Raw genomic sequence first — 42,409 nt, forward strand, 5'->3', positions numbered from 1 at the left:
TAGTGAAGTTCAGCGTCGTTCCCATACCCGTTGCTCCGCTTGCGCTTGTTGCACTCAATGTCGGTTCGGTTTCGTCGGCCGTGGTGAACGAAAGGGTCGATACTGCAGAAACGTTCCCTGCTGCATCCTTTACAATAACGTAGGCTTTGTAGGCTGTTACCTCAGCCAGACCTGTTACGTTAACCGTATTCGCTGCCGCCGTTGCTGCTGCCGTTCCTTTTGCAACTGCTATGCCCTGAGCTTCAATTATAGATGCATTCGGCGCGGAATCCGCTGCCGCATAGACCAGATAGTAATAGGTTCCCGCTTCGTTAGAAGTGAAGTTCAGCGTCGTTCCCGTACCCGTTGATCCGCTTGCGCTTGTTGCACTCAATGTCGGTGCTGTTGTATCCACTGTGTACTCTACAGGATCCGAAGCCAAGCTAGTAACGCCATCACTCTCTACGACTTGATTCGGCTGCTTTTCAAACTGAACTTGATCTTTAATTTCCTTATCGATCGTCGCTTTCTCAATCGTACCTTGACCAGTCACTTTCATGGCTGACTTAAGAATCAGCTCAATGATCTTGGCAGTTTTCCCCAGATTAAGCTTCGTGCCGCGTGCGGTCTTCGAAGCGAGCAGCTTCTTGATGATGCCCGACGGAAATTCGATTTCCGTCTCTTTCGAGTTTACTTCGACTTCATTAAAGTTACCAATAAGGGAGACCTTCGAACCTTCCGGAAGACGATCCGACAGTATAACTTTCCCGATGGATGAGTCACTGCCGTTCGATTCGATCTTTGCACCCGATTGAACTTGAACTTCTTGAACCTTCGTCGAGCCTTCCGCTACGATACGAACCTCGCCCGTCTTCTTGTTCACGATGATGATCACAAGAACCGAATCCTTGAAGTGAATGGAGTTCGCGCCGCCGCCCGCTACGATCGTCTCGCCTTGCACTACAACGCCGTCCAAAGTTGCATCGCCATCGCCGACGGATTCGGCGATCGTCAGGTTGCCCTTGACCACCGTATTATGAAGCGTAACGCCCTGAGCCGAGATCACGACATTGCCTTCGATCGTTTCTTGTCCGTCTTTCGGTCCGTATGTACCGGCTTTGTCAAATTTCGTTGTCGGCGTAACGCCCGCTTCGATCGCACGGTTCAGCGTCACAACCGCTTCAGCGCGCGTAATGGCGCGAGCCGGTTGGAAGCTGCCATCTTCATAGCCCTTCATGATGCCCTTCTCAAGCGCTGCACCTACGGCACCTGCGCTCCAGTACGCCAAGCTTGCGCTGTCGGCAAAATCGGCTGCGGCGTCTTCATTCTCATCTAGCCCTAGCAAACGCGAAATGATAACCGCAACTTCCTGACGGTTGATGCTGCGCGATGCGCCGATCTTCCCGTCTTCGTAGCCATTGAAGTAACCGGCCGCAACGGCCTTCTGTACTTCCACATATGCCCAGTTGGACTCGTTCACGTCAGAGAAGCTGATCTCAGCTTTCTCGCTGAAGCCGAAAGAACGGTTGACCAATGCGATGAATTCCGCGCGGGAAATTTGGTTGTCCGGCTTCAAACTACCGTCCTCGTACCCTTTCAGGAACCCTTTGTCCACCCATTCGTTCAGTTGTGCTGCTGCCCAATGCCCGGTAGTATCGATTGCCGCAGCGCCGGCTGTCACCGCATACGACGAGACGACCAGGCAGAAGACCAATACGGTTGCTGCAATCTTCCTTGCTCGTTTCAGTAAACTCATTGATTCGTTTCCTCCACACTTCAGTTTGGACTGTTTTGCCTAGGAATCTACAAGGTAGTTCTTTAGTCGCGAAGGGCGATCCAAACTTTGCTTCATTTTACATACCTCATCTTTCTTTGGAATTTCCTTTCCCTATTCAGACCTCTCCCGACAAACTCGACATGCCAGCCGTAATATACCGCTCCGACTAAATTAACAAAACGGTGCACTTCGTTGTCATATCGTCGGCTCTTAGTCAGGTATGATGTTTGAGATCATGCTGCAGATCATCACCATAATGGTCAAATTTGTCGTCACGCGTCTCGAAGTTCGACTGTACAATCACACTTTCTCCCCAAAACCAATTAAATATATATCTATAGGTATTTAATTACAAAATCTCCCGATCGTCAAGCAAATTATTCCACAGCTTGAAATGACCGACCTATGACAGCAACCTGACCAATCCTTGAATATAGGATTGCGGATCGGGTCCTTCGAACAAGACCCAATTCACGGAAAATCCATCATTATAAGCAAGAACTAGCTTGGCGATCTGATGGCTGTCTTTATCTTGAGATACCCACCCTTGTTCTTTTAACGCATCGATAAAGTTTGCAATCCCGGCAACCCATTCCTGGTACTTATTTTTCAGAACGCTGTGCAGTTCCGGTTTATGTTTCGTTTGCATATAAAAATCGACTAATACAAGGATCCAGTTTTTGAAGTTTTCATTTCCTTTCAGCATTTCTTGCAGCCTCATGACACTTATCGTGACAACTTCTTCAAGCGTCGTGTTTTCGGGTCGGTATTGTTTCGGCGTTTCCGTCCAGCCGCTGCTTAATTCCTGACGATAGTCCAGGATATGGAGGAATAACTGTTCCTTGCTCTCGAAGTGACCGTAAAAAGCCCCATTGGTATGCCCGGTAATCGCCACGATATCTCCAATCGTCGTAGCCGCGAATCCTTTCTCCAAAAAACACTTATCCGCCGCTTCAATGAGCTTTCGATAAGTAGCTTCTCTTTTTAGCTGGAACTTATTTTTTTTCAAAACGATCGCCTCCTTATTAACAGTTCAATTATACAAAAAACCACGTCCAATGGACGTGGTTGAATTATTTATTATGGTGGAGCCAAGTGGGATAACGATATTCTGATAAAACTTGCTGACGAAGTCCTTTCGACGAAGCAGATCGCAGCGGTGAATTGGTGGACCCTAGCGGGATCGAACCCCTGACCTCATCGCTGCCAGCGAAGCGCTCTCCCGTCAAAGTTGGTTTCACATTAATTAAAAGTCCCGCCGAATGGATTTCTCCACTCAGTCGGGACTTTAATGGCTACTCAATTCTATTTAATCTATCATTCCAAGCTTTTGCAGTGTCCGTATGAATACGACCGCAGCTTGTGCGCGTGTTGTTTCATCCTTTGGACTGAACGTATTCGCCGATGTGCCTGTCATGATGCCAAGCTTAACTATCGTTCGAACGTCCTCCAAATATGCCGCGTTCGCGCTTCCGATATCTTTGTAACCTTCCAAGCTGACAAATTCCTTTGTCATCGGCAGCTTCTCCATATAAATAACTGCCGCCAGCATGCTTGCCATTTCCTCTCGGGTCAGCGACTGATCCGGCTTGAAGCTCTTGCCGCTTGCAAAGCCCAATAGTCCAAGCTCCTTCGCATTGGCTACAGCATCGAAGTACCATGCACCGTTCTTCACGTCGTCATATGGTGCGGTGCTCCCGAATGATGTGCTGCGACCCAGCGCCCTGACTAGCATAGCCGTGAATTCCGCTCTCGTCACGGATTGGTTCGGCGCATACTTCCCGGCGCCGACGCCTTCGACCAGCCCTTTCGCGGCCGCCATCTCGACAAACGATTTGCTCCAATGGTTAAGAGTATCGGCGAAGCTCACCGCATTTTCAGCTACGACATACGCACTGTTGGAATACGAGCTAATCATCACATACCATATGCTGTCAATCAGCACCTTCTTCGCCGCGACAAACTCGAATTTCTTCGTTGTTTCGTTATAACGGAACGCGCCCCATTGCGCAGGGATGTCTTTCATGTCCTTCGGCATCGGAATGACTCTCGTCAGAGCCTTGCTGAACTTGTCCGCCGTTCCGATCGATTGTCCTGTCTTGGTGTTCACGATGTCGATGTGGAAATCGACAATCGCCCCCATCGCTTTGCCATTCGGCAATCCGTTTGCAAACGCGGCTTGAAGATCCTTGTCACCGGACTTGTCGGAAAGCATGATCTTGAAGCTGATATCCTCAGCTTTAAGGTTATGCTTGGCAAGCAAGTCTTGCAGTCCCGGAATCAGCGATGCCAGATTGACCGGAACTTGATAGCTGCCGTAAGGGGCTTTAATCTCAATGAAGAAGTTTGCGTTTTTGCCTTCAAAGCTAGTTAAAATGCTTGCGGGTATGCTGACGTAGGCTGCACCATCCTTTGTTGTTACTTCAAGCGTGACCGATGGCTTTGTCGTGTCGATTTTGTCAGGATCAAGCTTGATGCCGTTCTGATCGATGACCGGCAAGGTAACTGCAGGCGATGAACCGCTCGGCGACAAAATCGTGTAGCTCTCGCTCATCACCGGGCTGTCGATCATGCCCGCTTTGACCGCAATCGCCTTGACCGTCATAGCGCTCGTAACAGGGATCGGCGATGTGTATGGCGTTGAAGCGCTAGTTGGCGTACTTCCGTCTGTCGTGTAATAGATCGCCGCTCCTCCAGTAGCCGTCGATAATGCTACCGTTGTGCCGGAGGCTACCGCCCCGCCGACTGGCGTCGCTGTTGGTGTACTTGCTGATACCGCGCTTACAATGACTGTCCTTGTCACTTCAACCGCCGCATTCCCTGCCAGATCCAACGCGTTGTACCGCACTATGTATGTCCCTGCTGCGTTCGTGTCAACCGTTCCGGTGATAACGACAGGCCCCGCAGTTCCGATGTTGTCCGTCGCGGCAGCGCCTTGTTCCGTATAGGTATCGCCTACCGTTAAGTTGACGGTTGAAGAGCCGTTCAACGTAATGACCGGAAGCGTCTGATCTACCGAAAATGAAAGCGGAGCCGCTAGATAGGCCGGATTCGCAGGGGAGGTATCTTTGGCCGATACGTTTAACGTGTACGTTCCATCCGGCAACGCGGTTAGCGGGATCGAGCGTGCAATCGACTGATCCGTTCCGTCGGCATATGCATGATAAGTGACGCTGCTTACGGTTGTTCCCAGGCTATTGTTGATCTCGTACTTAATCTCAACCTTTTCACCGACACTGCCATCCATTACCGTCCCGGTCACCGCCAACTGATTTGAAGCGAGGTTGTATGTCGTCCGCGCCAACGGATCTATTTTCATGCTTGGCTTAAACGCAAGCAAATAAGGGTACGATTCGTCTTCCCGTATCCCCCATGCGTTCGCAAAATCCCAGCCGATGCCTGAGCTGTAGAACGTCGCCATCTTCTTCATATCTTCCGTCGATTTACCCGTCCCGCCTGAGCTGGTAGACATTTGTGAAGTTTCCGTGTCCCAATACGACATATCTATAGCTCCACCCCAAACAACCCCGACTAAGCCGCCTACATATAACGCACCCGGGGGTATCAAAATATTTCCGGCCGCAAAGGAATGGGTAATAGACGATCCTGGGGCCTGTTGTTGACCAACCAACCCTCCCACATTAGTACTATTGACGTTGGTGGTTCGAACGGCCGTTACATTGCCGGTAGCAAAGGCATTCTCGATTACACCATAGTTGTCGCCTGCTAGACCGCCAATAAGGCCAACTCCTGAAACGGATACGTTTGCCCATGCGTTCGAAATGGTTCCATACGAGTTCCCGCCTGTCAGGCCGCCAACATGTAATCCACCGGACAGCACGTACCCACTAAGTAAAACATCATACCTTTCAGCGGGTTCACCTTTTACTTGGCCGGTTGCAAAGGAGTTCGCGATATGGGAGCCTATTTCCATCTTCCCGACTAACCCGCCGACATTACTTGTACCTATAACATCGACGTCAAGCAATTGGATGTTCTTAAGAACGCCGGTTCCGCGAATAATTCCAAAGAGCCCTACATACGGCGTGTTTGGGCGATCAATCCTCAAGTTACGGATTATGTATCCTCCCCCGTCCAACGTTCCAGTAAAGGTATCGCCCGAGGTACCGATCGGCATCCAGCCCGCAGTGTCTCCAACGGGATAGCCCGATAAATCTATGTCCGCCCCCAGCTTATAATGAGCCGACTTATTGTTGCGAATGTCCGATAACTCCTGCGCCGTCGTAATCATAATAGGATCGGCATCCGAGTCTCCCGGCGCGGCGTGCGCCACCTGAATGCCTGTTGTAAACGGCAATGTCTGTAGGATAAGTGTAAGCATAAGGATGAGGACGGCAATCTTTTTCATCATTTCCTCCTATTGTTTCTCAAAAATTAAATACATTTAATATAGTATATAATACAATTTGACATAACCTTCGGTCAATCATTAGGATTTCAAGACTACCAACTCAAACAACTTGACCATGCCCTGAATAACAACTTCTATAAAACAAAAAAAACGGAATTTCTGCCGTTGTGTGGTAGATGTTGGTAGAGAATTGCGGAATCGAACATTTTCTTTTCGTTGCGGGGACTGGCTTTCACTTCGTTCCGTCCGTGCGGAACGCCCCAATTTGATTCGATCAGCTTATGTCCTGCCAAACAAAAAACACGCCTTAGGGGCGTGCTTAAATTATTGTTTGGTGGACCTTAGCGGGATCGAACCGCTGACCTCTTCGCTGCCAGCGAAGCGCTCTCCCAGCTGAGCTAAAGGCCCGGGATATAAAACTTGAATTCTTGGGGGTAGTGTAATACCCAATGGTGGGCTCCCAGCTGAGCTAAGGGCCCATAATCGTGACGACAAGAATGATTTTACCACAGAAAAAACGGGCATGTCAACACATTTTCCGCCGATTGCCACCGGTTTTTCTCATGCTAAAATAACGCCGCGCCATCGTCTTATTTGTTTGTTTTCCGCATACCGATCGACAATAACGTTACGCCATCGTCTTATTTCCTGTGCCGACTCCCAAAAGCAAGTTCAAACCGCAAAATAGCGCTACCTCATCGCTCTAATGAGAGGAACGAGCCGGAGAGGCGAGCGAATAAGGTTTTCCCGTCACCTTAACCGCGTCGATCTCTCCCCGGCCTACATCCCATGCTTGTTCATGAGCGAATTCAGCTCCTTCAAGAACATGTTGATGTCCTTGAACTGGCGATAGACGGATGCGAACCGCACGTACGCGACTTCGTCGACGCCGTATAGATGTTGCATCATCGCTTCGCCGATCATCCGACTCTCGACCTCGGTGCTCGCCGTATTGCGAAGCTCCCGTTCAACGTCGTTGACGATGATTTCGAGCTGATCAACGGACACCGGACGTTTCTCGCAGGCACGGAGAAGACCGCGGAGCACTTTGTCCCGGCTGAACTCTTCGCGGCTTCCGTCTTTCTTGATGACGACGAGCGGCGTCTCTTCGACCGTCTCGAATGTCGTAAACCTTCGGCTGCACTTCTCGCACTCGCGGCGGCGGCGGATCGACTTATTGTCGTTGGCCGGACGGGAATCGAGCACTTTCGTTCCGCTGAAGTCGCAATGAGGGCATTTCATGACGTATTTTTGCCTCCTTCGGTTTTTTTCAGCATTTCCAAGGCTTCCCTTACATGATTGGAGAGATAAAGCACATAATACTGTTACCAACCGCAAGGAGGTGAACAAACATGGCTTCCAACACGAAACTGGTCCCTCAAGCGGCCGCCGGCCTGTCCCAACTCAAATTCGAAGCAGCTCAAGAGCTGGGCATCGCCATTCCGCAGGATGGCTACCAAGGCAACATGACGACGAAAGACAACGGTTCGATCGGTGGTAACATCACCCGCCGCTTGGTGCAAATCGCCGAGCAACAATTGGCCGGCAGATAACGATTGCAACTGAAGGCACTCAATACCGGGGAGCTTTGAGGCGATTACGCTTCAAGGCTTCTCTTCCGTTGGCGGAACCTGCGCCGCGAGATCAGAGCGTTTCGTATATTTTCGCATATTTCTTATAATAATACATCACACGTTGCACGTAATGTCTAGTTTCGCCGTAAGGAATGTCGCGCACCGTCTGTTCTTGTCCATCCCAGACTCCTTTGTCCAGCCACTGCCGGACTTTGCCCGGACCCGCGTTGTAAGCGGCCAAGGAGACGGCCAAGCTGCCGTCGAATTGCCTCGTCAGTTCTTTCACGTACCAAGCGCCGAGCCTGATGCCCGCGTTCGCGTCGCTTCCCGCGTCTTTCACCGTCATATCCCCGAAATCGTCTTTCTCCAAAATCCATTCCGCCGTGTCCGGCATCAACTGCATGATCCCGACCGCTCCCTTGGGGGAAACCGCGTTCGCCTTGTAATTCGACTCGACCCGGATGATCGCCGCGATCAAGAGCGGGTCTAGATCGTAATACGATGCGTTCTGCTTGATTTCGTCCGTATATTTGATCGGGTATATCCACTTCCCTAACCAATCCGACTGCACGAACAACACGCATAAGACGATCAAGATCAACGGAAGAACGATTCTTTTCCGTTTCGTCTTTTTCATTTTCTTGCTCATCTCAACCCCATTTCCCGCCAGAAGCGATCCACTTGCTCTTCCGTCCGCTCCCGTCCGCCGCCGTTATCGATGACGATGTCGGCGCGCCTCTTTTTCTCTTCGATATTCATCTGCGCTTCGAGCCGACGCCTCGATTCCTCCGCGTCGAATCCGTCTCGTCCGATTAATCGCGTCAATTGCAGCATCCGCGGAGCATATACGACCATCACCTGTTCAAAATAAGACTCCAGCCCCGACTCGTAAAGCAGCGGTACATCGACGACGACGAGCTTGTCCGGCGCGGATCGCTCATATTTTTCCATTCGTTCCTTCATGACCTTGCGTATCGCCGGATGAAGGATTCCTTCGAGCGTCTTGCGCTTGCTCGCGTCAGCGAATACGATCGACCCGAGCTTCTTTCTGTCGAGAGTTCCGTCCTCCCGAAGCACGGACGGACCGAATCTTTCCGCGATCGCGGAAAGAGACGGCTGCCCGGGCTCGACGACTTCCCGGGCAATGACGTCCAGATCGATCAATAATGCTCCGCGTTCCTCCAGCATTCTCGCGACCGTGCTCTTGCCGGTGGCGATGCCGCCGGTTAATCCGATGTTCATCTCGAGTTTTCTTCCTTTTAGCGAAATATGGCGTGCGTACGCTTATACGAACAATTTGAATATGCCCATAGCGATAAGAATAATACCCGGCATCGCGGACAAGTGCTTCACCCAGCGCCAATCCGACGCCCAGTAGCCGACCCTTGTGCCCGACCATAGAAACAAGCCGCTCGACAGCGCGATGAGTAACGCCGTGATTTCCGCAGGAAATCCGAGCAACGCCGCGCCGATGCCGGCGCCGAACGCGTCAAGCGACAGCGCCAGACCCAGGAAAAACGCCTCTCCCGAGCTGATCGTTCCCGAACGGTCCACGTCCGCGGCGGACGGCGTTCGAAGAATTTGCACGATGAAGCCGAACAGCTTCAGCTCCAATTTCAGTACCGGAGCCGGTTCCGCGGCCAAGTCTTGCGCGTCTTCCCGCCTGCAATCGTCCTCGGTCTTTTCTTTGCCTCTCGCGCGAATCAACTGCATCAACGCCATGACTCCGATCCCCATCAGAATGATCGCGCCGAGGACGGATGCCCCGTGCGGCGGCAACCATTTCGTCAGTACGACGCCGACCATCATCGACAGAAAAATGACGAGGCCGGAACAGACGGAAATAATCGCGACGGAAGGGACCGGAATTTTGATTTTGCGAACGCCGTACGTCATGCCGACGCCGAAGCCGTCCAGACTGACGGCGACGGACAAGAGAACGAGCGAAGCGACAGGTGCCATCATTTCTGTTCCCCCTGCATTGGATGCTGACCCGACGAGTCCGCAAGGGCCGCCAGGTTCTGTTCATCCTATGCACCGGAACAGGGGAATGCCCCGACATCGGCGTGTATTTCTGTGCGAATGCCTATTCCGACGGGCCGTCCAGCCTGCGTTTGACGGCATTGTTCCGGACGTACCGCTTCGCCGCTTCCCCGCGGGAAGCGTCTTGCGCGGGCGATTTGTTGCGCGGTCCTTTCTGACAATCCGGGCACGTATGGGTGCCCCGGCCGCCGACGACGGTACGCTCGATCGGCGTGCCGCACGTCAAGCAAGGCTCTCCCGTTCTGCCGTAAGCTTTCAGCGAATGCTGGAACATGCCCATCTCGCCCTGCCCGTTCACGTAGGACTTGATGGAGGAGCCTCCGGCTTCCACCGCGGCCGACAACGTCTGCACGATGGCCGAATGAAGCCGATCGCGCTCGCTCTTCGTCAATTTGTTGGCCGGTCTCTCCGGATGGACGCCCGCCATATGCAGCGCTTCGTCCACGTAGATGTTGCCGAGACCGACGACGACTTCCTGGTTGAGCAGCAACGGCTTGATCTTCGTCGACCGGCGGCCGAGCGCGAGACGGAACGCATCGGGCGTAAATCCGCCTTCCAAAGGCTCCAATCCCAGTTTATTCAGCGGAGGCGACCGTAATTCTTCTCCGGCCGGGAATAGATGCATCGTGCCGAACTGCCGTACGTCCTTGTATCGAAGTTCCGTCCCGTCCGTAAAGTGGAACACGACGTGGGTGTGGATCTCTTTCGGCTCGTCCGCCCGGTAGACCCCGAACCGTCCTTCCATCCTCAGATGGGAGACGAGCACGAGACCGTCCAAGACGAGTCTCAGGAATTTCCCGCGCCGTTCGACGGACGTAAACGTTCTTCCTTCGAGCATGGCGGCGAACACTTGCGGATCGTCCGGCTTCTGCAGAATGCGCGGCAACGTCGCCGTGACGCTAGAGATCGTCTTGCCGACGATCAAGTCGTTCAACGTCCGGCGAACCGTCTCCACCTCCGGCAATTCCGGCATGGCCTGTCGCCTCCTTTCTCTACGTTATTCGTTCAGATGTCGGTTATTTCGCTTCGTACCAGTTCGCGCCGACGCTGACGTCCGCGAGCAGCGGAACGTCTAATGGCAGCGCCTTGCTCATGACTTCGGGTACGAGCTTCTTCATGACGTCGAGTTCTTCCGCCGGCACTTCGAACACCAATTCGTCATGCACCTGCAGCAGCATGCGGCTCGTTAGCCCGCGCTCCCGCAGCGCTTCGCTCATCCGCATCATCGCGAGCTTGATAATATCGGCCGCGGTGCCTTGAATCGGCGTGTTCATCGCGGTCCGCTCGGCGAAGGAACGCAGGTTGAAGTTCGAATGGCGGATCTCCGGCAAGTAACGGCGGCGTTCGAGCAACGTCGTCACGTAGCCGTCCTGGCGGGCTTTCTCCACGATATCGACCATGTAGCGCTTGACGCCCGGGAACGCTTGAAAATATTGCTCGATGAACTCCGCCGCTTCCCGTCTCGTAATGTTCAAGTTCTGGGAGAGGCCATAGTCGCTGATGCCGTATACGATGCCGAAGTTGACCGCCTTCGCTTGGCGCCTCATGTTACCGTCCACTTGGCTCGCCTGCACGCCGAACACGTCCATCGCCGTTTTCGTATGAATGTCCATTTCCTTCAGGAACGCTTCCTTCAACCCTTCGTCCCCGGAGATGTGCGCGAGCACGCGAAGCTCGATCTGCGAATAGTCGGCGGCCACGATGCTCCAGCCAGGCTCCGACGGCACGAACGCCTTGCGAATCTGGCGGCCTTCCTCCAAGCGGATCGGAATGTTCTGCAAGTTCGGAAACTGGCTCGACAGCCTTCCGGTCGCCGCGATCGTCTGCTTGTAGAACGTATGGATTTTGCCGTCCTCCGGACGGATTTCCTTCGTGAGCCCTTCGATATACGTCGACTGGAGTTTCGTCAATTGGCGATAGTGAAGGATAAGTCTGACGGCCTCGTGATACGGCTCCAGCTTCTCCAGCACCTCTGCGTCGGTCGAATAGCCCGTCTTCGTCTTCTTGACGACCGGCAAGCCGAGCCTGTCGAACAGCACTTCGCCGAGCTGCTTCGTCGAACCGATATTGAACTCGAAGCCCGCGGCGGCGTAGATCGCGTCCGTCGTCTCCTCGATGCGGCGCTGGAATTCGGTGCCCAGCTCGGCGAGCGCGTTCGCGTTCACCGAGATGCCTTGCTTCTCCATGCCCGCGAGCACGACGGCCAGCGGTTGCTCGAGCTCGTAATAGAGCTTGTGCATGCCGAGCGACTCCAGTTGCTCCGCGAGAAGCGGCTTCAGACGGCGAACCGCGTCCGCTTTCGCCGCGAGATGCTTCGCTAGCTCCGCTTCCGCCGGAACGCGGAACTTCGCGCCTTTGCCGTAGGCCGACTCGTCCGACAGGATCGGCGGCAAGCCCAGCCGTTGCAGCAAGCCGTGCAACGACGGATCCGCTTCCGTCGGATCGAGCAAATACGCGGCCAGCTGCACGTCGAACGAATGCCCGGACAGCTCGATGCCGGCGCGCGCCAGCACGAGCTCCGCCCGGTGCGCGTCGTAGCCGGTCTTCGGCGCGTCCGCGTCCTCCAACCAACGGACGAGCTGACCGGCCTCGGGCGACTTGAGCGAGGCGTAAGGCGCCACGAAACAAGTCGTTCCCGCTACGATCGCGATGCCGATGCCTTCCGCCTGATGCGGATTGTCCCCGTAAGCTTCGACGATCAGCGCTTCTGCTTCGGGCAGCGCATCGTTCAATCCGGCCCATCCGTCCGCCAGGACGCTGACGACGTCGTACTTCGACGCCGTCTCCGCCGATTGCGCGATTTCCGCTTCGTCCGCCTCGCCAAGATTCAGGCGGTCGGACAGATTGCGGAACTCGAGCTTGCGGAACGCGGCCGCCAGCGAAGCGTTCTCGTAGCCGTTCCACGCGATGTCGTCCATCGTGCGCTCGAGCGGAACCTCGCGGAAGATGGTCGCGAGCTGCTTGCTCATGCGAGCGCTATCCATGTTCGCTTCGATGTTCTCGCGCAGCTTGCCTTTCACTTCGTGGGCGCGCTCCAGCACGTTCTCGACCGTACCGAATTCCTGCAGCAGCTTCAGCGCCGTCTTCTCCCCGACGCCGGGCACGCCCGGAATGTTATCGCTCGCGTCTCCCATGAGTCCTTTCAGGTCGATGATCTGCGCCGGCGAGATGCCGTACTTCTCCGCGATCGCTTCCGGCGTGTAGCGCTCGACGTCGCTGACGCCCTTGCGCGTGATCAGCACGCTGACTTGGTCGGACGCCAATTGCAGCATATCCTTGTCCCCGGACACGACGACCGCCGACTTGCCGCCGTCTTCCGCGAGCTTCGCGAGCGTGCCGATAATGTCGTCCGCTTCGTAACCCGCCAGCTCGAACTGCGGAATCGAGAACGCCTGCAGCAATTCCTTCAATAGAGGAAATTGTTCCGACAGCTCGGGCGGCGTCTTCTGCCGTCCGCCCTTGTATTCCGCGTAGCCTTCGTGACGGAACGTCACTTTGCCCGCGTCGAAAGCGACGAGCACGTGACTCGGCTTCTCTTCTTCCAACACCTTGAGCAGCATCGTCGTAAATCCGAGCACCGCGTTCGTGTGCAAACCGCTGCTATTCGTCAGCGGAGGAAGCGCGTAGAAAGCGCGATTGATAATGCTATTGCCGTCGATCAATACCAGCTTGTCCGTTCCGTTAGACATGAAAAAGAACACCTCACCGACAGTAAATTCACATACAGCCATTTTACCATATGGGGAGTAGGGTCGCATCCCGACGTAAAAAGAGCTCCCCGCGCAAGGCGGAAAGCTCTTTCGGATCGTTAGGTTATTTCCGCTATCGATACTTGCCAGGTCGTTTGCGTCGTACCGTCGCCCGCGGTGACGACATACGTTACCGGCGAAGAGAAATCATTTTCCGTGACTTCGGATTCCTGATCCGCCGTTCCGATCTTCGCGGTTGCTCCCGCCGAAAGTATGAAACTTCTAACCACATGGGCAAGATCATAACCAACGGGAACAACAACCTCGATCTCATGGGTAGCAAGATCGATATTCACATGAAGTTGGTCAGGGTCGACGTCGGTCACTCCGAAATAAAGAATGTCGGTTTGGCCGCTATTCGCTTCTACCGGAATTCCGATCTGTCCGGACAGCTGGCTAACCGCGAACGCGACGTCATCGATGCCCGTCATGATTTGAACGGAGAAATCCGTTACGGAAGCATTTATTCCGCCTTTGAAAATAAAGGATACGCGATTCCCGTTAGTCACGAAAAAGTAGATGCCTTCGAACGGTTCTCCGTCTTGATCGTAAAGGGTTACGATCGAATTGTCCGGAACGTTCTCGATCGTAATTTCATCGTCCATCGTCCCCGGATTGTTGAAAATCGATACATCGTCAGCCGCTGGAGCAACCGGATTCGACCAATTGATCGACTGGGCGACTTTCTCGCTCTCCGCTTTGCCGACTTCCGTGATCGTTGCGTAAATCGAGTTCCAGCTCGAATCGAATCCGTCTTCGACAGTTACGATCGAATCTCCATCCGCGTCGGGAGTGGCGGTGCCCAGCACCAGACCGCCTTCATCATACACGGTGACCAAGGAACCAATTGGACCGTCGATAACGTTCACCATATCCTTGCGAACGTCGCTGGCCGCAAAATTTACCGTAATCACATTAGCCGAGATAAGCGCAGTCGATTGTGCTTTTACTACGATATCGAAGCTGTCCGAGACCGTATGGCTATGACCGTCGTTCACCGTTACCGTAATCGTCGCCGTGCCTGCCGCTACCGGCGTTACCGTGATGTCCGATCCGGCAACCGCAACCGTTGCAATTGACTCATCGCTGGATGCTGCCGAAAATGTCAGCGTATCGCCATCAACGTCTTCGAATGTCGTGTTCGCTTCCAGCGTTACCTCTGCGCCGCCAGCGACTCCCTCCTGATCTGCAATCGGGCTCGCGACCGTCGGCGCCGCGTTCGGCGCCGTGCCGACGACGATATCGAAGCTATCCGAGATCATGTTACCGTGACCGTCGTTCACCGTTACCGTAATCGTCGCCGTGCCCGCCGCTACCGGCGTTACCGTGATGTCCGATCCGGCAACCGCAACCGTTGCAATTGACTCATCGCTGGATGCAGCCGAAAATGTCAGCGTATCGCCATCAACGTCTTCGAATGTCGTGTTCGCTTCCAGCGTTACCTCTGCGCCGCCAGCGACTCCCTCCTGATCTGCAATCGGGCTCGCGACCGTCGGCGCCGCGTTCGGCGCCGTGCCGACGACGATATCGAAGCTATCCGAGATCATGTGACCGTGACCGTCGTTCGCCGTTACCGTAATCGTCGCCGTGCCTGCCGCTACCGGCGTTACCGTGATCGTCGTTCCGGTTACCGTTACCGTCGCTTTGGATTCATCGCTGGATGCTGCCGTCAGCGTCAGCGCATCGTGATCCGCATCGGCAAACGTCGCGCTCGCATCTACCGAAACCGCCGTGCCGCCTGCGACTCCCGTTTGGTCGGAGATCATGCTCGCGACCGTCGGCGCCGCGTTCGGCGTTCCGCCGCTTCCTCCGCCTCCGCCGCTGCTACCGGAGTTCGTCGTCGGCGCGCCGCTGCCTTCCGTTTTCGTCGGCGGTTTTTCGAACGTCGAACCTTTGGCCGAATCTTTTACGTCGGCGTTGTCGATCGTTCCTTGTCCGAGCACTTTCACAACCGCTTCCAGGACAAGATCGACGACTTTGGCGTCTTTGCCGAGGTTTAGCGTTACGCCGGCGGCGCTATCGCTTGCCGTGAATTGGTCGACCGAGCCTTGCGGAATGTCGATCGCGATCGACGCGGCGGAAATATCGACGTTATCGAATCGGCCCATAAGAGTAACTTTGGAATCCTTCGGCATTTCGCTTGATAGCTCAACCGAGTCGATGCCCCCGACTGCCGTCGCGTTCGATTCCAGCTTTGCGCCGGATTGCAAAGTGATTTGCTTGACCGTCGTCGCTCCTTCCACCACGACGCGGATTTCGCCCGACTTTTTGTTGACGACTACCGTCACTAATACCGAGTTGTTGAAGTGAACCGAATTTTTTCCGCCGCCGTTTACGAACGTTTTGCCTTTGACGGTGACGTTGTCGAGGAACACGTCGCCTTCGCCGATGCTTTCCGCGAGAAGAAGGTTTCCTTCGATAACCAGATTTTGAAGCTTAACTCCGCCAACCGTAACGGATACGTTGCCCTTGATCGTTTGCGTACCCGACGCCGGACCGTAAATTCCGGCGGCTTTGTAGGCCGTTTCCGCCAACCGGGTTGCCCGGTCCAGGACGACGACGGCTTCGGCGCGGGTTAAATCTTTCGACGGCTCGAAAGAAACATCCGCGATGTTCTTCCATACTTGTTCGGTCGTCAGCGCGCCGACAGCGCCTTTGCCCCACGAAGCGATTTTCCCGGCATCGGAGAAAACGTTCGCCGCTCCCGGATTAGCGGGCAACCTCAACAGATTCGCGACGACGACAGCCGATTCTTGACGGTTGATCGTTCTCGAATACCGGATCGTACCATCGGAATACCCGTTGACGTAACCGGCCTTCACCGCTTTCCTGATATCTTGGTACACCCAGGCCTTCGTCTTCAAATCTTTGAAAGCGACGTCCGCAAGCTCCGTAAACCCGAATGCCCGGTTGACGAGAACCATGAACTCGCCTCTCGTGATGGATTGGTCGGGCTTGAACGAACCGTCCGAGAATCCTTGGATAAGGCCTTGCGAAACCCAGTCGTTGATTTCCTTCTCCGCCCAGTGCCCCTTCGTATCCGGAGCCGGCGCTTGCGCGGATGCATATCCGAAAGAAGAGAGCGCCAGCATAAGGGAGAGCATGAGTACGAACACTTTGTTGATTGTGTTACTTGCCAACAATAAAACCTCCAATATCGGGCGAAAAGCGCCCTTGTTTGTTCAGGCATCGCTGCCGATTGGAAGAATCATACATGGCTTTAGCGCAAAAAACTATTGACTATCGTCGTAGTTTTGTCATATTTCGGTCATGAACCTTGTCATTTTTTCTCATTTTTCTCGCATTGCGAGATTATGATTTTCTAAAAAAGACGAAAGCAACGATTGAAAGAGAGAATTTTAATGGTAAAATTTACATAGAATTACGCGTTTATATTCAAAACGAAAAGGAGAGATCGTTCATGAGCAATTCGCAAAAAATCACCCCTTTCCTCTGGTACGACGGACAGGCGGAAGAGGCGATGAATCACTACGTGTCGATTTTTAAAAACGGCAAAATCCTCGGTGTCAACCGCGCGGGGGACCAAGTCCTCTCGGGGACGTTCGAGATCGAGGGCCAACGGTTCATGGCGCTGAACGGAGGACCGAAGTATGCATTCACGCCGGCCGTTTCCTTCTTCGTCGATTGCGAGACGCAAGAGGAAGTCGACGAGCTGTGGGAGAAGCTGTCCGCAGGTGGTGGAGAGCCGGGCCGCTGCGGCTGGCTGAAGGACAAATTCGGCGTATCGTGGCAGATTATCCCCGCTGCGCTCGGACAATGCTTGTCCGACCCCGATCCCGAACGGGCGGGAAGAGCGTTAAACGCCATGCTTCAGATGAACAAGATCGACATCTCGGCGCTGAAAAAAGCCGCGGACGGGAGTTAGTGCGCCAGAGCAAGTAAATCCCTCCGCAGAAGCCCATCGGCAAACAAGTTACTCCGCCAAAGCGACTAATTCCCTCCGCAGAAGCCCATCGGCAAACAAGTTACTTCGCCAAAGCGACTAATTCCCTCCGCAGAAGCCCATCGGCAAGGGAGTTACTTCGCCAAAGCAACTAATTCCCTGCCCGGAGGCCCCGCGACGAGTGAGTTACCGCGCCAGAGCAACTATCTCCCGGCAAGCGCAACGGCCAACAAAAAACATCCCCAAAGCCATTAGACTTTGGGGATCGCTCCGGGATACATCGCGGTCGGATATTCGCTTGGCCTGCCGATCAAGTAGCCTTGGGCGTAGTCGAAGCCCATCGCACGCAACAATCGAAGCTCCTCCGGCCGTTCGATGCCTTCCGCCACCGTGCGGATGTTCATCTTCTTAGCGAACCTCACGAACGTGCGCAGCATATGTTTCTTCATCTCGTCCTGATCCGCCATCCGGACGAGCGACCGGTCGATCTTGATATAGTCCGGGCTCAGCTCGACGATCGACTGCAGCGAGGAATAGCCCGCTCCCGCGTCGTCGATGGCGATCTCGTACCCTTGGCTGCGGTAATGCGCCAATATTTTTTTGGCCGCTTCGAAGTCGTCGATCGAGCTTCTTTCCGTCAGTTCGAAGACGACCTGGCCGGGAAACAGTCCCCGCTCGTTCAGCAGGCGGATCGTCTGTCCCGACACGAAATGCGGATCGTTCATGATGCCCATCGTCACGTTGATGAAGATTTTCTGAACCGAACCGAGCGTCGGACAATGCTTGATCGCCTTTTCCCTGGCGAGACGGTCCAACGAGAACGCCCTATTGCTCTTCTCCGCGTAGCGGAACAAGGCGAGCGGTCCGTCGAACAGGCTCCCCTCCGGACAACGGGTTAACGCTTCGTAGCCGAACGTCTTACCGTCGACGAGCCGCATGATCGGCTGATAGACGCTCCGTATGCTGCTCTCCGCGAGCAACCGGTCCAGTTCGAGACGTAAGTCCCATTCCTGTTGGTCGACGCGCGAATCCCGGATTTGCACCATCGCCTTCTGCACGCCTTCGTAGACGATGTCTTTCGCCTCGGACGTCTTCCAATCCCGCAACAGAGCGCAACCGATGCCCCTCTCGCGATGGCGCGACTGGAACGGGGTCTCGTTCACGGAAGCGGTCGTCGCGCCGCCAAGGCCCGCGCCGAACCCTCCGCCTCTTCCCGCTTCCGCGATCATCGCTTCCCGAACGCGCCTCGCCAATCCTCGCAAGTAGGGCTCGCCTTCTTCCTCGTCGGCGATACCGTCAGGCATGGCCGCGTATAACCACAGATGGCCGCCCACTTCGTCCCCGAACCAAATATCGCCGCGGCCCATGGACGCGTCCAACCATTCGGGCCATCCGTAGCCGCCGTCTTCGCGGCTCGCGGAAGCAAGCCCGCTCGGCCGTTCGTGAAGATCGATGCCGATGATGCCGATCGATCGATGATGGGCCGCCCGCTCCAGCGAGCGTTCCAAGCCAAACCAAGACGTATTCATTCGAGAAGCCACCATCTTCCGCCGCAAGTGTATTTTCTTATCGATCCGGTCAACGCCTAAACCCTCGTTCCCAATTTTACCAAAGGGATGTAAACGCAACGTGCGCCTATTGTTAATGCCAGGTTAAATCCTAGATCGTCAGTTCATGCAAACGAAGCCATTCCTGGACGACCGAATTGCCCGCGATTCTCTTCGCCTTCTTCTTGAGCAGCGCCGCCTTCTCCGATAACGACTCGGGCGTCCACCCTTCCGTCGTCTCGCAGCGTAGCAAGGATAACGACATCGACAAGCCCGTCGCTTCCACCGCCCTTCCCGACCGGTCTTCGATGAGCACGGGACCGCCTTTGTCGACGTACGCGGCGATGCCTCTCTCGAACCGCGCGATCATGTCCCCCGCCAGCTCCTCCGCGTCCGTCCCCGAGCAGATCGCGATAAAGTCGTCGCCGCCGATGTGTCCGACGAAGCTTTCGGCCGCCTCCCTCGCCTTAACCGCCTCCAGCAACGCTTCTCCGGTATAGCGGATGACGTCGTCTCCCCGCTGAAAGCCGTAATGGTCGTTATACCATTTGAAATGGTCCAAGTCGGCGTACAGCACGTCGAACGGACGGCCGTCCGCCAACCTCCGGACGAGCTCTCGCCGAATCGGCTCGTTGCCGGGCAAACCCGTCAAGGGATTCGCCCACTGCGCGTCCGCCATTCGCGTCTTCGTCACCCATTCGAGCAACGCTTGGATCGAAGTGATCCCCGTCACGATGCCTTCCCGCGTAATGACGACCGCATCGTACAGCTTGTCCGGCTCCCGCGCCATCGCCATCTGCGACGCTTGATCGACGGAGATCGATTCGTCGACGATCATCGGATGCGTATCCATGATCTTGCCGACGGAACGGTTCCAATAGAGCGGCAAGCCGAATTGCCCGGACAGTAGCTGGTGAAGCTTCTCCTTCATGAGCAAACCGATCGGCTTGCCGCCTTCCGCGATGACGATCCCTTGCTCTTCCCGGTGCAACTCGAAATGCCTCGAGATTTCCGACACTTGCGCGTCCCGTCCGAACTGCATCACCGGGGAAGCCAACTCCGACAAAGTGCCGGAGGCCCCTTTGTACTTCCTCTTCACCCGTTGCCGGATCGCTTGCGCGACTTGCTGTCCGGATATCGCGTATTGCTCGTGGTCCGCCCCGATCCACTCGCCTTGCGCGTAATTCATGCCGCCGTCCACGAGCGCGGGCAGCCTGTCGTCCCGGTTTAATCCGCCGGCGATCAAGACGATCTGTTCTTTCCTCGCGATGGCGATCAACGCTTGAAGCAAGTTTTCTTCGATGGCATCGATCGATTCCCCTTCGCTCCCGCCGACGTCGATCGTCGCGTAATCGGGATGGAGGTCTTTCATCCGGCGAAGCGATTGCACGCTCGGCTGGACGCCCGGCAACGCGATGCGGAATCCTTGATTGCGGTAATGGCCGAGTGCCGCCTTCGCCGTGGCGACCGCCTCGTCTCCCCCGCCGACGAGGACGAGCACGACGTGTTCGCTTCGCAAATTCGCCGCTTCGATTCTGCGCAACGTGCTGCCGGGATACAGTCTCGGATCGTAGATGATTTTGGCCGGTACGGGGAGGAACAGCTTGACGTCTCCGTTGCGGGAAGGAAAGCCCCGAATGGCCGCTTCCCGGAATTTGCGATCGCTCTCGAACAGTCGGCCTCCGTGATCCGCCAGCTCGTAGAACGTTCTCGGGTCGATGGCCGAACCATTCCTGCGGCTGACCGGAACGGCTTCGTAGCCGTAAAGCGAACCGTCCAGGAGAGACACGATGGGCTTATAACGGACGCCGATATCGGCCTCCGCCGGATGAATGCCCATCTCGGAAAGAGGAAACCGGACGATCGGACCTCCCGCGAACGTCAACCGTTGCCATGCGTTCTCGTAAGCGCCCATAATCGCGCTCTCCCAGGCTTTCTCGGACATTCGCCCGCGTGCGCCGCGATCGGACTTCGCCTCGAGAATCCAACCGAATCCGCAACGGAGCGAGCTTCCGAGCTCGAGCGCGGCAGGCAGCCGATGATCCGTCAAGACGCGGATGGCCACGTCCCGGAGCAAAAACGCCATTCGGCCCGCCGCCGCGTCTGCCGTTCCTTCTTCGCCGTCGGCAATATCCGGGAACGTTACGATCATTGCCAGCGTCGTACCGCTCGCGTTCCATTGCTTCACCGTATCCGTCACCTTCGAGAGCCGCAGCGCGATCGCTTCGAGCGAACGGCGAACTCTCGCGCGATGGCCTCCGGTCAACTCGACCTGCTGCCCTCTCTCCCACCTGAGCAAAAATAGACCGCTCGCCGGCCGCTCGCCTTGCTCGTTCGCCCAACGTTCCGAGAGCGACGCCATTCGACTATCTATTCCGCTGTTCATGCCATTCCGCCTCCGCATTCGATTGATTGCGTTCGACACCATTATCCATAAAATAACACCATTCTGTTCACGGGAATGCGTTACTATGTCAACGCAACGTAAAAGTGCGGCAAAAAAGCCGCCAAGAAAGCAAATACGCTTCTTTGACGGCCTCTTTCGGCGCTTCCCGCGCCTTATTTATGCTATTGGTTCAGATCCGGACGTTTGCCGGTCATCAAGTAGACGACGCTCTCGGCGATGTTCGTGGCGTGATCCGCGATCCGCTCGATGTAGCGGCCGACGAAGCTCAGCAGCATCGCTTGGCTGACCGTCTTCGGATTCTCGACCATGAAGGTCAGCATCTCGCGAATGATTTGCGCATAGAGCGCGTCGACCTGGTCGTCGTCCTTCGCGCTCTTATAAGCGAGGTCGACGTTCTCGTCGATATACGATTGCAGCGACTCATGGATCATGACCGCGACGAGCTCCGCCATACGAGGCAGGTCGATCAGCGGCTTCATGAGAGGCTGTCCGTCCAACCGAATGACGACTTTGGCGATGTCGACGGACAAGTCGCCCATGCGCTCGAGGTCGGACGAGATTTTGAAGGCGATCAGTATACGGCGCAAGTCTTTGGCGACCGGCTGCTGCGTCGCGATCAGCTTGGCGCCGATTTCGCCGATCTTCTCCTCCAACTGGTTTAGCTCGATGTCGGATTTGACGATATACTTGCCTTTTTCCACGTCGCCGTTCTTGAGAGCCTCCATCGAATCGACGAGCGCCTTCTCCACGCGATCGCCCATTTTCACGAGCAATTGCGTCATTTCCTCCAAACCGTGATCGAACTCCAACCGCTTTACCATCATCATCCGAATTCATCCTCTCCCGGTTTCAGCCGAACCGTCCGCTAATGTAATCTTCCGTGCGCTGGTCCGTCGGATTGGAGAACAGTTGCTCCGTTTCCGAATACTCGACGACTTCCCCATTCAGGAAAAACACGGTTTGTTGCGATACGCGCGCCGCCTGGTGCATGTTGTGCGTCACCATGACGATCGTGTAACGGTCCTTCAGCTCTTGCGCGAGCTCCTCGATCTTCAGCGTGGAGATCGGATCGAGCGCGGACGTCGCTTCGTCCATGAGCAAGATGTCGGGCTCGACCGCGAGGGCGCGGGCGATGCACAGCCGTTGCTGCTGGCCGCCGGAGATGCTGTTCGCGGAACGCTTCAGGTGATCCTTCACTTCGTTCCAGAGCGCCGCCGATCTTAGACTCGTCTCGACGATCTCGTCCAGCTTCTTGCGGTCGGTGATACCGTGCAGTCTCGGGCCGTAAGCGACGTTGTCGTAGATCGATTTCGGAAAAGGATTCGGTTGTTGGAACACCATGCCGACGCGCTTGCGAAGCGTCTCGACGTCGACTTCCTTCGAATAGATGTCGGTGCCGGCGATCTCCACCTTGCCTTCGATGCGGGTGCCGGCGATCATGTCGTTCATCCGGTTGAACGTCCGCAGCAACGTCGACTTGCCGCAGCCGGACGGACCGATGAACGCGGTGATCGCTTTCTCGGGAATCTCCATGTTGACGTGCTTCAGCGCGTGGAAGTCCCCGTAAAACAAGTCCAGGTCATTGATTTCGATAATGGAGTTCATGGCCGACTCTCCCTTTGCGTGGATGGAAAACCAATTTATCCGAACCGCCCCGTGATGTAGTCGTTCGTTTCCGGTTTTCGCGGATTCGTGAATATCGTCGGCGTCGCGTCGTATTCGACGACTTCCCCGTTCAGGAAAAACGCCGTCTTATCGGATACGCGCGCCGCTTGATGCATGTTGTGGGTCACGATGACGATGCAATATTCCCGCTTCAGCTCGGCGATCAGCTCTTCGATCTTGGACGTCGACACCGGGTCGAGCGCGGAAGCCGGTTCGTCCATCAGGATAATGTCGGGCTTGACCGCGATCGAACGGGCGATGCACAGCCGTTGCTGCTGACCGCCGGAGAGCGCGAGCGCCGAGTTGTGCAAGCGATCCTTCGTCTCTTCCCATAACGCCGCTTTGAGAAGCGATTGTTCGACGATATCGTCGAGATCCTTCTTTTTCTTCGTGCCGTGATACCGCGGTCCGAAAGCGATGTTCTCGTAGATCGATTTGTGAAAAGGATTCGGGCGCTGCCACACCATGCCGATGCGCTGGCGGAGCGATACAACGTCCGTCTGCGGGCTGTTGATGTTCTTGTCCCTGATCCATATGTCTCCCGTCACTTTGCAGCCCGGAATGAGATCGTTCATCCGGTTCAAGCTGCGCAGGAACGTCGACTTGCCGCAGCCGGACGGACCGATCAGCGCCGTAACCTGCTTGTTCTCGAACGACAAGGATATGTTCTTGACCGCTACCCGTTCCCCGTAGGCGACGCTTAGGTTCTCGGCGGACAATCCGGTGTTCTGGTGCATGCGTGCTGCCTCCTAATCGTGCGATCCGGCTTACTTGATCGCCGTGAATTTGCGGTACAGGTAACGGCCGAGCCACCTCGCGAAGAAGTTGAACAGCAGGACGGTAATGACGAGCACCGCGGACGCGCCGGCGGCGATCTGTTCGGCGTCGGGCGCGATTCCTTCGGAGTTGATTTTCCAAATATGGACCGCGAGCGTCTCCGCGGGCCGGAACGGATTAAGCGGCGAGAAGGGGCTGAAAGGATTCCAATCCGCGAAGTCGAGTCTCGGCGAGCTCATGCCCGCCGTGAACAGGAGCGCCGCAGCTTCGCCGAACACGCGGCCTGCCGACAGGATCGTTCCCGTCAGAATGACCGGCAAGGCGATCGGGAGCATGACGGACGTGATCGTCTTCCATTTCGACAGCCCGAGCGCGAGGCTTGCTTCCTTTTGCTCGCGAGGGACGCCTTTCAAGCCTTGTTCCGTGATGCGAACCATAAGCGGCAAGTTAAATACGGTCAGCGCGAGCGCGCCCGAGAAGAGCGAGAACCCGAAGCCGAATAGGTTAACGATGACAAGCAAGCCGAACAAGCCGACGATGATCGAAGGCACCGAGCTTAACACTTCGACGATCAGGCGAATCGCGTTCGTCATCCGGTTCGCCGGCGCGTATTCGCTCATGTAGATGCCCGCTCCGAGTCCGATCGGAATGGTGATGATCATCGTCAGCACGAGCAGGAAGAGCGAGTTGAACAGCTGCGGACCGATGCCTCCGCCTTTACGGATCGTCTCCGGCGCGGAAGTCAGGAAGTCGAAGCTGATATGGCCGACGCCGCGGAACAGAATATAGCCGAGAAGTCCCGCCAATAATAGAACGATGAATGCCGCGACCGCCACGAATACGCCCGTCGCGATTTTATCCTTCGTTTTCGCGTTCAAGATGCCTTCCTCCCTTCCAGCCAGCGCACGATGAAGACGAAGACGAACGTCATCAGCATGAGAATGAGCGCAAGCGACCACAGCGCGTTATTCGCGAGCGAGCCCATCGCCGTGTTGCCCATGCTAAGCGTAATGGCGCTCGTGAGCGTGGAGGCCGATTCGAACAGCGACCGCGGAATGTGCGGCGCGTTGCCGATGACCATCTGGACGGCGAGAGCTTCGCCGAACGCCCGCGCGATGCCAAGAACGATGCCGGTCATGAGAGCGGGAAGCGTCGTCGGAAGCACGATGCGGGATATCGTTTGCCAACGCGTCGCGCCGAGCGCGTAAGAGCCTTCTTTGAGCCCTTTCGGCAGCGCGGACAGCGCGTCGGTTGCTATCGTCGTTATGGTAGGAAGAATCATGATCGACAGGACGAGGGCGCCTGCCGCGATCCCGATGCCTTGACCCGGGAAGACGTTGCGAAAAAAAGGAACGATAACGCTAAGGCCGACGAAGCCGTACACGACGGACGGGATGCCCGCGAGCAGCTCGATGACCGGCTGCAAATATTTGCGCCCGTGGCCGGGAGCGATCTCGATCATGAACACCGCCGCGCAGAAGCTGAGCGGAGCCGCGATAAGAGCGGCGAGAATGGACGTGCTGAACGAACCGAAAATAAACGGAAGCGCGCCGAGCAAAGGCGGTTCCCCTTCGGGAGACCACTTCAATCCCGTCACCAGATCGATGACGTTCGCGCCGTTGACGAAAAACGTGCTCAGCCCTTTGGAAGCGACGAAATAGACGATGGAACAAATGGTGGTAACGAGGAACAGGATGCACAAGAGCGTATAAATCTTGCCGACCCATTCCTCCGCAAGATGCGGTTTCGCGACTTGTCGTTCTGGCGACCGAGCCATAGATCTCTCCCTTTACGCAACCAATCAAGAGGATAGCCAGGCTACCTCTTGATTGGCGCAGGATATATGGAATTGCGATTACTTCGAAACGTTGCCGTTAACGTCGCGCTTCACTTTCATTTGGCTAGCTGGAATGTAGCCAAGTTCTTTAACGTCGCCGTTCTGAATTTCGTCGCTTACCATGTAATCCAGGAAAGCTTTCAAGGCCGCATCCGGTTCGCCTTTCGTGTACATGTGCTCGTAAGCCCATACCGGATACGTTCCGTTCGCCACGTTGTCTTCGATCGCTTCCACGCCTTCGTATTTCACCGATTTCACCGAGTCGTCCAGGTAAGAGAGCGCCAAGTAGCCGATCGCTCCCGGCGTTTCGCCGACCAATTTCTTGACCGTGCCCGACGAATCTTCTTGAATGGAGCCTTGCAGATCTTCCGTCTTCTGGCCGAGCGCGAACTTCTCGAACGTCGCGCGGGTACCGGAGCTGGACGGACGGTTGATGATTTGGATTTTCGCGTCGGCGCCGCCTACGTCTTTCCAGTTCGTGACTTTGCCGGTGAAAATGTCGATTAATTGCTGTTTCGTCAAGCTGTCGACCGTGACTTCTTTGTTTACGACCGCCGCGATGCCTACGACCGCGACTTGGTGATCGACGAGTTCCTTCGCTTTGTCCGCGTCGAGTTTCTCTTCCGCGAAGACGTCGGAGTTGCCGATTTGCGATTGTCCTTCGGACACTTGCGTCAAGCCCGTGCCGCTACCGCCGGCTTGTACTTGGATCGAGACGCCGGAGTTGGCGTCCATGAATTTCTTCGATACTTGGTCTACGAGAGGTTGCAGCGCGGAAGATCCGCTTGCGAGGTAGGAGCCGGAAAGATCTCCGCTCGCGTTGCCGCCTCCATTATTGTTTTTGCCGCATGCGGCAAGCGTTAGCGTCAACGTCAGGGCCATCGTAAGGATCAATGTCTTCTTCATTCTAGTAGGTTCCCCTTCCAACTCTCTCGATTTGGCTTACAGAACCTATTGTAGGCAGAAAACATTAACCGAATGCACGACTTTTGTTAACGCAATGTAAAAACGTATCGCCATTACTTTCCGTTTAATGACAAAATAATCGTTAACGGTTGTTTCGCTCCTTGATCCACAGAGGAATCCGGAAGAGTACGTTAAACATCAGAATGATGAACACGAGCACGGCGGCCGCTTTGTCGGAGATCGATACCGCATCGGGCACGATCGCTTCCGATTGGACGTACCAGAGATGAACCGCCAACGTTTCTCCGGGAGAGAGTAGATTGAAATCCCACATCTCCCCCGACGTCGTCACGCCCGCGGTCAGAATGATGACCGCGCTCTCGCCGAACGCCCGCCCCGCGACCAAGCATATGCCCGTCACGAGTCCGCTGATCGCGGTCGGAACGAGCGCCTTGCGAATCGTCTGCAGATGGGTGGCGCCCAGCGCGAACGACGCTTGCTTCAATTCCTTCGGAACGGCGCGGATCGATTCCTCCGTTACCCGGGTCATGACCGGCAAGTTCAGAAAAGCCAAGCTGACCGCCCCGCCGATGATCGTCAGGCCGATACCCATCATCTCTACGAATAGAGCGATGCCGAACAAGCCGAAGATAATGGATGGAACGGAAGCCAGACCTTCCACGCAGATGCGCACGAACGCGATCAGCTTGTTCGCCGGAGCGAACTCGGCGAGGTAGATGCCGGCCGCCATGCCGAGCGGAATGGATATGAGCAAGGAAATGAACAGCATGTAGAAGGAATTGAACAATGCCGGTCCGATGCCGCCGCCTTCCTCCATCTCGCTCGGAAGCCCGAAGATGAAATCCCACGTCAAGCTTGGCAATCCTTTTTTCAAGATCAGGAACAGAAGCCCGAAGATGAACAGGACGACCAAAGCCGAGACGATCCATACGAAGCCGGTGAACGCCTTGTTCTTGGCCCGGTTAAAGCTTTTCCCCGTCTGGAAGGCGTCCTTGCGGGCGTTCGTCGCGACGTTCATAGTTGAGCCCCCTTACGTTGCAGCAATCGGACGAGCACGATCATGAGGAGCGAAATGACGAGCAACAGGAAACCCATCATGTAGAGCGCGTAGTTCCATGTCGAGTCGAACGGCACGTTGGCGATCTGCATGACGATGTTGCTCGTCAGCACCGACGTCGGCTTGAACAGCGCGTTTGCGAGCTGAGGCGTGTTGCCGATGACCATGACGACGGCCATCGTCTCGCCGATCGCGCGCGCCATGCCAAGGATGACCGCGTACATGATGCCGCTTCGCGCCGCCGGGATGACGACCTTGAATACCGTCTGGAATCTCGTCGCGCCGAGCGCGTAGGACGCGTCCTTGTATTTGCGCGGCACGGCGCTGATCGCGTCGTCGCTGATGCGGCTGATCGTCGGCAGCACCATGATCGTCAGCACGATCGCCGCCGCGAGGATGCCGTCGCCCATGTTCGTGCCGGTCACGTCCCTCAGCAGAGGAATGAGAATCGTCATGCCGAGGAAGCCGTACACGACCGACGGAATGCCGACGAGCAAGTCGAGCACCGGGCGGAGGAAATTGCGCAGCCACTTCGGCGCCATCTCCGCCAGGAACACCGCGACCACGATCGAGAGGGGAACCGAGATGACTAAAGTCAGCGCGGTAAGGGCGAACGTGCCGAATATAAACACGAACGCGCCGTAACTTTCGTTCTCCGGCGTCCAGTCCGTAGATAGGAAGAACGTCGCGGGTGAAACGTCTTGGAACGTTAACACGCCGGTTCGGAACATGAAGAACAAGATGCCGAACAGAATGACGCATACGAAAGCGGCGCTCGCGATGCATGCGATTTTGAACAGACGGTTGTAGAACAGAAGCCTGTTTTTCCGGTCGAACGATTTGCCGGAACCGGATTTGATGCTGCCGCCGAGCTCTGAGGCTCCGGACGACGGGAGACGCGCGGGAACGGTCGACTCCATTTGCATCGGTATCGTCTTCCTTTCATGCAGAAACCAGCTTGGCTTCACGATGCCATGCTGGTTTCCGCCGTATTTGGGATTGATCTATGCTGCCGGTCGTTGCTATTACTTCTTCATCGCGGAAATCGGGATGAATTTCAATTTTTTCAGCGAGCCGTTCTGGAACTTCGCGCTTTGGACGTACTCGATGAACGCTTTCGTCGCGCCCGTCGGTTTGCCCTTCGTCATGTAGTAGCCGTAGCCCCATACTTTGTAAGTACCATTGATGACGTTCGCTTCCGTAGGAGAAACGCCGTTGATTTGCATGGCTTTCATGTTGCTCGTGACGTACACGAGGTCGATGTAACCGATCGCGTTAGGCGTCGTTTCGATGGCCGTTTTCATGTCGCCGCTCGATTTGACTTCTTTGTAGTTGCTGCCCTTGGTGATGAAGTCCGTGCCTTGCAGCGCCTTCATTTGGAAGTTGACGCGGGTACCGGAACCGAACGCGCGGTTGACGACGATGATGTCGGCGTCGGAGCCGCCTACGTCTTTCCAGTTCGTCACTTTGCCGGAGAAAATGTCTTGCAGTTGCTTCGTCGTCAAGTTGCTCACGCCGACGTTTTTGTTGGCGACGGCCGCGAACGGGATGACGGCGACTTTATTCGGCACTTGGCCGTCGAACTTCTTGAATCCCGGTACGTCCGTGGAAGCGTCCCAGTCGACCGCGCCGATGTCGGCGATGCCTTTGCGAACCGATTGCGGGCCCGTTACGGAGCCGGCGGCGGAAGCGGAGATTTTCACTTTCGGGTTCAGCTTCTTGAATTCGTTGGCCGCTTGAAGAGTGAGCGGAAGCAATGCGGACGAGCCGTTGATGACGATTTTGCCGCTCAGTGTGCTTGCGGCTCCGGCGACGGATACGGAAGAAGTAACGAGCGCGATCGCCATGGCGGCAACCGTTAACGATTTGAATAATTTCATTGATCAAAGTTCTCCTCTCGATTGGGAAATTCGATTAACGGGATGTCGGCTTCCAGAGGCCGTTGACGTTGACGTACAGAATGCCGTCGTTAATGACGGCGATCGGCGCGCCGGATTTCGCGATCACGTCGGTCACTCCTGCGGCAACGGTGCTCAGCACGCTTGCCGAACCGGTAGCCGCGTTGACTTCGTACACGGATTGGTTCGCGCTGTCGCCTTCGGTGAGCAGGAACCATTTGCCGTTCGACAATGTCGCTTGGTAGACGTCTTTGCTTTCGAACAACGTTTTGACCGTTTTGTCTTTGCCGACTTGCAGCAATTTAGACTTCGCGTTCGCTTCGTCGCTTACGCTTACGTATTCGACGGAAGAACCGTCAGCCGCGGCGTTAATGAACACTTTATCGTCCGTCGTCGTCGTCAGTTGGACCGCTTTGGCGTCCTTGACGGCAGGATCGACGACGAATTGGAACAATTGCGGCTCGGTGCCTTTCATGTCGATCGTCACGTCGTCGTTCTCGACCGGTTTGCTTGCGTCGGCTACGACGGCGCCCGGCTTCGTGACCGTGTAAGTGAACGTCATGCCGTCCGTCGAGACGTTCAGGTTCGCTTTATAATCGACTTTGTCTTCAAGGATTTTGCTGATCTTGCCGGCGGCTAGATCCAGCTTGGCGATGACGCTGCCTTTGTCGCCTTGGAGGAAGTAGATCGCCGAACCGTCCGCGGACCATACGAGCTCGGGCTTGATGGACGTATCCGCGCTTACTTTCGTCGCGTTCTTGGAAGCGAGGTCGATGACGAATACTTCGCCCGCCGCGTTCGTGTATGCCGCTTTGTCGCCGTTTGGAGCAATGATCAGGTCGGAAGCGTCCGCAGCGTCGAGCAGCTTCGAATATTGGCCGGTAACGGCGTCGACGATGTAGTCGATGCGACCCGTCTCGGTTTCTTGGGAAGCGATCAGCTTGGAAGCGTTCGCCCATTGCACGTGGTCGACGTCCGACACCAAGTCCGCGTCGATCCAAGTGGCGCCCGTCGCGTCTTTGGCGAAAGAGCCGCCGAGCGCGTGCACGAATGCTCTCAGGTCTATGTAGGTCGATCCGTTCACGGATTTAACGGCGACGTCCAGCTTCTGAGCGACTCCGTCCGCTTTCAGTTCGTCGCTGCCCGCTTTGAGCTCTACCGCATGGCCGTTCAACTTGACCGTTACGACGCCTTTTGCCGATTCGATCGTCGCGCCGAGCTTGTCGCCCAGCTCTCTAACGGAAACGAGCGTTTTGCCTTTTTCGAAAAACGCGCTCAAGCTGACCGGCATTCCGTTCACGATATAACCGAACTTCGAAATCTTAACCGCGCTTGCTTTCGTTGCCGTCGTTACCGTCGCGGCGGATACCGCGGACACGGCGGATACTCCAACGGCTAACGCGATTACAGATACAATAGACGCTTTTTTTAGCAACATCGACTCTGATCACCCTTCTGAATATGGTAGAAATCATTTACTAGGGTCAGTATAGGATCGAATTGTAAAGCGCCTATTCGAGTTTCGTATGCGAATTGTTAAATTTATGCACGAGTTCAAAAGGTTCGGTTTTCAGCACCGAGAAGGTTGAATTCAAAATCGGACTTTTTGAACATCCTCTTATGCATGCAGCTGGCGGACGAGCTTCTTGAACGCTTCGAGCACGTCGCTCGAAGTATTCTTCGCTTCGCGGGACGCCGCGATCAGGCTCGAAGCCGCTTCCCGGTTCAGCTCGGAGGAGCTCCATAGCTGCGCGAACGCGTCCTCCGTCTTCTTTACTTGGCCGATACCGCGGTCGGCCCCTTGTTTGCCTTCGCTTACGAGTCTGGCCGCGGACCGGGCCGCCTCGGACATCGAACGGATCTGCGCCGTGATCTGGCCGGCGGACCGTTTCGTCTGATCGGCCAGTATTCGGATTTCTTGGGCGACGACGCCGAAGCCTCTGCCATGTTCGCCCGCGCGCGCCGCTTCGATCGTCGCGTTGACGGCCAGCAAGTTGCACTGGTCGGCCAGCTCCGAGATGAGCCGGATGATGCCGTCCGCCGCTTCCGTTCGGTGCGTCAGCTCCTCGACCGCCTTCTCCTGCTTGCCCGCGTTCGCCGACCACAGTCTGAACAGCTGGAGCATGCCGTCCAGCTCCTCGCGGCCTTGATCGGTAATTTCGGCGATTCTTTCGCCGCATTCGATCGTTTCGGTCGCCGCGCCGGTCACTTTGCCTACGGATTCGCTGATGCTTCCGATCATCGCCTCGGTGTCCCGGATCGTCCGAAGCTGTCTGCTGACCGCTTCCCGTTGAAGAAGCCGCGAGACGTTGAGCAAGTCGTTCACCGTAAGGATGCCTGCGAATTTACCGTTATCGGTCAACAACACCGCATCGTAGAACGTTTCCTCCGCTCGGGACAGCGCCCGGTCGATCAGCTCCTGCGGATCGACGCCCACGTCGACGACGAGAGGATTCACGTCCATCATCGCCGCGACCGGCCGGTGACCGAACAGGGACATGCCGTACAGCGAGCCTAGCAAGCGGAAAAACCGGGCCTTCATGATCAAACCGATCGGACGATGAGACTCGTCGCAAGCGACGACGCAATCGAATTGCGTTTTCCGGCGAAACAGCGACACGAGATCGTCGCTTTGCTGGTCCGGCGAGATGATCGGGCAGCTCTTCATCCATTCGCGCACGGCGATCGGGCGGAACAGCTCGTGGATGGCCGGCTCGGCCGATTTGGCGGATTGCTGCGCATGCTTGGTTGCTTGCGGCGCGGACATAGGCGCTTGCTGCGCGGCTACGGTCGGCTCCGGTTCGGCGGATAACCGAGCGGCACCGTCAGCGGGCATTGTTGGAGCGGTCGGACTCATCAAGAGAACACCTCGGTTCTGCGTTTAAGTAGGAAATCGTTACCTCTCCCCCTAAAACTATCAAATCCGTGTTTTCCATTTGTTCGAATATCGTTATCGCAATGTAAAGTTTGAACGGGCAGGATTGTGGCGCCGCAACAGTTCGTGGGGACTAGTCCGACCAACTCTAAATATTCGTCTCGACAGTCACTGTTCGCAGGCATTTAATTTGATTTTCTACTTCAATCCGGTTTTACCGGACTAGGGAGGCACTACGAGGGAATTCACGGGCTGCAATTGGGTTTGACCGGACTAGGGAGGCACTACGAGGGAAATCGCGTGCTGCAATTGGGTTTGACCTGACTACGGAGCTACTTTGAGGGAATTCGCGGGCTGCAATTGGGTTTGACCTGACTACGGAGCTACTTCGAGGGGATTCGCAGGCTGCAATCCGGTTTGACCGGCAATTCGCTCCGACAAAAGTTGCGACAAAAAAACCGTTCGAACTTCCCCGGTAGGAAAGTCCGAACGGCTCTGCCGCGCTGCATCTACGTTACACTTCTTCGATGCCGACCCAAGCGCCGCGTTCGATCGACAAGTCGACCGCTTCGAGCACCTCTTGGCATTTCACGCCGTCGTAGAACGTCGGCGCGAACGGAGACCCGGTCGCGATGTGTTGCACGAACTCGTATACGATATGAACGAAAGCGTGCTCGTAACCGATAATGTGGCCGGTCGGCCACCAGTTGCCGGCATACTTGTGCGAAGGCTCCGTCGCCAGAATGCGGCGGAAGCCGGCCAAGTTAGGCTCGTCCTCGCGGAAGTACACTTCCAGCTCGTTGAGCTTCTCGAGGTCCCAACGGATCGAGCCTTTGCTGCCGTGGATTTCGAACGTATTGTGGTTCTTGCGTCCCGCGGCGAAGCGGGAAGCGACGAACATGCCCATCGCGCCGTTCTTGAAGTCGGCGATGAAGCCGGTCGCGTCGTCGACGGTCACTTCGCCTTTCTCCGTCGAGGAGCCCGTGCCGGACAAGCCGGCGGAGCCCGTCAGAATCGGACGCTCTTTCACGAACGTGCGGCTGTGGCCGACGACGCGGTCGAACTCGCCGATCAGGAAACGAGCGAGGTCGATGCTGTGCGCGTTGATGTCGCCGTGCGCGCCGGAGCCCGCGACTTCCTTCTTCAGGCGCCAGGCGAGCGGCGTGTTCGGGTCGACGAGCCAGTCCTGCAAGTAAGTCGCGCGGTAATGGTGAATTTCGCCGAGGCGGCCTTCGTCGATGATTTGCTTCGCCAGCTGCACGGCCGGCAGGAAGCGGTAGTTAAAGCATACCGCGTGCTTGACGCCGGCTTTCTCCGCGGCGGCGAGCATTTCGCGGCCGTCCGCCAAGTTCAGCGCGAGAGGTTTCTCGCAGAAGACGTGCTTGCCCGCGGCGATCGCCGCAAGCGTGATTTCCTTGTGCGCGTCGCTCGGCGCGTTGATGTCGACGAAATCGATGTCGTCGCGCGCGACCATTTTGCGCCAGTCGGTCTCGTAGGATTCCCAGCCGAACTTGTTCGCCGCGTCTTTAACGCCTTGCTCGTCGCGCCCGCAGATCGCTTTCATGACGACGTCGGCCGCCGGTTCGAAGAACATGCCGACGTCTTTGTACGCATGGCTGTGGGCTTTGCCCATGAATTTGTAGCCGACCATGCCTACGTTAAGTTTTTTCGAGTTTACGCCCACCACATTTCACCCGCGCTTTCATGAAGGATAACCGAGTTGAGGAATTTCGCCGCTTTCGTGAACCCTTCGTTCACGCTCATGATGCCGTCCTCGTGCTCGATGCTGATCGTGCCTTCGTAGCCGACGAGACGCAACACGCTGACGAGGTCTTTCCAGAATTCTTCGTCGTGGCCGTAACCGACCGTGCGGAACACGAAGGAACGGTTCAGGATGTCGCCGTAATGCTTCGTATCGAGAACGCCGTTAAGCGCGATGTTTCGGCCGTCCAATTTCGTATCCTTGGCATGTACGTGATAGATGGAGTCGCCGAGCGCTTTGACGCACTCGATCGGATCCATGCCTTGCCAGAACAAGTGGGACGGGTCGAAGTTGACGCCGATATTGTCGCCCGCTTCGCGGCGAAGACGAAGCGCCGTCTCCGTGTTATAGACGAGGAAGCCCGGATGCGACTCGATCGCGACGCGCACGCCGTGCTTGCGGCAGAACGCGGATTGCTCTTTCCAGTACGGAATGGCGACTTCGTTCCATTGCCACTCGAGGATGGTCAAGAAATCCTCCGGCCAAGGGCAAGTGACCCAGTTCGGATATTTGGAGTTCTCGGAGTCGCCCGGGCAGCCCGAGAACGTGATGACCGTGTCGACGCCGAGCTTCTCCGCCAATTGAACGGTCGCGACGAAGTCGTCGTGATGCGCTTTGGCGATGGCTTTGTCCGGGTGCAGCGGGTTGCCGTGGCAGCTCAGCGCGCTGATCGCAAGGCCGCGGGAATCGACCGCGTCGCGAATGCGAGCGATGGCCGCAGGATCGTTCACGACCGCTTGCGCGTTGACGTGCGACGTTCCGGGATAGGCTCCCGTACCGATTTCGACCGATTGAAGGCCTGCCGCTTTCGCGGTGTCAAGTGCCTGCTCGAACGATTGCTGTCCGAATAAGACGATAAATACTCCTGATTTCACTGGATTCCACCAAACCCTTCATCGAAAATGTTCGTTCGGAATGAAAAATGTACGCGTGTTCATCTTGCCTGCAAATCCATTTTACATGAAAACGCATGCCTCTTTCCACTCCATTTTCCCGACGTCTTTTTTGCCTCGTTCGACAAGCGGATCGCCCTTGGAGTCGCCGTAAGCCGCGCCGAATCCTTAGACGAAGCTGATCGCTTGCCCTTTGCCCGCGGATTCGTATACCGCTTCGAGAATTTCCTGCACGACGAGCGCCTGCTTGGCCGTGACGACCGGGCTGCGGTCGTGCCGGATGGCATCGATCCAAGAACGCGCTTCTTGCTCCGCGGCGTCGTCCGGCAACGGATTGCCGCCGAAGTCTCCCGACATCTGGATCTCCTGCGTGTACAAGCGGCCGTGTTGCTCGCCGTTAACGCGCAAGCCCTTCTTCATGTCCGCTCCCGCTTTCGTGCCGCTCAAGGACACTTTCGCTTCGTCCACGTCGAGCGTGTTCAGCGCCCAGCTCGACTCCAGCCAGACGGTCGCGCCGCTCTTCATCGTGATCATCGCGAAGGCGGAATCCTCGACCGTGAACTTGGCCGGGTCCCACGGGCCCCATAGATTCGCTTGGCTGCCTTGCTCGGCCAGCTTGCGGTACGTCGTTCCCAGCACCGTTCTCGGTTCGTAGTTGTCCATCATCCAGAGGGCGAGATCGAGCGCGTGGGTGCCGATATCGATGAGCGGGCCTCCGCCTTGCTTCTCTTGGTCGAGGAACACGCCCCAAGTCGGCACGGCGCGGCGGCGAACCGCATGGGCTTTCGCCAAATACACTTCTCCCAGCTCGCCGGCGCGGCAAGCCTCGTACAGCCAGCGGCTATCCGAGCGGAAGCGGTTCTGGTACGCGATGCTCAGCTTCTTGCCGGTGCGCTCGGACGTCTCGAGCATGCGGCGGGCGTCGTGCGACGTGCGGGCCATCGGCTTCTCGCACAGAACGTGCTTACCGTGTTCGAGCGCGGCGATCGAAATCTCGGCATGCGTATCGTTCGGCGTGCAGACGTGCACGACGTGAACGTCCGGATCGCGCAGCAGCTCGTACACGTCGTGGTACACTCTCGCGTCGTGCGTGCCGAAGCGATTTTTCGCGTCGTGCGCCCGATCGGGGGCGACGTCGAAGAACGCGACCACTTGCGCTTCCGGGATTTTGGCGAGAGAAGGCAAATGTTTCCCGAGGGCGATGCCTCCGCAACCGATCATCCCAACGTTAACTTTTGACAAAATGCTTGTCCTCCTTGCGGGCGAGCCCTATACAATTTACAATTAGTGTAACATACTTCGGCAATTTTCCCATTCGCCCAGCTACGAGAATATTATGTGATTTTGTCATTTAAGGGGATGAACCCGTGCAAGCGCTCAGAGAAAAGATCCAATACGAGAACCCGCTACTCTCCCTTCGTATCTGGCAATCCACCCGCTATGACTCCGGTTCCGTATCCTGGCACTACCATCCGGAATGCGAGCTGTTTCTCGTTCACGAAGGGGAATTGCACGTCGACCTCAGCGACGAGACGCTCGAGATGCGCGCGGGGGACGTCGTCATACTCGGCAACTCCCAATTGCACCGGGACCGCAGCCCCGACGGCAAGCTGACTTATACCGTGCTTCAATTCGACCTGAACACGTACTTCGACCAAAGCACGATCCCTTATTTGCAATATTTCAACGAGACGAAAGTGCCCCTCAGCGCGATGAACTACATATTCCGCGAGAATCCCGAAGCCCGCGTGTCCGCCGCCGAATGCATCCGCCAAATCCAACAGGAAGCGTTGCAAAAGGAAAGCGGGTACGAGCTTGCCGTTAACATGCTCATCAAGAAGTTAATGCTCATCCTCATTCGCAACGACCATCGCGGCCTGCTCGCGGATCAAGACCGGGTAGAACGCATTCGCCTCAAGCCCGTGCTCGATTTCGTCGAATCGCGCATCGACGAGAGGATTACGGTCGACGACGCTTGCCGCCTGGCGAACATGAGCTATTATTATTTCGTGAAATTTTTCAAGAGGATCATGGGGCTCAGCTTCACCGAATACGTCAATTTTCGTAAAATCAAAAGAGCCGAGCAGCTTCTCCTCACCCGCGACATGAGCGTCAGCGAGGTCGGAGACGAGATCGGCATGGCCAACATGGCCCACTTCTACAAAATGTTCAAGCGCTTCAACGGCTGCTCCCCGAAGGAGTTCCAACGCAACATGCTCGCTTGGGGGCGGAAATAATAATTCGGCTAATCTTCAACGCCGATCTCCCTCTAGTTGTCGAATAATGCCTGCAGTCGATCGACCTCTACGCACGCCATGACGAACGCGCCGACTCCGTGCAGGTCGTTCGCGCTTGTCGGGCGAGTGACGTAATTGTCGTAATCGCCGGCGGACGTGCCGATGCAAATATCGGGCAACGCCGGCATGCCCCGTTCGTCCGCCCGCAACCGCCCGATCAACCCGGCGTACCCTTTCTTAACGGCATCGAGGCACTCGCCGCCGACGACGCCTTGCCGTATCGCCTTGGCGATCGCGTATACGAATAAGCAAGAGCAGGAGGTTTCAAGCCAGTTGTCGGGCAGATGCCCTTTATCCACGACCTGATACCATAATCCGCTCGCCCGATCTTGGTATCGGATCAGCGAATGGATCAATTCCCGTTGGGTCGCCGCCACAATCCCGTAGCTTTCCGACTCTGCGGGCAGCAGCTCGAGAAACTCCGCAAGCGCGAGGGCGTACCAGCCGATCGAGCGGCCCCAGAATTCCGGAGAACACCCGCTTCGCGCATCAGCCCATGGCATTTGCCGGCTCTCGTCCCATGCGTGATAAAGCAGCCCCGTCCGATGATCATGCATTTGCTTGCGCATCAAGCTCTCTTGGCGAAGCGCTTCCTCGCGCAAAGCCGGTTCGCCGAAGTCGTTCGCGTATTTCATGGCGAAGACGCCGCTCATGTATAAGCCGTCGAGCCACATCTGGTACGGGTATTTGTCCTTGTGCCAGTAGCCGCCCTCCGCCGTCCGGTTGAGCGTATGGAATAAGCTTCTCAGCTTATCGGCCGCGAGACGGTACTTCGGCAACCCGGTTCGTTCGCGTAACCGGAACAGCAGCAGCCCCGCCTGAATGGCGTCCAGTTCGTCCCGCGCGAAATAGAAATTGCCGTGCTCGTCTACGAGATCGTCCACGTAACCGCGAATATAAGCATCGTACCGATGATCGCCGGTATGCTCCGCGAGCATCTCCATTCCGCATAGAAACACGCCCTGATGATAATGCCATCGGCGAGCCGGCGGCAGCTCTTCAGGAGCGAAAGCTTCCATCATCGAATCGCACATCGCTTGCGCCCATTGCTTAGGCGTCTTTATGTCTTGCTTCGCTTCCATAACGAATCCACCCTCTCCCGTTTATTTTTGAAGGATCGCCCGATCGACCGCCGCGGTTATCCTTTGATCGAACCGATCAGCGCGCCTTTGGCGAAATGCTTTTGCAAGAACGGATACACGGCCAGTATCGGTACCGTCGCCACGACGATGACCGCCATCTTGACCGCTTGATCCGGCGGAGGCACGACGCCGTCGAGGCTGGGGCTGTAGTCGAAGCCGCTCGCGAGCACGACGATTTGCCGGAGCAACACTTGGATCGGCCACATCTTGCTATCGTTCAAGTACAAGATTGCGCTTAAGTAAGTATTCCAGTACGTGACCGCATAGAAGAGCGAAATCGTCGCGATCGCCGGCATCGATAGCGGAAGCACGATGCGGAAAAAGATGCCGAAATCGTTGCAGCCGTCGATCTTGGCCGACTCTTCCAGTCCGTCGGGGATGTTCTGGAAGAAGTTGCGCAGAATGATCATGTTGAACGCGCTAATCGCCAGCGGCAGCACGAGCGCGGCGTATTTGTCGATCAGACCGAGCTCCTTGACGACGAGGAACGTCGGGATGAGCCCGCCTTGGAACAGCATCGTGAATACGACCAGGAACATGACGATCTTGCGGCCGTCGAGATCTTTGCGAGCCAATCCGTAGGCCATCATGGCGGTGACGAGCATGCTGAACAGCGTGCCGAGCACCGTAATGCCGATGGATACCGCCATTGCCCGAAAGATCGTATTCGTCGAGAAAACGAAGCGGTAAGCCTCGAAGCTCCATTCCTTTGGGAAAAGTACGAATTTATTGACGGCCATTTCCGCGCTTGTCGTGAACGATCCCGCCAAGACGTGAAGAAACGGCAGGACGGTAACGAGCGCGATGACCGTCAGCAACGTGAAGTTAACGGCGCCGAACAGTCGGCTCCCGAGCGTTCGATCCTGTACCATGAGGCATCCCCCTAAAGCGTTTTAATAGACGCCTTCTTCGCCGAATTTTTTGGCCAGCCTGTTCGCCGCTATGACGAGGATCAACCCGATTAGCGATTTGAAGAGTCCGATCGCGGCGCTATAGCTGAATTTCCCTTGCTGTAAGCCAACGGAGTAGACGTACGTATCGATAATTTCCGCCACGTCGCGATTCATCGAGTTCAGGAGCAAGTACACATGCTCGAAGCCAAGTTCCAGTACGTCGCCGATCTTCAGAATGAGCAACAAGATGATCACGCTTCGAATCGCGGGCAACGTAATATGCCAAATTTGGCGCAAGCGTCCGGCGCCGTCCATGCGAGCCGCTTCGTAGAGCTGCGGATCGATCGCCGCCATGGCCGCCAAATAGATGATCGTACCCCATCCTGCTTCCCTCCAGATGACTTGAATAACGTAAGTGGGACGAAACCATTCGGGACTGAGCAGGAAATTGATTTTGCTAAAGCCGAGCTGCTCGATGAGCGAGTTGATAATGCCGCCGTCCATCGTAAGCATGACGTACCCGATCGAGACGATGATGACCCACGACATGAAGTGCGGCAAGTAGACCAGCGATTGAAACAACCGTTTGAAGCCGTTATTGCGCACCTCATTGAGCATTAGCGCCAGAATGATCGGCACGGGGAAATAGAATAGCAAGCTGAAGCCGAACAGAACGAGCGTATTGGTCAATATGTTCAGGAAATCCGGTTCGCTGAACAGCCGGTGAAAGTGGTCGAAGCCGACCCACTCGCTTCCCGAAATGCCTTTAAACGGTTTGAAGTCCTGGAAAGCGATAATGAGACCGAACATCGGACCGTATTTGAAAATCAAGAAATAGAGAAGGCCCGGCAGCACCATCAAGTAGAGCAGCTTGTTGCGGTTAAGGCGCATCATGAACGGGTTGCCGGAGCTTCGCGCAAGCGGCTGCCCGGCGTTCGTATTCTCCATCACGCTTCTTCCTTTCCTGCACGCGATAATCGAGAAGGGCTGTTAACCGGTTCAACAGCCCACTCGCATCTTCTTATACGCCTTATTTTTTGTATACCGCGTTATACTCTTCGATGATTTTGTCGCCGCCGCGCTTCTTCCACTCCGCGATCGCTTTTTCGAAGCCCGCTTGATCGATTTTGCCGTAAATATACTGATACGTGGCGTCCGTAATGATCTTCTGCAGCTCCACGCCTTCCTCCGTATAGGTAGGGGAATCGAGCGCCGCCGTCGGATCGTGGATCGCCAAGCTTTCTTGCTGCTTCGTGAACTCTTCGGCACGAACGCGTCCCGGAAGAGAGAAGAAGCCCTCATACGTGCCGTTCGTCTCCGCTTCGCCGATCAGGCTGTCCTTGAAGCCTTTCACTTCGCGCTCGATCAAGTCGGCGTTATCCGTCGCCTTGGCTTTGCCGTCCTGAACCGTATAGTGCGTGCCTTCGATACCCCAGAACATCACGTTGGCCACTTCCGGGGTCATCATTTTGTCGTAGAAGGCAAGCACTTTCTTCAGCTCGTCTTCGTCCTTAATGCCGGATTTCGGGAACATGACGACGTTGTTGTAGCCTGGAATCGCCCAGGTCGTCTGCTGACCGTTCGGCCCCTTAATAAGAGCCGCCGTGTCGACGACCGCGGTGGAAACATTCTTGATCAGGTCCTTGTTCAGCGCGTCGATATCCGACATGGCGCCGATATATATGCCGGCTTTGCCGCTGTTGAATAGGGCGACCTGGTCCGTCTTGCTCGTTGCCGCGAAATCCTGGTTCATCGCGCCGGCGTCGCGGAGCGTTTTCATGAAATCCATCGCCGCCACATATTCGGGGAACGTGAAGTCAGGCTGCAGCTTACCGTCCTTCTCGCCCCAGTTGTTCGGCGCGGAATACCAGGAAGCGACGGTTTTGAACGCGCCGTAGACGAGATCGTTGCGGTCGGAGAGACCGATCGTGTTCGCTTTGCTGTCTCCGTCCGGATCTTGCTCCGTGAACGCCTTCGCCATCGCGATCACTTCGTCGACCGTCTCCGGCGTCTTAAGCTGCAGCTTATCCGCCCAGTCTTTACGGTAGATGATGCCTTGGCGGGCGAGCGGTCGTCCGATATAGAGCGAGTACAGCTTGCCGTCGACCTTCGTATTGTTCAGGATCAGCGGCTTCAGCTTGCTCAGGTTCGGAAATTCGCCGAGATAAGGTCCGATTTCCCAGAACTGTCCGTCGCGGATCGCGCCTTTCATCTTGACGAGCGTTGCTTGGTTTTTCAGATAGGCGACTTCGGGCAGCGAGCCGGTGGCGAGCGTCGCGTTTAATTTATCTTCGTAAGTGTCCGCCGGGAAGAATTGGTACGTCAGTTTCGTGTTCGTCAGCTTCTCGACTTCGTTTTTGATCGTATCCGGAGGCGTCTCCGCGATATTGAGCGGAAGCATGATCGTAATTTCCGTCGGTTCCTCCTCCTTCGGCGTCTCGGACGGAGCTTCGGAAGACGCGCTTTCCGTTGCCGCCGGCGAGTCGCTTGGAGATGCCCCCGCGCCGTCGTTTTCGTTGTTACCGCATGCGGATAGCGCCATGCCGAGAATCAGTACCGAGCTTAACAGAACCCCTGACTTTGTTCTCATACCGCTTGACCCCCACCTTGTTCGGATTGGTTGTTGCAAGCTTCACGATAACGGAGCCCGCGCTATTGCCGATACAATCATTTGTTCATTTCCCCGCCACCGGGCTTACGATCTGAGAGAATGATTATCCCAAGTTCCGGTGACACGGTAAGAAAGACCGGAGGCTTTGCCTCCGGTCCTTTTACTTTTGGCGGATTTCCATAATGAAGCAATCATACCCATGACCCTTGTAACTCTCGGGGTCGACCGATCCGACATCCCCGTTTCTGCCTGCGGCTGTTCGCGAAAATGTACCTTTATCCCTTCCGATCAGGAGGAGAATAGGAGCAGCTTAACTTCCCCTTCATCTTTTCCGCGAAATGGTCGAGTAGGCGGGGCCTCTCCTATCATGGATTGCGCCCCCTACCCCTCACAGATCCGTACGTGCGGGTTTCCCGCATACGG

Annotated in this window: 33 protein-coding genes and 1 tRNA gene; 3 read left to right on the plus strand and 31 right to left on the minus strand. The window is 56.1% G+C overall.

Annotation, left to right across the window (positions count from 1 at the left end):
* The 5 genes from ACFPPD_RS24515 to nrdR all read right to left on the minus strand — a co-directional run.
* Window positions 1-1,735, minus strand: a 1,735-nt coding sequence (locus tag ACFPPD_RS24515; RefSeq protein WP_378083707.1) for an S-layer homology domain-containing protein, incomplete at its 3' end; no start/stop codon positions are given.
* A 424-nt stretch (window positions 1,736-2,159) separates the two neighbouring features.
* Window positions 2,160-2,765: a TetR/AcrR family transcriptional regulator gene (locus ACFPPD_RS24520; protein ID WP_209744308.1), complete on the minus strand. Its 606-nt coding sequence runs from the start codon at window positions 2,763-2,765 to the stop codon at window positions 2,160-2,162.
* 300 nt (window positions 2,766-3,065) lie between these two features.
* A complete protein-coding gene (locus ACFPPD_RS24525) occupies window positions 3,066-6,125 on the minus strand; it encodes an S-layer homology domain-containing protein (RefSeq protein WP_378083709.1) in 3,060 nt (1,019 codons plus the stop codon).
* Window positions 6,126-6,460: 335 nt separating this feature from the next.
* Window positions 6,461-6,536: transfer RNA gene (locus tag ACFPPD_RS24530), tRNA-Ala, on the minus strand.
* 372 nt (window positions 6,537-6,908) lie between these two features.
* On the minus strand, window positions 6,909-7,370 hold the full coding sequence (gene nrdR / locus ACFPPD_RS24535; protein ID WP_209744314.1) for a transcriptional regulator NrdR: 462 nt from the start codon (window positions 7,368-7,370) through the stop codon (window positions 6,909-6,911).
* 110 nt (window positions 7,371-7,480) lie between these two features.
* Between nrdR and ACFPPD_RS24540 the strand changes: the two genes are divergently transcribed.
* Window positions 7,481-7,681: a small, acid-soluble spore protein, alpha/beta type gene (locus tag ACFPPD_RS24540; protein WP_209744317.1), complete on the plus strand. Its 201-nt coding sequence runs from the start codon at window positions 7,481-7,483 to the stop codon at window positions 7,679-7,681.
* A gap of 91 nt (window positions 7,682-7,772) precedes the next feature.
* Here the strand turns inward: ACFPPD_RS24540 and ACFPPD_RS24545 are convergent, their stop codons facing one another.
* From ACFPPD_RS24545 to ACFPPD_RS24570, 6 genes are all read right to left on the minus strand, one after another.
* Window positions 7,773-8,351, minus strand: coding sequence for a lytic transglycosylase domain-containing protein (locus ACFPPD_RS24545; protein ID WP_378083712.1), 579 nt, complete (start codon window positions 8,349-8,351; stop codon window positions 7,773-7,775).
* Window positions 8,348-8,944 carry a dephospho-CoA kinase gene (gene coaE, locus ACFPPD_RS24550; protein ID WP_209744320.1) on the minus strand — a complete coding sequence of 199 codons (597 nt, stop codon included), beginning with the start codon at window positions 8,942-8,944 and terminating at the stop codon, window positions 8,348-8,350. Before coaE ends, ACFPPD_RS24545 begins: the two co-directional genes overlap by 4 nt.
* 42 nt (window positions 8,945-8,986) lie before the next feature.
* On the minus strand, window positions 8,987-9,667 hold the full coding sequence (gene ytaF, locus ACFPPD_RS24555) for a sporulation membrane protein YtaF (RefSeq protein ID WP_378083715.1): 681 nt from the start codon (window positions 9,665-9,667) through the stop codon (window positions 8,987-8,989).
* A gap of 121 nt (window positions 9,668-9,788) precedes the next feature.
* Window positions 9,789-10,718 (minus strand): DNA-formamidopyrimidine glycosylase, encoded by a 930-nt coding sequence (gene mutM, locus ACFPPD_RS24560; RefSeq protein ID WP_209744322.1) that lies wholly within the window; start codon window positions 10,716-10,718, stop codon window positions 9,789-9,791.
* A 43-nt stretch (window positions 10,719-10,761) separates the two neighbouring features.
* Window positions 10,762-13,434: a DNA polymerase I gene (gene polA / locus ACFPPD_RS24565; RefSeq protein WP_209744325.1), complete on the minus strand. Its 2,673-nt coding sequence runs from the start codon at window positions 13,432-13,434 to the stop codon at window positions 10,762-10,764.
* Between the two features lie 119 nt (window positions 13,435-13,553).
* Complete coding sequence (locus ACFPPD_RS24570) at window positions 13,554-16,634, minus strand: S-layer homology domain-containing protein (RefSeq protein WP_378083718.1); 3,081 nt, start codon at window positions 16,632-16,634, stop codon at window positions 13,554-13,556.
* A gap of 281 nt (window positions 16,635-16,915) precedes the next feature.
* Here ACFPPD_RS24570 and ACFPPD_RS24575 point away from each other — a divergent pair, with 281 nt between their 5' ends.
* On the plus strand, window positions 16,916-17,380 hold the full coding sequence (locus ACFPPD_RS24575) for a VOC family protein (RefSeq protein WP_209751140.1): 465 nt from the start codon (window positions 16,916-16,918) through the stop codon (window positions 17,378-17,380).
* A 269-nt stretch (window positions 17,381-17,649) separates the two neighbouring features.
* Here the strand turns inward: ACFPPD_RS24575 and ACFPPD_RS24580 are convergent, their stop codons facing one another.
* From ACFPPD_RS24580 to ACFPPD_RS24655, 16 genes are all read right to left on the minus strand, one after another.
* Window positions 17,650-18,927, minus strand: coding sequence for an EAL domain-containing protein (locus tag ACFPPD_RS24580; RefSeq protein WP_209751142.1), 1,278 nt, complete (start codon window positions 18,925-18,927; stop codon window positions 17,650-17,652).
* 130 nt (window positions 18,928-19,057) lie between these two features.
* Complete coding sequence (locus tag ACFPPD_RS24585; RefSeq protein WP_209751144.1) at window positions 19,058-21,331, minus strand: EAL domain-containing protein; 2,274 nt, start codon at window positions 21,329-21,331, stop codon at window positions 19,058-19,060.
* Between the two features lie 182 nt (window positions 21,332-21,513).
* Entirely contained in the window at window positions 21,514-22,173 is a 660-nt protein-coding gene (gene phoU, locus ACFPPD_RS24590; protein ID WP_209751177.1) for a phosphate signaling complex protein PhoU, read from the minus strand.
* 28 nt (window positions 22,174-22,201) lie between these two features.
* The gene (gene pstB / locus ACFPPD_RS24595; RefSeq protein ID WP_209751145.1) at window positions 22,202-22,957 is read right to left on the minus strand and encodes a phosphate ABC transporter ATP-binding protein PstB; all 756 of its coding nucleotides are present in this window, start codon (window positions 22,955-22,957) and stop codon (window positions 22,202-22,204) included.
* A 35-nt stretch (window positions 22,958-22,992) separates the two neighbouring features.
* The gene (gene pstB, locus ACFPPD_RS24600; protein WP_209751147.1) at window positions 22,993-23,754 is read right to left on the minus strand and encodes a phosphate ABC transporter ATP-binding protein PstB; all 762 of its coding nucleotides are present in this window, start codon (window positions 23,752-23,754) and stop codon (window positions 22,993-22,995) included.
* Between the two features lie 30 nt (window positions 23,755-23,784).
* Entirely contained in the window at window positions 23,785-24,672 is an 888-nt protein-coding gene (gene pstA, locus ACFPPD_RS24605; RefSeq protein ID WP_209751149.1) for a phosphate ABC transporter permease PstA, read from the minus strand.
* A complete protein-coding gene (gene pstC / locus ACFPPD_RS24610; protein ID WP_209751151.1) occupies window positions 24,669-25,571 on the minus strand; it encodes a phosphate ABC transporter permease subunit PstC in 903 nt (300 codons plus the stop codon). The genes pstA (ACFPPD_RS24605) and pstC (ACFPPD_RS24610) overlap by 4 nt, the downstream gene beginning before the upstream one ends.
* A 78-nt stretch (window positions 25,572-25,649) precedes the next feature.
* Window positions 25,650-26,537, minus strand: coding sequence for a phosphate ABC transporter substrate-binding protein PstS family protein (locus tag ACFPPD_RS24615; protein ID WP_209751153.1), 888 nt, complete (start codon window positions 26,535-26,537; stop codon window positions 25,650-25,652).
* A 142-nt stretch (window positions 26,538-26,679) separates the two neighbouring features.
* On the minus strand, window positions 26,680-27,576 hold the full coding sequence (gene pstA, locus ACFPPD_RS24620; RefSeq protein WP_209751155.1) for a phosphate ABC transporter permease PstA: 897 nt from the start codon (window positions 27,574-27,576) through the stop codon (window positions 26,680-26,682).
* Window positions 27,573-28,535, minus strand: coding sequence for a phosphate ABC transporter permease subunit PstC (pstC, locus tag ACFPPD_RS24625; protein WP_209751179.1), 963 nt, complete (start codon window positions 28,533-28,535; stop codon window positions 27,573-27,575). The genes pstA (ACFPPD_RS24620) and pstC (ACFPPD_RS24625) overlap by 4 nt, the downstream gene beginning before the upstream one ends.
* 105 nt (window positions 28,536-28,640) lie before the next feature.
* Window positions 28,641-29,495 (minus strand): phosphate ABC transporter substrate-binding protein, encoded by an 855-nt coding sequence (locus tag ACFPPD_RS24630; RefSeq protein WP_209751157.1) that lies wholly within the window; start codon window positions 29,493-29,495, stop codon window positions 28,641-28,643.
* 34 nt (window positions 29,496-29,529) lie between these two features.
* Window positions 29,530-30,891 (minus strand): stalk domain-containing protein, encoded by a 1,362-nt coding sequence (locus ACFPPD_RS24635; protein WP_209751159.1) that lies wholly within the window; start codon window positions 30,889-30,891, stop codon window positions 29,530-29,532.
* A gap of 240 nt (window positions 30,892-31,131) precedes the next feature.
* A complete protein-coding gene (locus ACFPPD_RS24640) occupies window positions 31,132-32,370 on the minus strand; it encodes a methyl-accepting chemotaxis protein (protein WP_209751161.1) in 1,239 nt (412 codons plus the stop codon).
* A gap of 532 nt (window positions 32,371-32,902) precedes the next feature.
* Complete coding sequence (locus tag ACFPPD_RS24645) at window positions 32,903-34,039, minus strand: Gfo/Idh/MocA family protein (protein ID WP_209751181.1); 1,137 nt, start codon at window positions 34,037-34,039, stop codon at window positions 32,903-32,905.
* Window positions 34,040-34,062: 23 nt separating this feature from the next.
* Window positions 34,063-35,025, minus strand: coding sequence for a sugar phosphate isomerase/epimerase family protein (locus ACFPPD_RS24650; protein ID WP_209751163.1), 963 nt, complete (start codon window positions 35,023-35,025; stop codon window positions 34,063-34,065).
* 186 nt (window positions 35,026-35,211) lie between these two features.
* Window positions 35,212-36,285, minus strand: a complete 1,074-nt coding sequence (locus ACFPPD_RS24655) for a Gfo/Idh/MocA family protein (RefSeq protein ID WP_209751165.1) — start codon at window positions 36,283-36,285, stop codon at window positions 35,212-35,214.
* Between the two features lie 125 nt (window positions 36,286-36,410).
* On the opposite strand from ACFPPD_RS24655, the gene ACFPPD_RS24660 reads away from it, so the two are divergent.
* Window positions 36,411-37,280: an AraC family transcriptional regulator gene (locus ACFPPD_RS24660; RefSeq protein ID WP_209751167.1), complete on the plus strand. Its 870-nt coding sequence runs from the start codon at window positions 36,411-36,413 to the stop codon at window positions 37,278-37,280.
* Window positions 37,281-37,312: 32 nt separating this feature from the next.
* Here the strand turns inward: ACFPPD_RS24660 and ACFPPD_RS24665 are convergent, their stop codons facing one another.
* The 4 genes from ACFPPD_RS24665 to ACFPPD_RS24680 form a co-directional block, all read right to left on the minus strand.
* On the minus strand, window positions 37,313-38,422 hold the full coding sequence (locus ACFPPD_RS24665) for a glycoside hydrolase family 88/105 protein (RefSeq protein WP_209751169.1): 1,110 nt from the start codon (window positions 38,420-38,422) through the stop codon (window positions 37,313-37,315).
* Between the two features lie 56 nt (window positions 38,423-38,478).
* Window positions 38,479-39,354 (minus strand): carbohydrate ABC transporter permease, encoded by an 876-nt coding sequence (locus ACFPPD_RS24670; RefSeq protein WP_209751171.1) that lies wholly within the window; start codon window positions 39,352-39,354, stop codon window positions 38,479-38,481.
* Window positions 39,355-39,375: 21 nt separating this feature from the next.
* Window positions 39,376-40,269, minus strand: a complete 894-nt coding sequence (locus ACFPPD_RS24675; protein WP_378083743.1) for an ABC transporter permease — start codon at window positions 40,267-40,269, stop codon at window positions 39,376-39,378.
* Between the two features lie 136 nt (window positions 40,270-40,405).
* The gene (locus tag ACFPPD_RS24680) at window positions 40,406-41,965 is read right to left on the minus strand and encodes an extracellular solute-binding protein (RefSeq protein WP_209751175.1); all 1,560 of its coding nucleotides are present in this window, start codon (window positions 41,963-41,965) and stop codon (window positions 40,406-40,408) included.
* Window positions 41,966-42,409: the final 444 nt, after the last annotated feature.

This window comes from Cohnella suwonensis (assembly GCF_042655365.1).
GTDB classification, from domain to species: domain Bacteria; phylum Bacillota; class Bacilli; order Paenibacillales; family Paenibacillaceae; genus Cohnella; species Cohnella suwonensis.

Coding starts and splice junctions, on each gene's coding strand:
- ACFPPD_RS24525 (WP_378083709.1), bottom strand. CDS start 6,125: ATGAAAAAGATTGCCGTCCTCATCCTTATGCTTACACTTATCCTACAG.
- nrdR (WP_209744314.1), bottom strand. CDS start 7,370: ATGAAATGCCCTCATTGCGACTTCAGCGGAACGAAAGTGCTCGATTCC.
- ACFPPD_RS24540 (WP_209744317.1), top strand. CDS start 7,481: ATGGCTTCCAACACGAAACTGGTCCCTCAAGCGGCCGCCGGCCTGTCC.
- ACFPPD_RS24545 (WP_378083712.1), bottom strand. CDS start 8,351: ATGAGCAAGAAAATGAAAAAGACGAAACGGAAAAGAATCGTTCTTCCG.
- coaE (WP_209744320.1), bottom strand. CDS start 8,944: ATGAACATCGGATTAACCGGCGGCATCGCCACCGGCAAGAGCACGGTC.
- ytaF (WP_378083715.1), bottom strand. CDS start 9,667: ATGATGGCACCTGTCGCTTCGCTCGTTCTCTTGTCCGTCGCCGTCAGT.
- mutM (WP_209744322.1), bottom strand. CDS start 10,718: ATGCCGGAATTGCCGGAGGTGGAGACGGTTCGCCGGACGTTGAACGAC.
- polA (WP_209744325.1), bottom strand. CDS start 13,434: ATGTCTAACGGAACGGACAAGCTGGTATTGATCGACGGCAATAGCATT.
- ACFPPD_RS24575 (WP_209751140.1), top strand. CDS start 16,916: ATGAGCAATTCGCAAAAAATCACCCCTTTCCTCTGGTACGACGGACAG.
- ACFPPD_RS24580 (WP_209751142.1), bottom strand. CDS start 18,927: ATGAATACGTCTTGGTTTGGCTTGGAACGCTCGCTGGAGCGGGCGGCC.
- ACFPPD_RS24585 (WP_209751144.1), bottom strand. CDS start 21,331: ATGAACAGCGGAATAGATAGTCGAATGGCGTCGCTCTCGGAACGTTGG.
- phoU (WP_209751177.1), bottom strand. CDS start 22,173: ATGGTAAAGCGGTTGGAGTTCGATCACGGTTTGGAGGAAATGACGCAA.
- pstB (WP_209751145.1), bottom strand. CDS start 22,957: ATGAACTCCATTATCGAAATCAATGACCTGGACTTGTTTTACGGGGAC.
- pstB (WP_209751147.1), bottom strand. CDS start 23,754: ATGCACCAGAACACCGGATTGTCCGCCGAGAACCTAAGCGTCGCCTAC.
- pstC (WP_209751151.1), bottom strand. CDS start 25,571: ATGGCTCGGTCGCCAGAACGACAAGTCGCGAAACCGCATCTTGCGGAG.
- ACFPPD_RS24615 (WP_209751153.1), bottom strand. CDS start 26,537: ATGAAGAAGACATTGATCCTTACGATGGCCCTGACGTTGACGCTAACG.
- pstA (WP_209751155.1), bottom strand. CDS start 27,576: ATGAACGTCGCGACGAACGCCCGCAAGGACGCCTTCCAGACGGGGAAA.
- pstC (WP_209751179.1), bottom strand. CDS start 28,535: ATGGAGTCGACCGTTCCCGCGCGTCTCCCGTCGTCCGGAGCCTCAGAG.
- ACFPPD_RS24630 (WP_209751157.1), bottom strand. CDS start 29,495: ATGAAATTATTCAAATCGTTAACGGTTGCCGCCATGGCGATCGCGCTC.
- ACFPPD_RS24640 (WP_209751161.1), bottom strand. CDS start 32,370: ATGAGTCCGACCGCTCCAACAATGCCCGCTGACGGTGCCGCTCGGTTA.
- ACFPPD_RS24645 (WP_209751181.1), bottom strand. CDS start 34,039: ATGGTCGGCTACAAATTCATGGGCAAAGCCCACAGCCATGCGTACAAA.
- ACFPPD_RS24665 (WP_209751169.1), bottom strand. CDS start 38,422: ATGGAAGCGAAGCAAGACATAAAGACGCCTAAGCAATGGGCGCAAGCG.
- ACFPPD_RS24670 (WP_209751171.1), bottom strand. CDS start 39,354: ATGGTACAGGATCGAACGCTCGGGAGCCGACTGTTCGGCGCCGTTAAC.
- ACFPPD_RS24675 (WP_378083743.1), bottom strand. CDS start 40,269: ATGATGCGCCTTAACCGCAACAAGCTGCTCTACTTGATGGTGCTGCCG.
- ACFPPD_RS24680 (WP_209751175.1), bottom strand. CDS start 41,965: ATGAGAACAAAGTCAGGGGTTCTGTTAAGCTCGGTACTGATTCTCGGC.